The 54,637-nt window shown below is 66.1% G+C and carries 62 protein-coding genes, 1 tRNA gene and 1 pseudogene (2 of these 64 cut by a window edge); 31 read left to right on the top strand and 33 right to left on the bottom strand.

Features of this window, described 5'->3' with window-relative positions:
* Positions 1-477: the 5' portion of a sensor histidine kinase gene (locus tag DU502_RS12220; RefSeq protein ID WP_121920555.1), read on the bottom strand. Its footprint begins 972 nt before the window's first position; 477 of the gene's 1,449 nt are visible here — the first part of the coding sequence; it begins with the start codon at positions 475-477; its stop codon lies off the left edge, out of view.
* Positions 478-995: 518 nt separating this feature from the next.
* Here DU502_RS12220 and DU502_RS12225 point away from each other — a divergent pair.
* Together DU502_RS12225 and DU502_RS12230 are read left to right on the top strand one after the other, a co-directional pair.
* Positions 996-1,247: pseudogene (locus DU502_RS12225) on the top strand (response regulator); the annotation flags it as partial.
* Positions 1,248-1,414: 167 nt separating this feature from the next.
* Positions 1,415-4,189, top strand: a complete 2,775-nt coding sequence (locus tag DU502_RS12230; RefSeq protein ID WP_121920553.1) for a PAS domain S-box protein — start codon at positions 1,415-1,417, stop codon at positions 4,187-4,189.
* Positions 4,190-4,253: 64 nt separating this feature from the next.
* Here DU502_RS12230 and DU502_RS12235 read toward each other — a convergent pair whose 3' ends face one another.
* From DU502_RS12235 to DU502_RS12250, 4 genes are all read right to left on the bottom strand, one after another.
* Positions 4,254-6,035, bottom strand: a complete 1,782-nt coding sequence (locus tag DU502_RS12235; RefSeq protein WP_124897080.1) for a bacterio-opsin activator domain-containing protein — start codon at positions 6,033-6,035, stop codon at positions 4,254-4,256.
* Positions 6,036-6,175: 140 nt separating this feature from the next.
* On the bottom strand, positions 6,176-7,615 hold the full coding sequence (locus DU502_RS12240; RefSeq protein ID WP_121920551.1) for a sensor histidine kinase: 1,440 nt from the start codon (positions 7,613-7,615) through the stop codon (positions 6,176-6,178).
* A gap of 340 nt (positions 7,616-7,955) precedes the next feature.
* Positions 7,956-10,226, bottom strand: a complete 2,271-nt coding sequence (locus DU502_RS12245) for a CDC48 family AAA ATPase (RefSeq protein WP_121920550.1) — start codon at positions 10,224-10,226, stop codon at positions 7,956-7,958.
* Positions 10,223-10,462 (bottom strand): DUF7127 family protein, encoded by a 240-nt coding sequence (locus tag DU502_RS12250; protein ID WP_121920549.1) that lies wholly within the window; start codon positions 10,460-10,462, stop codon positions 10,223-10,225. Before DU502_RS12250 ends, DU502_RS12245 begins: the two co-directional genes overlap by 4 nt.
* Before the next feature lie 155 nt (positions 10,463-10,617).
* Here DU502_RS12250 and DU502_RS12255 point away from each other — a divergent pair, with 155 nt between their 5' ends.
* Genes DU502_RS12255 through DU502_RS12265 form a run of 3 tightly spaced genes read left to right on the top strand, consistent with a single transcriptional unit; the run spans position 10,618 to position 12,566 of the window.
* The gene (locus DU502_RS12255) at positions 10,618-11,385 is read left to right on the top strand and encodes an alpha/beta fold hydrolase (RefSeq protein ID WP_121920548.1); all 768 of its coding nucleotides are present in this window, start codon (positions 10,618-10,620) and stop codon (positions 11,383-11,385) included.
* Positions 11,386-11,437: 52 nt separating this feature from the next.
* Positions 11,438-11,674, top strand: a complete 237-nt coding sequence (locus DU502_RS12260; RefSeq protein ID WP_121920547.1) for a DUF5822 domain-containing protein — start codon at positions 11,438-11,440, stop codon at positions 11,672-11,674.
* Positions 11,675-11,711: 37 nt separating this feature from the next.
* Complete coding sequence (locus DU502_RS12265; RefSeq protein WP_121920546.1) at positions 11,712-12,566, top strand: translation initiation factor eIF-2B; 855 nt, start codon at positions 11,712-11,714, stop codon at positions 12,564-12,566.
* 1 nt (position 12,567) lies between these two features.
* Here DU502_RS12265 and DU502_RS12270 read toward each other — a convergent pair whose 3' ends face one another.
* Positions 12,568-13,044 (bottom strand): GNAT family N-acetyltransferase, encoded by a 477-nt coding sequence (locus tag DU502_RS12270; protein WP_121920545.1) that lies wholly within the window; start codon positions 13,042-13,044, stop codon positions 12,568-12,570.
* Between the two features lie 174 nt (positions 13,045-13,218).
* On the opposite strand from DU502_RS12270, the gene DU502_RS12275 reads away from it, so the two are divergent.
* Positions 13,219-13,629, top strand: a complete 411-nt coding sequence (locus DU502_RS12275) for an archease (RefSeq protein WP_121920544.1) — start codon at positions 13,219-13,221, stop codon at positions 13,627-13,629.
* Positions 13,630-13,664: 35 nt separating this feature from the next.
* Positions 13,665-15,125, top strand: a complete 1,461-nt coding sequence (locus DU502_RS12280; RefSeq protein WP_121920543.1) for an RtcB family protein — start codon at positions 13,665-13,667, stop codon at positions 15,123-15,125.
* Here DU502_RS12280 and DU502_RS12285 read toward each other — a convergent pair.
* The 3 genes from DU502_RS12285 to DU502_RS12295 form a co-directional block, all read right to left on the bottom strand.
* Complete coding sequence (locus DU502_RS12285) at positions 15,122-15,496, bottom strand: hypothetical protein (RefSeq protein ID WP_121920542.1); 375 nt, start codon at positions 15,494-15,496, stop codon at positions 15,122-15,124. The genes DU502_RS12280 and DU502_RS12285 overlap by 4 nt on opposite strands.
* Before the next feature lie 47 nt (positions 15,497-15,543).
* Positions 15,544-15,846, bottom strand: coding sequence for a hypothetical protein (locus DU502_RS12290; protein ID WP_121920541.1), 303 nt, complete (start codon positions 15,844-15,846; stop codon positions 15,544-15,546).
* Between the two features lie 181 nt (positions 15,847-16,027).
* Positions 16,028-16,444, bottom strand: coding sequence for a universal stress protein (locus tag DU502_RS12295; RefSeq protein WP_121920540.1), 417 nt, complete (start codon positions 16,442-16,444; stop codon positions 16,028-16,030).
* A 111-nt stretch (positions 16,445-16,555) separates the two neighbouring features.
* Between DU502_RS12295 and DU502_RS12300 the strand changes: the two genes are divergently transcribed.
* The 4 genes from DU502_RS12300 (at position 16,556) to DU502_RS12315 (ending at position 19,462) form a co-directional block, all read left to right on the top strand.
* Positions 16,556-16,789, top strand: coding sequence for an LSM domain-containing protein (locus DU502_RS12300; protein WP_121920539.1), 234 nt, complete (start codon positions 16,556-16,558; stop codon positions 16,787-16,789).
* Positions 16,786-16,959 (top strand): 50S ribosomal protein L37e, encoded by a 174-nt coding sequence (locus tag DU502_RS12305; RefSeq protein ID WP_049936239.1) that lies wholly within the window; start codon positions 16,786-16,788, stop codon positions 16,957-16,959. The genes DU502_RS12300 and DU502_RS12305 overlap by 4 nt, the downstream gene beginning before the upstream one ends.
* A 144-nt stretch (positions 16,960-17,103) precedes the next feature.
* Complete coding sequence (gene purF, locus DU502_RS12310; RefSeq protein ID WP_121920538.1) at positions 17,104-18,579, top strand: amidophosphoribosyltransferase; 1,476 nt, start codon at positions 17,104-17,106, stop codon at positions 18,577-18,579.
* A 109-nt stretch (positions 18,580-18,688) separates the two neighbouring features.
* Positions 18,689-19,462 (top strand): halocyanin domain-containing protein, encoded by a 774-nt coding sequence (locus DU502_RS12315; RefSeq protein ID WP_121920537.1) that lies wholly within the window; start codon positions 18,689-18,691, stop codon positions 19,460-19,462.
* Here the strand turns inward: DU502_RS12315 and DU502_RS12320 are convergent.
* The 3 genes from DU502_RS12320 to DU502_RS12330 all read right to left on the bottom strand — a co-directional run bounded on the left by DU502_RS12320 (position 19,459) and on the right by DU502_RS12330 (position 21,896).
* Positions 19,459-20,106: a helix-turn-helix domain-containing protein gene (locus tag DU502_RS12320; protein ID WP_121920536.1), complete on the bottom strand. Its 648-nt coding sequence runs from the start codon at positions 20,104-20,106 to the stop codon at positions 19,459-19,461. The two genes, DU502_RS12315 and DU502_RS12320, sit on opposite strands and share 4 nt — an antisense overlap.
* A 92-nt stretch (positions 20,107-20,198) precedes the next feature.
* Positions 20,199-21,314, bottom strand: coding sequence for a copper-containing nitrite reductase (gene nirK, locus DU502_RS12325; RefSeq protein ID WP_121920535.1), 1,116 nt, complete (start codon positions 21,312-21,314; stop codon positions 20,199-20,201).
* Positions 21,315-21,494: 180 nt separating this feature from the next.
* Positions 21,495-21,896 carry a ubiquitin family protein gene (locus DU502_RS12330; RefSeq protein WP_121920534.1) on the bottom strand — a complete coding sequence of 134 codons (402 nt, stop codon included), beginning with the start codon at positions 21,894-21,896 and terminating at the stop codon, positions 21,495-21,497.
* Positions 21,897-22,057: 161 nt separating this feature from the next.
* Here DU502_RS12330 and DU502_RS12335 point away from each other — a divergent pair, with 161 nt between their 5' ends.
* Both DU502_RS12335 and DU502_RS12340 read left to right on the top strand, forming a co-directional pair.
* Positions 22,058-22,435 (top strand): winged helix-turn-helix domain-containing protein, encoded by a 378-nt coding sequence (locus tag DU502_RS12335; protein WP_121920533.1) that lies wholly within the window; start codon positions 22,058-22,060, stop codon positions 22,433-22,435.
* The gene (locus DU502_RS12340; RefSeq protein WP_121920532.1) at positions 22,432-22,707 is read left to right on the top strand and encodes a DUF7521 family protein; all 276 of its coding nucleotides are present in this window, start codon (positions 22,432-22,434) and stop codon (positions 22,705-22,707) included. The genes DU502_RS12335 and DU502_RS12340 overlap by 4 nt, the downstream gene beginning before the upstream one ends.
* A 3-nt stretch (positions 22,708-22,710) precedes the next feature.
* On the opposite strand, the gene DU502_RS12345 is transcribed toward DU502_RS12340, so the two are convergent.
* Positions 22,711-23,271: a DUF420 domain-containing protein gene (locus DU502_RS12345; RefSeq protein ID WP_121920531.1), complete on the bottom strand. Its 561-nt coding sequence runs from the start codon at positions 23,269-23,271 to the stop codon at positions 22,711-22,713.
* A 159-nt stretch (positions 23,272-23,430) separates the two neighbouring features.
* Between DU502_RS12345 and DU502_RS12350 the strand changes: the two genes are divergently transcribed.
* The 7 genes from DU502_RS12350 (at position 23,431) to DU502_RS12380 (ending at position 30,415) form a co-directional block, all read left to right on the top strand.
* Positions 23,431-23,515: transfer RNA gene (locus DU502_RS12350), tRNA-Leu, on the top strand.
* A gap of 173 nt (positions 23,516-23,688) precedes the next feature.
* Positions 23,689-24,012, top strand: coding sequence for a DUF7471 family protein (locus DU502_RS12355; RefSeq protein WP_121920530.1), 324 nt, complete (start codon positions 23,689-23,691; stop codon positions 24,010-24,012).
* Positions 24,009-24,521: a winged helix-turn-helix transcriptional regulator gene (locus DU502_RS12360; RefSeq protein ID WP_121920529.1), complete on the top strand. Its 513-nt coding sequence runs from the start codon at positions 24,009-24,011 to the stop codon at positions 24,519-24,521. Before DU502_RS12355 ends, DU502_RS12360 begins: the two co-directional genes overlap by 4 nt.
* 60 nt (positions 24,522-24,581) lie before the next feature.
* Positions 24,582-25,874 (top strand): DUF7405 family protein, encoded by a 1,293-nt coding sequence (locus tag DU502_RS12365; RefSeq protein ID WP_121920528.1) that lies wholly within the window; start codon positions 24,582-24,584, stop codon positions 25,872-25,874.
* 55 nt (positions 25,875-25,929) lie between these two features.
* Entirely contained in the window at positions 25,930-27,003 is a 1,074-nt protein-coding gene (locus tag DU502_RS12370) for an iron transporter (protein ID WP_121920527.1), read from the top strand.
* 120 nt (positions 27,004-27,123) lie between these two features.
* On the top strand, positions 27,124-28,068 hold the full coding sequence (gene artA / locus DU502_RS12375) for an archaeosortase A (RefSeq protein ID WP_121920526.1): 945 nt from the start codon (positions 27,124-27,126) through the stop codon (positions 28,066-28,068).
* Between the two features lie 103 nt (positions 28,069-28,171).
* Positions 28,172-30,415, top strand: coding sequence for a PAS domain S-box protein (locus DU502_RS12380; protein WP_121920525.1), 2,244 nt, complete (start codon positions 28,172-28,174; stop codon positions 30,413-30,415).
* 36 nt (positions 30,416-30,451) lie between these two features.
* Here the strand turns inward: DU502_RS12380 and dph5 are convergent, their stop codons facing one another.
* A complete protein-coding gene (dph5, locus tag DU502_RS12385; RefSeq protein ID WP_121920524.1) occupies positions 30,452-31,246 on the bottom strand; it encodes a diphthine synthase in 795 nt (264 codons plus the stop codon).
* A 141-nt stretch (positions 31,247-31,387) separates the two neighbouring features.
* Positions 31,388-31,543, bottom strand: coding sequence for a DUF7563 family protein (locus DU502_RS18350; RefSeq protein WP_166033678.1), 156 nt, complete (start codon positions 31,541-31,543; stop codon positions 31,388-31,390).
* 181 nt (positions 31,544-31,724) lie between these two features.
* Here DU502_RS18350 and DU502_RS12390 point away from each other — a divergent pair, with 181 nt between their 5' ends.
* Complete coding sequence (locus DU502_RS12390) at positions 31,725-32,162, top strand: universal stress protein (RefSeq protein WP_121920523.1); 438 nt, start codon at positions 31,725-31,727, stop codon at positions 32,160-32,162.
* 4 nt (positions 32,163-32,166) lie between these two features.
* Here the strand turns inward: DU502_RS12390 and DU502_RS12395 are convergent, their stop codons facing one another.
* Together DU502_RS12395 and DU502_RS12400 are read right to left on the bottom strand one after the other, a co-directional pair.
* Positions 32,167-34,437, bottom strand: a complete 2,271-nt coding sequence (locus tag DU502_RS12395; RefSeq protein WP_121920522.1) for an NADP-dependent malic enzyme — start codon at positions 34,435-34,437, stop codon at positions 32,167-32,169.
* A gap of 67 nt (positions 34,438-34,504) precedes the next feature.
* Positions 34,505-35,809, bottom strand: coding sequence for a hypothetical protein (locus DU502_RS12400; protein ID WP_121920521.1), 1,305 nt, complete (start codon positions 35,807-35,809; stop codon positions 34,505-34,507).
* Between the two features lie 308 nt (positions 35,810-36,117).
* Between DU502_RS12400 and DU502_RS12405 the strand changes: the two genes are divergently transcribed.
* Positions 36,118-36,462: a nuclear transport factor 2 family protein gene (locus DU502_RS12405; protein WP_121920520.1), complete on the top strand. Its 345-nt coding sequence runs from the start codon at positions 36,118-36,120 to the stop codon at positions 36,460-36,462.
* On the opposite strand, the gene DU502_RS12410 is transcribed toward DU502_RS12405, so the two are convergent.
* Together DU502_RS12410 and DU502_RS12415 are read right to left on the bottom strand one after the other, a co-directional pair.
* Positions 36,463-36,744 carry a HalOD1 output domain-containing protein gene (locus DU502_RS12410; protein ID WP_121920519.1) on the bottom strand — a complete coding sequence of 94 codons (282 nt, stop codon included), beginning with the start codon at positions 36,742-36,744 and terminating at the stop codon, positions 36,463-36,465. It lies immediately after the preceding gene.
* Between the two features lie 206 nt (positions 36,745-36,950).
* On the bottom strand, positions 36,951-37,370 hold the full coding sequence (locus tag DU502_RS12415) for a VOC family protein (RefSeq protein ID WP_121920518.1): 420 nt from the start codon (positions 37,368-37,370) through the stop codon (positions 36,951-36,953).
* Between the two features lie 87 nt (positions 37,371-37,457).
* Here DU502_RS12415 and DU502_RS12420 point away from each other — a divergent pair, with 87 nt between their 5' ends.
* Positions 37,458-37,961 (top strand): universal stress protein, encoded by a 504-nt coding sequence (locus DU502_RS12420; RefSeq protein WP_121920517.1) that lies wholly within the window; start codon positions 37,458-37,460, stop codon positions 37,959-37,961.
* A gap of 189 nt (positions 37,962-38,150) precedes the next feature.
* On the opposite strand, the gene DU502_RS12425 is transcribed toward DU502_RS12420, so the two are convergent.
* On the bottom strand, positions 38,151-39,113 hold the full coding sequence (locus DU502_RS12425) for a winged helix-turn-helix domain-containing protein (protein WP_121920516.1): 963 nt from the start codon (positions 39,111-39,113) through the stop codon (positions 38,151-38,153).
* Positions 39,114-39,339: 226 nt separating this feature from the next.
* Here DU502_RS12425 and DU502_RS12430 point away from each other — a divergent pair, with 226 nt between their 5' ends.
* A complete protein-coding gene (locus DU502_RS12430) occupies positions 39,340-39,513 on the top strand; it encodes a DUF1059 domain-containing protein (RefSeq protein ID WP_121920515.1) in 174 nt (57 codons plus the stop codon).
* Positions 39,514-39,525: 12 nt separating this feature from the next.
* On the top strand, positions 39,526-40,602 hold the full coding sequence (locus tag DU502_RS12435) for a methyltransferase domain-containing protein (protein ID WP_121920514.1): 1,077 nt from the start codon (positions 39,526-39,528) through the stop codon (positions 40,600-40,602).
* Between the two features lie 57 nt (positions 40,603-40,659).
* Here the strand turns inward: DU502_RS12435 and DU502_RS12440 are convergent, their stop codons facing one another.
* The gene (locus DU502_RS12440; protein WP_121920606.1) at positions 40,660-40,953 is read right to left on the bottom strand and encodes a GYD domain-containing protein; all 294 of its coding nucleotides are present in this window, start codon (positions 40,951-40,953) and stop codon (positions 40,660-40,662) included.
* Positions 40,954-41,172: 219 nt separating this feature from the next.
* Between DU502_RS12440 and DU502_RS12445 the strand changes: the two genes are divergently transcribed.
* Positions 41,173-41,337: a ribbon-helix-helix protein, CopG family gene (locus DU502_RS12445; RefSeq protein WP_121920513.1), complete on the top strand. Its 165-nt coding sequence runs from the start codon at positions 41,173-41,175 to the stop codon at positions 41,335-41,337.
* On the opposite strand, the gene DU502_RS18900 is transcribed toward DU502_RS12445, so the two are convergent.
* Together DU502_RS18900 and DU502_RS12455 are read right to left on the bottom strand one after the other, a co-directional pair.
* Complete coding sequence (locus DU502_RS18900; RefSeq protein WP_121920512.1) at positions 41,338-42,618, bottom strand: sensor histidine kinase; 1,281 nt, start codon at positions 42,616-42,618, stop codon at positions 41,338-41,340.
* A 112-nt stretch (positions 42,619-42,730) separates the two neighbouring features.
* Complete coding sequence (locus DU502_RS12455) at positions 42,731-43,087, bottom strand: DUF555 domain-containing protein (protein ID WP_121920511.1); 357 nt, start codon at positions 43,085-43,087, stop codon at positions 42,731-42,733.
* A 122-nt stretch (positions 43,088-43,209) separates the two neighbouring features.
* On the opposite strand from DU502_RS12455, the gene DU502_RS12460 reads away from it, so the two are divergent.
* The gene (locus tag DU502_RS12460; protein WP_241966802.1) at positions 43,210-43,812 is read left to right on the top strand and encodes a DUF7344 domain-containing protein; all 603 of its coding nucleotides are present in this window, start codon (positions 43,210-43,212) and stop codon (positions 43,810-43,812) included.
* Here the strand turns inward: DU502_RS12460 and DU502_RS12465 are convergent.
* The 10 genes from DU502_RS12465 to DU502_RS12510 form a co-directional block, all read right to left on the bottom strand.
* The gene (locus DU502_RS12465; protein WP_199722708.1) at positions 43,796-44,383 is read right to left on the bottom strand and encodes a hypothetical protein; all 588 of its coding nucleotides are present in this window, start codon (positions 44,381-44,383) and stop codon (positions 43,796-43,798) included. The genes DU502_RS12460 and DU502_RS12465 overlap by 17 nt on opposite strands.
* Positions 44,370-45,482, bottom strand: a complete 1,113-nt coding sequence (locus tag DU502_RS12470) for a DUF3179 domain-containing protein (RefSeq protein ID WP_121920510.1) — start codon at positions 45,480-45,482, stop codon at positions 44,370-44,372. The genes DU502_RS12465 and DU502_RS12470 overlap by 14 nt, the downstream gene beginning before the upstream one ends.
* Before the next feature lie 64 nt (positions 45,483-45,546).
* Positions 45,547-46,164, bottom strand: coding sequence for a ferritin family protein (locus tag DU502_RS12475; RefSeq protein ID WP_121920509.1), 618 nt, complete (start codon positions 46,162-46,164; stop codon positions 45,547-45,549).
* 120 nt (positions 46,165-46,284) lie between these two features.
* Positions 46,285-46,614, bottom strand: coding sequence for a 2Fe-2S iron-sulfur cluster-binding protein (locus DU502_RS12480; protein WP_121920508.1), 330 nt, complete (start codon positions 46,612-46,614; stop codon positions 46,285-46,287).
* A 409-nt stretch (positions 46,615-47,023) separates the two neighbouring features.
* A complete protein-coding gene (gene lysW, locus DU502_RS12485; protein ID WP_121920507.1) occupies positions 47,024-47,188 on the bottom strand; it encodes a lysine biosynthesis protein LysW in 165 nt (54 codons plus the stop codon).
* Between the two features lie 52 nt (positions 47,189-47,240).
* Positions 47,241-47,528 (bottom strand): DUF4242 domain-containing protein, encoded by a 288-nt coding sequence (locus tag DU502_RS12490; protein ID WP_121920506.1) that lies wholly within the window; start codon positions 47,526-47,528, stop codon positions 47,241-47,243.
* A 57-nt stretch (positions 47,529-47,585) separates the two neighbouring features.
* Entirely contained in the window at positions 47,586-47,789 is a 204-nt protein-coding gene (locus DU502_RS12495) for a hypothetical protein (RefSeq protein ID WP_121920505.1), read from the bottom strand.
* Positions 47,790-47,811: 22 nt separating this feature from the next.
* Positions 47,812-48,090, bottom strand: coding sequence for an acylphosphatase (locus tag DU502_RS12500; protein WP_121920504.1), 279 nt, complete (start codon positions 48,088-48,090; stop codon positions 47,812-47,814).
* Positions 48,091-48,138: 48 nt separating this feature from the next.
* Positions 48,139-49,023: a DUF5794 domain-containing protein gene (locus DU502_RS12505; protein WP_121920503.1), complete on the bottom strand. Its 885-nt coding sequence runs from the start codon at positions 49,021-49,023 to the stop codon at positions 48,139-48,141.
* Between the two features lie 287 nt (positions 49,024-49,310).
* Positions 49,311-50,330: a LolA family protein gene (locus DU502_RS12510; protein ID WP_121920502.1), complete on the bottom strand. Its 1,020-nt coding sequence runs from the start codon at positions 50,328-50,330 to the stop codon at positions 49,311-49,313.
* An 84-nt stretch (positions 50,331-50,414) separates the two neighbouring features.
* Between DU502_RS12510 and DU502_RS12515 the strand changes: the two genes are divergently transcribed.
* The 4 genes from DU502_RS12515 to DU502_RS12530 form a co-directional block, all read left to right on the top strand.
* The gene (locus DU502_RS12515) at positions 50,415-51,131 is read left to right on the top strand and encodes an ABC transporter ATP-binding protein (RefSeq protein ID WP_121920501.1); all 717 of its coding nucleotides are present in this window, start codon (positions 50,415-50,417) and stop codon (positions 51,129-51,131) included.
* On the top strand, positions 51,131-52,366 hold the full coding sequence (locus DU502_RS12520; protein WP_121920500.1) for an ABC transporter permease: 1,236 nt from the start codon (positions 51,131-51,133) through the stop codon (positions 52,364-52,366). Before DU502_RS12515 ends, DU502_RS12520 begins: the two co-directional genes overlap by 1 nt.
* A 76-nt stretch (positions 52,367-52,442) precedes the next feature.
* The gene (gene guaB / locus DU502_RS12525) at positions 52,443-53,939 is read left to right on the top strand and encodes an IMP dehydrogenase (protein ID WP_121920499.1); all 1,497 of its coding nucleotides are present in this window, start codon (positions 52,443-52,445) and stop codon (positions 53,937-53,939) included.
* Positions 53,940-54,114: 175 nt separating this feature from the next.
* Positions 54,115-54,637, top strand: the 5' portion of a protein-coding gene (locus tag DU502_RS12530; RefSeq protein ID WP_121920498.1) for a HalX domain-containing protein. Its footprint extends 65 nt past the window's final position; the window shows 523 of its 588 coding nt (coding positions 1-523); its start codon is at positions 54,115-54,117; its stop codon lies beyond the right edge, outside the window.

The raw sequence follows: 54,637 nt of genomic DNA on the forward strand, positions 1-54,637 counted from the left end.
GTACAGGAGTTCCAGATCGTCGTTCCGCGCTCGTTCCGCGTCGGCTTCCCGTTTGAACACCGTCGCTCGCGTCGACGCGACACTGATCCCGAACGACGTGACCGCCCCCACCAGCACGCCGTCCAGCGCGAGAACGAGCGGTTTGAGAGTGCCCATCACCTGAATCTGCAGGAACGTGGCCCAGCCGATGAGGCCGCCGAACGCCACGGTGGCGACGACGGTCCGGCGCGCGACCGTCGCGACGCGGTCGACCTCCCAGTCCGTGCGGACGAGCCAGAGTCCACCCCAGACGAGGATGGCGGCCAGAAACAGGAAAAGCGCGTTCTCGGCGAGCGTCACCAGTACAGCCCAGGAAAGATTCGTGGCGTCGTCCCAGATGTCGAACATGGGGATGCCGAGAAGAAACGCCCCGAGGAGGCTGATGCTCCCGCCAGCGAGGAACCGACGGAGTCGAGCATCACGAAACGATTCGATCATCGAAAGTTCGTTCAGAAATCCTTCATATAAATCCCCAGCCTAATCGACAGTCGGCGGCGAGGGTGGTGGGAGCCAATCGACCGATGGCTTCGGGACAGTTCGCATCGATTCCCCGCCACACAGCGAGATCGAGTACGTCGATCACGCGGCCCACTATCCTGTTAGACCTCAAACTATTCTGTCGGCGCCGCGAAGCAATTAGGGCTGGAATTCGAGAGGGAGCGTGTCCAGTATTCGAACTGCGGGTGGGAGGACGGCACCCGTGCGGTTGACCCCGCCGTTGCCACCCGGAACGCGACTCCGCTGACGGCGAGCCCACCCCCCTCGGGCTTCACCTTCCGACGCTCTTCTGTCTTACGTCCCGACAGGGGTATCGAGGGCAATGGCTACGATTCTCGTCGCCGACGACGATCGGGAACTACTCGAGATGTATCGGCTCTGGTTGAGCCGTCACGGGGACTGGTCGATTCGGTCGGCGACGAGCGGAAACGAGGCGGTGTCGCTGGTCGGCGACGAGCGGAAACGAGGCGGTGTCGCTGGTCGACGACGGCGTCGACGCCGCGATTCTGGACCGCCGAATGCCCGGGCGAACCGGCGACGACGTGGCCCGGGAAATCAAGATGTCTCACCCCACGTGTGCCGTCGTTCTGGTGAGCGCGTTGCAGCCCGGTGAGGCGACGTCGACCGATCTCGAGTGCGACCGCTACGTCACGAAACCGGTCCGGCGGGGTGACCTGATCGGCGCTATCGAGGCGGCGGCGTCGCTCTGATCGCGCGGGGTCGGACCGACCGACGTCTGGCGGCAAAGTTTTTATTATTTGAGTGGAGACATATGCCGATCATCGGGTCAAGACTGCCGAACGGGAGCGGGATCGGCAATCAGTGCCACGATCGACCGCTCGCGGTTCGGCGGCGGGGATGCTGAGGGAGGCCACCTATGGCAAACGTCTACGAGACGGGAGAGGAGGTGTTCGAGCGCATAGACGATGCGTTCATCGCACTGGACGCCGAGTGGCGATTCACCTACCTGAACGAGCGAGCGGAGGAGGTACTCGATCTCACGGGAGAGGACGTCGTCGGTGTCAGCGTCTGGGAGGCGTTTCCGGAGGCCGTCGGCACCTCGTTTCAGTACGAGTACGAGCGGGCGATGGAGACACAGGAGTCGGTGTCGTTCGAGGAGTACTACGCCCCGCTCGAGAAGTGGTTCTCGGTCACCGCCTACCCGTCCGAGACGGGACTGTCGGTGTACTTCCGGGACGTGACCGAGCGACGAGAGCGTGATCGCGAACTCGAACGGTACGAGTCCATCGTCGAGACCGTGCAGGACGGCATCTACGTCGTGAACGACGAGGGACGGTTCACGATGGTCAACGACGCCTACGCCGAGATGGTCGGCTACGACCGGGACGAACTCATCGGATCACACGTCTCGCTCGTCGTGGACGAGGCGACGGCACACGACGCCGCCACACTCGAAGCGGAACTCGCAGCGGGCACGCGATCGACGGCGACGATGACGGCGACGCTCGAATGCGCGGATGGGGGATCGATCGAAGCCGAGGCGACCTTCTCGCTCTTGCCAGACGGGGACCGCGTGGGCGTCGTCAGAGACGTGACCAGACGGCGGGCGCGCGAGCGGAAACTCGAACTGTTCGAACGGATCATCGAGACGGTCGAGGACGGGATCTACGCCGTCGACGACGACGCGGAGTTCATCGTCGTCAACGACGCCTTCTGCGAGATGACGGACTACGACCGGGACGAACTGCTCGGTCGACACGTGACGACGGTCAAAGACGCGTGGGTCAGCGAACGAGCCAAACGGCTCACTGCGGACGTGCAGGCCGGCGACCGCGGGGAGGGTGTGATCGAGTTCGAACTGGAGACCAGCGACGGCGAACGCCTCCCCGTCGAGAGCCGACTGGTGCCCTTTACCCTCGACGACGGAATCGGCCGCTGTGGTGTCGTCCGCGACGTGTCCGACCGCAAGGCGCGCGAACAGGAGTTGCGAGACCGGATCCGACAGCAGGAGGTCGTGACCGAACTCGGCAAACACGCGCTGGAGACACAGGACATCGATACGCTGATGGCCGAGGCGGTGCGGCTGGTTTCCGAGACGCTCGGTACCGACTACGGCAAGGTACTCGACCTCGACGCCGAGGCCGGGGAACTCCTCCTCCGGCAAGGTACCGGGTGGGACGAGGGCGTCGTGGGCGAGGCGACCGTCTCCGCGGTCGACCGGAACTCGCAGGCCGCACACACGCTCGAAGCCACCCATCCCATCGTCGTCGAAGATATAGCCGCAGAGACGCGGTTCAACGGCCCCGACCTCCTCACGGACCACGACGTGAAAAGCGGCATCAGCACGATCATCGGCCCCACGGACGACCCGTGGGGCATCCTCGGCACCCACGACACCGAGCGCCGCGACTTCTCGGAACACGACGTGACCTTCGTCCGGTCGGTAGCGAACATCCTCGCGGCGGCCATCGGCCGGCAGCGGAGCGAGGAGGCACTCCGCCGCCAGCACGAACGGCTGTCGGCGCTCAACGACATTAACTCGCTCGTTCACGGCCTCTCGGAGTCGATGTTCGGGCTCTCGACACAGGAAAATATCAAACAACTGATCTGCGACCGCCTCGCCGAATCCGACTCCTACGCGTTCGCGTGGATCGGCATCCTCGACGACGGCGAAATCCTGACCGACGCCGAGGCGGGTATCGACGACTACCTCGACGACCTGACGCTCGAAGTCGGGCAGTCGCCGGACGAACGGGGGCCGACCATCCGAGCCCACCAGACGGGCGAGATACAGGTCGTCCAGAGCGTGGACGACGACCCGCGATACGAACCGTGGCGTGACCGTGCCGAGGAGTACGGCTACCGCGCCTCGGCATCGGTGCCCATCGGCGACGGGGGCGAGTTCTACGGCACGCTCAACCTCTACTCCAACCGGGTGGGCGCGTTCAACGACGAGGAACGTGACGCGCTGCAACGGCTCGGCTCCATCGTCGCGTACGCCCTCTCGTCGGTCGAGCGCGACCGCGAACTCCAGCGCGAACGCAACCGGCTGGAGTTCATGAACCGCCTGCTCCGGCACAACCTGCTCAACAGTCTCAACGTGGTGGACGCACGACTGGAGATGCTCGACGGCCGCGTCGACTTCGAGGTGAGCGACCACCTGCAAACCGCCATCGACCGCACCAACGAGATGAGCGAGTTCGTCGAGATGGTCCGCGAAGTGACGAACGTCATCGGCAGCAGCGACGAACAGGAACTCGGACCGGTCGACATCGAGGACGTGGTCACGAGCCACGTCGAGCGGACGCGAGATAGCTATCCCGCGGCCGAGATTCATCTCGACCCGGTTCCCGAGGTCGACATCGTGGCCGACGACCTGATCGGCGAAGTCCTCGACAACGTCCTCGTCAACGCGGTCCAGCACAACCCGGACCCAGCACCGACGGTCTGGGTGGAGGTGACGACCGACGACGACGAGGTGGTCGTGACGGTGGCGGACGACGGTCCGGGGATTCCCGACGACGAGAAAGCGGATATCTTCGGTCGCGACGCGAAGACCTTCGACGATCCGAGCGCGGGATTCGGGCTCTATCTGGTCAAGGAGATTCTAGATTCGTACGGCGGCCGGATCACGGTCGAGGACAACCAGCCACAGGGTTCGCGCTTCCGACTCGTGTTTCAGCGTGTCTGATCGACTGCGCCGTGGATGGTGTCGACGCGGGACCCAGTCACTCGCCACGAGCGAGTCCGGGGAGTCACTGGTCGCGAAGCCGTTCGCCCTCGTCCAACGTGCCAGTCTCCTCGAAGAAGGCCTCGATGAGTTCGATCTTCGCGCCGCGGAGGTGTTCGTGCAGCGTCGGCGGCGCCAGATCCAGCGAGTCGGCGATTTCCTTGGCCGTCGACTCCCGCGGCCACGCGAAATAGCCCGCGGCGTAGGCGGCCTCGAGGATCGAGTACTGCCGGTCGGTGAGACGGTTCTCCAGCGACTGCCGGAAGCTCTCGGTCGACTGGAAGTCCCGCTCGATTTCGCGTTTCGCCACGAGATCGATATCGTCGAACCGCTCCTGAATCGTATCGGCGACCGTCCGAACGTCCGTATCGGGGGCGACGGTCGCCGCGATGTGCCCCTGTCCCTCGTCGATCCGCATGGATTCCACGTTCGCCCCGGCGTCGATCAGGGAGAGGACGACCGTCGAATCCGAGACGCGACACTCGTAGAGGTTCTGCTCGTTCGACTCGCCGATGCCCCGGACTTTCTCGAATTCCGGAATCCCCGTCGCGGCGTCCAGAAAGGCTTCCGTCGTCGTCCCGGTGACCTCGACGTAGCTCGTGAGTTCGCCGTTGGCCGCGGGGACGAAACTCTTGAGTTCGATACGTGACTCCGTCTCCGCCGACAGCGACACGAAGATGTCCGACCGGTCCTGCACGTCGAATTCCAGTTCGACGACCGTATCGGAGAGCATCAACTTCTTGTGTTCGACGGAGTTGATCGCGTTGGCGACGCTGTCGCCGAGTTCGGAAAGGACGGTTATTTCGCGTTCGTCGAACACGTCAGCCTCGGTCGTGCAGACGTTGAGAACGCCGTAGACGGTGTCGCGGTAGGTGAGCGGGACGACCGCCCCCGCTTCGAATCGGTCGTGACTGTCGGCCGACCCGATCGGGTCGAGCATCTGCCGGCTCCGGTCGGTCGAGAAGTCGTCGACGACCTGCACCTCGCCGGTCGAGACGGCCTCGGCGGCCGGCCCACTGCCGCCGTCGGCGACGGTGTCCTGATTCAGCGTGGCGTCGTCCCTGCACGCCATCACGCTCGGCGTCACCTGATCGAAACTGACCGTGTAGTCGCCGATCCACGCCAGTTCGTACGGATCCGAATCGACGAGACGCTCACAGACCGTGCGTTCGATCTCCTGCCGACTGGTCGCGACCACGAGCTGTTTGTCGATATCGCGGATGACGGAGGAGATCCGCTGGAGTCGCTGGAGCCGTTCGCGCATATCCCGAATCCGCTCGGACTCTCGGGCCTGTTCGGCGTCGGCTTCGAGGTCCGCGGCCGCGTCCGGATTGCGGAGGTTCTCCTCGTCTCGCGTCTCCAGCGCGTCTGCTTTCGACTCCATCGCGAAGAACTCCTGTGCGTCGGCGTCGAACCCCTGCCGCAGGAGTAGGTCGTCGACGGTCTCGCGGAGTTCCGACTGGGTGACCGGCTTGACCAGATACTCGTCGAACGGTAGTTCGATGATGTCCGTGTCCGGTTCGACGGCAGTGAGCATGGCGACCTGACAGTCGATTCCCCGGTCGCGGATATCCTCCAGCACACGGTCGCCCGGAATCCCGGGCATTCGCCGATCGAGAAGAACGAGATCGAGACCGTCGTGAATCTGCTCGCGTGCCTGCACGCCACCGTACGCGGTTTCGACGTCGAAATCCCCCGAGAGCCACAGGCTGTACGTGTCGGCGAGATCCTTGTCGTCGTCGACGATCAGGATCGTGGGTGAGTCCGATGTGTCCGTGAGTGACTCCGAGACGGTCGTCTTACTCACTGGCCCCCTCCCCCTGCGAAATCGGGCGGCTACTCTCGACAAACGCCCCGGCGGCAACGGTCGTTCGGACCGAACGGATGCACATTTGGAACGGACCCCCTCACCGTGGATAAACTGTATCTATCCTAATAAGACCCCGCCTAATCGGGGGTGCTATCTGGCGGGTCGGCGAGCGGGAACTCCAAGACGATTTCGGCGCCGCCGCAGTCGCTCTCTCCCGCGCGGACGGTGCCGCCGTAGCCGTCTTCGACGACCTTCCGGGTGAGAAAGAGACCGAGACCGTGCCCCTCGCCGTCGAACCTGGAGACGCCTTCGTCGAAGATGGACCGATCGATATCGTCCGGGAATCCGGAGCCGTTGTCCGCGATCCGCACCGTCGCTACGTCGGCGGTTTCGTCGATCGTGACGCGGACCCGGACCTCGGGCGAGCCGAGATCGGCGTGCTGGACCGCGTTTCGCAACACGTTCCGGAGACAGACGTGGACGAGGTCGCCGACCTCGATGGTTGCCTCGGGGATCGATCCGACGACCGAGAACGAGGCGTCCGGATACTTTTCACTGGCGCGGGTGAGCCGCTCGTCGAGCAGGACTTCGAGCCGGTAGGGGCCGACCTCGGCGGTCCCGTCCTCGACCTGTATCTCACGGATCGCTTCGATTCGGTCGAGCAGGTCGTCGATCCGAGCGTTCGCCGTCTCGTAGTGCTCCCGGCTGGTCTCGGAGCCGTCCGTCTCGACGAGCTCCAGCCGCGCCCGAATCAGGTTGAGGCCGTTCAGCACCGAGTGCCGGAGGATGCGGTTGAACATCGTCAGCTCCTGCTGCTCGGCGCGCAGCGAGCGCGTCCGCTCGATACCGTCGAGGACGAGGTCGAGATACCGGCAGAGCGATTCGAGACGCTCGATGGCCGCCGAATCGAGTGCGTGGCTGGTACAGGTCGCTGCCACTACGACCCCGCGGTCACCCACGGGAGCCTGCACCACGGTCCCCCAGGTCTCGTCGTTCCGTGGGTCGTGTACCTCGTGTCGGATCGAGAGCGTCGGCTCCGCCGAATCGAACGTGATGGATTCGTCGACGTTCGTCAGGTGGACGCCCTCGTCGACGTGGATCACGACCGCGTCGAAGCCGAAGTCGTCGAGCAGTAGCGCGGCCACGCCGACACAGACCGCCGACGCGTCGTCGGCGCCAGCCACCTCCGCGAGTGTGTGGATCAGCTCGTTACCAGCCGTCGCAGAGGCGCCCACGGTGGAGGCGTCCGAGACGACGACGAGCGCGTGCGCCGAGTCGATCGGCTGGTCGAACGGCCGCACCCGGACGAGATACTCGTCGCCGGTCACGCCGAGTTCGGCGCGCGTTTCCCGCTCGCGGCGGGGGTGGGCACCGACCCGTTCGACCGGGTCGAATCCGAGTACGGCCCCCAGTGGCTCGTCGTGGACGGCGGATGCCGGGCAGTCGAACGCGTCCGTGAACGCGCCGTTGACGGTCCGAATCCGCCAGTCGTCGCTCGATACGTCGACGATCGCCATCGCGTCCGTCGCGGCTTCGAACGGGACACGGTGATCGAATTGGTTCTCGAAGTCGGGCATCGTGAATCGCGACAGCCTGCTCGGTCGAACGAAGCGAGACGTGTAACTGACTTCCCGGGTCGGCGGTCGAACGGTCCGTGCTTTCGCCGGGATTCCGCTCAGCCACACTTAAACTATCGACCTAAGGTACGGGAGGGTGCGGACGCCGACAGCAACGAAAATCGAGCGAGGGTCGGCGCCTCACGGAGTACGGTACGTCATCCCGGTGTGCCGCCGGACGGGTGGCGACCCACCGGACACGGGTGCCGCAGACCCGCTCATACGGACCGTTGTAAGTCATCACCGGTGGTTCGCCAGGACAGGTCGGCGAACCACCGGCAAACAGTTACAACGATCTGTATCAGTGGAACGTCCGACTCGTTTCGGTCTCGCCGCCGATTTCGGGTTCCTCGTTCGTGAAGCGCTTCTCGATCTCGCGGTAGCGCTCGCGGGTGTCCTCGGTGACGCTCGCGGTCACTTCCTCCAGAGCCTGCTCGAAGTGGTCCATCGTGATGCGAACGTTCCCCACGGACTCGTCGATTTCCTCGGGCGAGACGCTGTGGATGAACTCGCGGCTGGCGGCCATGGAGGCCTCGCGGCAGACGGCCTCGATGTCGGCGCCGACGTAGTTCTCGGTCCGGTGAGCGAGGCTGTCCAGATCCACGTCGTCCGCGAGCGGCTTGTCCCGGGTGTGGACCTCGAAGATGGCGCGCCGCGCCTCCTCGTCGGGGACGGGCACGTGGACGTGCCGGTCGAGTCGACCGGGGCGCAGGAGTGCCGAGTCGATGAGGTCGGGCCGGTTCGACGTGGCGATGACGACCACGTCCTCCAGCGTCTCGAGCCCATCGAGTTCCGTCAGCAGTTGCGAGACGACGCGCTCCGAGACGCCGGAGTCGCCGGTGTTGCGGCCGCGCTCGGTCGCGATGGCGTCGATCTCGTCGAAGAAGATGACGGTCGGCGCGTTCTCGCGGGCCTTGCTGAAGATTTCGCGGACCCCCTTCTCCGATTCCCCGACGTACTTGTCGAGGAGTTCGGGGCCTTTCACCGAGATGAAGTTGGACTCGGCCTCGTTGGCGACCGCTTTCGCGAGCAAGGTCTTCCCGGTCCCGGGCGGGCCGTACATGAGGACGCCCTTCGCGGACTCCATGTCCATGGCCTCGAACACCTCGGGATAGTCGAGCGGCCACTGGATCGTCTCGCGGAGGCGCTCTTTCGTGTCCTCGAGGCCGCCCACGTCCGTCCACGTCACGTCGGGGACTTCGACGAACACCTCGCGGAGCGCCGACGGCTCGATCCCCTTGATCGCCTCCTGGAAGTCGTCCTGGTCGACTTCGAGGGATTCGAGGATCTCGGCGTCGATCTCCTCGGCGTCGAGGTCGATCTCGGGACGGATACGCCGGAGCGCGTTCATCGCAGCCTCTTTGGCGAGGCTCTCGATGTCGGCGCCGACGAACCCGTGCGTGGACTCGGCGAACTGCTCGATGTCCACGTCCTCGGCCAGCGGCATGTTGCGGGTGTGGACCTGCAGGATTTCGCGGCGACCGTCGCGGTCGGGGACGCCGATTTCGATCTCGCGATCGAACCGGCCGCCCCGCCGCAGGGCAGGGTCGATGGCGTCGACACGGTTGGTCGCGCCGATGACCACGACCTCGCCCCGTTCCTCCAGACCGTCCATCAGCGAGAGCAACTGTGCGACGACGCGGCGTTCCACGTCACCGCCGGCCTCGCTGCGCTTGGGCGCGATGGAGTCGAGTTCGTCGATGAAGACGATGGCGGGGGCGTTCTCCTCGGCCTCCTCGAAGGCATCGCGGAGTTGCTCCTCGCTCTCGCCGTAGTATTTCGACATGATCTCCGGGCCGGAGATGGTGTGGAAGTGCGCGTCGATCTCGTTCGCCACCGCCTTGGCGATCAGCGTCTTCCCGGTCCCGGGCGGGCCGTGAAGCAGGACGCCCTTGGGCGGGTCGATACCGAGGCGCCGGAACAGTTCGGGGTGGCGCATCGGCAGTTCGATCATCTCGCGAACCTGTTCGAGTTCGCGGTCGAGGCCGCCGATGTCTTCGTAGGTCACGTCCGGCGTGTCGGCGCGGCCCTCGGCGCCGCCGGTCTCACGGATCTGCTCGGCGGGCTTCTCGCTAATCTGGATCTCGGTCGAGTCGGTGACGACGACCGTCCCCGAGGGATCGGTGTCGGCGACCCGCAGCGGGAGCGCCTGACTCTGGCGGCCGCTCATGAAGCCGAAGCCGAAGGGCACGCGGAGGGTCTGGCCCTTCGTGATCGGTTTGTCGGTCAGCTTGTCACGGAGGTAGTGGCCGATGTCGCCGCGAATCCCGATCTGCTGGGGGAGCGCGACCGTCACCCGCTCGGCCTGTTTCACGTCGGCTTTCTCGACCTCGACGCGGTCGTCGATGCCGACGTTCGCCTGCTGGCGGAGCTGGCCGTCGATGCGGATGACGCCGGTCCCCTGATCCTCGGGGTGGCCGGGCCAGACGCGCGCGATGGCAGTACCGTCCTTGCCTTCGATACGGATGTAGTCGCCGACTTCGAGACCCATCTCGGCGACCGCCGCGCGGTCGATGGCCGCGAGTCCACGGCCGGCGTCTTTCTGCTTGAGTGGTTTGACGACGAGTTTCATTGGGTTCCCCTCACAACGAGTACGCCGTTGTTCGTGTCAACACTTTCGACTGAACCGGGAACTTCGAACTCCAGTTCGGTCTCCTCGTCAACGAGCACGATGGCCGTCTCGCCGACGACGTCGACGTCCAGGTGATCGTCGCCGACGCCGAGGTCCGCGGCGATCACCCACTCGTCCTCGTAGTCGTACCGGCGGACGAACCGCTCGTCTTCACCGGCGTATTGTTGTCTCACCATGTTAATTCCTAACCCCAAGTTAGCTATCTAAGTATATAAATCTTCTGCCGATGAATCGGGAGACGGGGGCCGTATGGCGAAATTCGGTCACATTGCGGTTCACATATCGACGCCCCGTCGGGCGGGTTTATACCCCTCCCGACGCTACCGACCGTATGGAGACGGTCACGCACCACGGACGGGAGACGGCGTACCGCCGGCACGACCGCGGCGGCGACGGGGAGCCGATCCTGTTCGTCCACGGGAGCGGGGGATCGCACGCAGTCTGGAAGGCACAGGCCCGCCTCGCGGACGCCCGGCCCGTGATCACGCTCGATCTGAGCGGCCACGGAGCGAGCGAAGACGTGACGGCCGACCCCGGCTACGAGGCGCTCTCGGCGTACGTCGACGACACGCTCGCCGTCGCCGAGGCGACGAACGCGGGAGTCCTCTGTGGCAACTCGCTCGGCGGCGCCGTCGTTCTGACGCTCCTTCTCGAACGCGACATCGACCCCGAGGCGGTCGTCCTCGCGGGCACAGGCGCGAAACTAGCCGTCCTCGACGACTTGCTCCGGTGGCTCCGGACCGATTTCGAGCGGGCCATCGAGTTTCTCCACGGCCCGGATCGGCTGTTTCACGACCCCGACGACCGACTGCTCGAAACCTCGCGGGCGGCGTTCGACGACGCGGGGCAGGCCGTGACCCACCGCGACTTCCGAACCTGCCACACCTTCGACGTGCGGGGGCGGCTGGACGAGATTACGACGCCCACGCTCGCCGTCGTGGGCGAGTACGACGCGCTCACGCCGCCGTGGTACCACGAGGCGCTCGCGGCGCGGATGCCGGACTGCGAGTGGACGACCCTCGACGACGCGGCCCACCTCGCCATGCTGGAGCGGCCCGAGGCGTTCAACGACGCGCTCACGAACTTCCTGGAGGAGTGACGCCGTCGTCGAAACCGCCACACATTACCCCTTCGACCCCGAACCGACGGGCGTGCCACACCGCGTCGAACGAACCGACCCCGACGGCGTCGACTTCGGGTGGGTGATGCAGGTGACGTTCGTCGCGACCATCGTCGCCGGCGCGCCGCTCGTGGCCCTCCTCTCGACGACGACGACGCTCCCGACGTGGGGCGCCCGCGCCGCCTTCGCCATCCGCGTTGGAGCGCTCGTCTGGTTCGTCACCGCACTGCTCGCGTATGCCTACGCCCGTCGGACGGCGGACGAGTAGCCGGAACCTCTTTGCCGCCGACACGACACCTCTCGGTATGATCGACGAGACGATCGAGGAGATTAGCCGGATGCAGACCCACAGTTCGTCGGTGGTGGCGGTCAAAGCCACGACTGCGCTGGGCGAACTCCTCGACCGGGACTACCGGAACGTCGAGGAGTACGAGCGTGACCTCGAACGCAACGCGGGGGCGCTCCGGCGGGCCAACCCCTCCCACGCCTCCCTCCACAAGGCGATGCGCGAAGTCGTCGATGGGGTCCTCGGCGAGGCCGACACGATCGAGGACGCGAAATCACGGACCCGCGAGGAGATCGACCGGATCGTCGAAGCCATCGAGACGGGCAAACACCGGGCGGCCGCCCGCGCCGCCACCACGTTCGAGGACGGCGAGACGTTCCTCACCCACGACTTCTCCTCGACCGCCCTCGAAGCCATCGAGGTGGCCGCGTCCGAAGGGTGTCACCTCACCGGCTACGTCACCGAGGCCCGCCCCCGTTACCTCGGCCGGAAGACCGCCCGCCGCCTCGCGGAGATGGACCGCGTCGACCCGCATCTCCTCGTGGACAGCGCCGTCGGCCACATCCTCGAACGCTGTGACCGCGTCGTCGTCGGCATGACCTGTATCGTCGGCGACACCCTCTACAACCGCGTCGGCACCTTCCCCCTCGCCGCCGCCGCGAACGTCGTCGGCGTCCCCGTCGTCGTCGTCGGCTCCGAGTCGAAGATCATCGAGAGCGACTTCGTCTTCGAGAACGAGGAGCGCGAACCCGCGGAGGTGATCCGCGAACCCGTCGAAGGCGTCGCAATCGAGAACCCCGCGTACGACGCGACGCCGATGGATCTGGTCTCCGAGGTTATCACCGATCAGGACCACTACCAGGACGGACTGTAGCTTAGGGCCGGATCAACTCGGAGAGCCGATCCCGGAGTCGCTCGTCCGGCCCGAGACGGAGATAGTACGCGTCGCCGTTGTCCTCGTAGTACCCCTCGATCCGCCGTTTGATCTCGAAGCCGACGGATTCGTAGAAGTCGAGGGCGCGTTCGTTGGTCGTCCGGGCGTGACAGGTGACGGTGCGGTGGTCCTCCGCGACTTCCGCGACGAGGCGGCGGCCGAACCCTTCACCACGCCGTTCGGGGGCGACGGCGAGAAAGAGGATGTACCCGTCGCGTCGCACGGTGGCGAAGCCGACGAGGTCGTCGTCGAGATAGAGCAGGTAGGTCGTCGCCCGCCGGTAGGCATCCATGAAGAAGCGCTTGCGCTGTTTGAGGACGCCCTCTTGCCGGCGAATACGCTCTTTGAGATCCCAAGCCTCGCCGGCGTGGTCGGTCGCGCCGGGACCATCGACGCGTTTCTCGACAGTGACGCTCACTACCGCAACTCTAGCGAGGGTGGCTAATATAACTTCATCGCCGTCGACCATCGTCGCCGGCTTCTGGTAGTCGTACGGATCGTCGTAATGGACGCTGTTTTCCCGCGAGCAATCGCTGCCGATTCTCGCCCGGCGTCGGGAACCGTTTTCACCGTTCCCCGCCACGGTCCACCCATGAGCTACGAACTCCGCCCCCACACGGCCGACGTGGCCGTCGCGGCGACCGGCGCGGACCTCGGGGAGACGTTCGCCGCCGCCGCCGACGGCCTCGCCGCCGCGATGTGTGACCACGTCCCCGAGACGGGCGACCGCTTCTCCTTCACCGTCCGGGCCGAAGGGCTCGAAGCCCTCCTGTTCGACTATCTCGACCAGCTCATCTACGAACGCGACGTGCGGGGCGTTCTCCCCGTCGACAACGAGGCGACGGTGCGCGAGGCGGGCGAGGAGTGGGTGATCGAGGCGAGCACCCGCGGCGTCCCACTCGCGGACGTGACCGCTCGGGACGTGAAGGCCGTGACGTACTCGGAGATGCGGGTGGAGGAGAGCGAAGACGGCTGGGAGGCCTACGTCGTCCTCGACGTGTAGTAACGTATTCCCGCGTCGGTCACGTCGGTTCGAGCATGACCACACGCGAGTTCGACGGCATCCAGCTCGAACGAGTTCGGGAGTTCGTCTGGGAGATTCAACGGGAGGGCGACATGCGCGTCCCCGCGCGAGTGCTGGCGAGCGAGGCGCTGCTGGAGGAGATTGGCGAGGACAAGACGCTCCAGCAGTTGAAGAACGCGACGCACCTCCCCGGGATCACCGGCCACGCCATCTGCATGCCGGACGGGCATCAGGGGTACGGCTTCCCCGTCGGCGGCGTGGGAGCGACGGATACGGAGAACGGCTGTATATCGCCCGGTTCTGTGGGTTACGACATTAATTGCGGAGTTAGAATGATGAAAACAAATCTGGCCTACGACGACGTGCAGGGCCACGAGGAGGAACTCGTGAACGCCCTCTTCGCCAACGTCCCGTCGGGCCTCGGCGGCGGCGGCGTCGTCGAGAGCGACATCGACACCGTCGAGGCCGTCCTCTCCCGCGGCGTCGACTGGGCGCTCGAGGAGGGGTGGGCCGTCGAGGAGGATCTGACCCACTGCGAGGACGAGGGCGTCCGCCCGGACGCCGACCCGAGCGCCGTCTCCCAGAAGGCGAAGGATCGAGGAAAGAATCAGCTCGGGAGTCTGGGCAGCGGCAACCACTTCCTCGAAGTCCAGCGCGTGACCGACGTGTACCGCGACGACGTGGCCGACGCGTACGGTCTCGAACCGAATCAGATCGTCGTCCTGATCCACTGCGGGAGCCGGGGGCTGGGGCACCAGACCTGCACCGACTACCTGCGAAAGATCGAGAAGCGCCACGGCGACCTCCTGGCCGAACTGCCGGACAAGGAACTCGCGGCCGCGCCCGCGGGCTCCGAACTCGCGGAGGAGTACTACGGCGCGATGTGTGCCTGCATCAACTTCGCGTGGGTGAACCGCCAGTTGATCATGCACCGCGTCCGGCAGGTGTTCGAGCGCGTCTTCGACCGTTCGTGGGAGTCGATGGACATGCACCTGCTGTACGACGTGGCGCACAACATCGCGAAGAAGGAGATTCATACGGTCGACGGCGAGGAGCGCGAACTCTACGTCCACCGCAAGGGGGCGACGCGGGCGTTCCCGGCGGGCCACCCCGAAGTCCCGTCCGCCTACCGCGACGTGGGCCAGCCGATCATCATCCCCGGGAGCATGGGCGCGGGGAGCTACGTCCTTCGGGGTGGCGAGTCGTCGATGGACCTCACGTTCGGCTCCACCGCCCACGGCGCCGGCCGGCTCATGAGCCGGACGCAGGCCAAACAGGAGTTCTGGGGCGAGACGGTACAGGACGAACTCCGCGAGCAGAATCAGGTGTACGTCAAGGCCCAGAGCGGCGCGACGGTGGCCGAGGAAGCCCCCGGCGTCTACAAGGACGTGGACGAGGTGGTGCGCGTCTCTGACGCCCTCGGCATCGGTGACAAGGTGGCGCGGACGTATCCGGTCTGTAACATCAAGGGCTAGCGCTCGTTCGGCGACGTATCGGTGTTGGCGTCGCGGTCCGCCGCCCGCCGCGCTTCGCGCCGGTGAAAGGCGAAATACACGAGCGCGGCGACGCCGAGCAACGTGAGCGTGAGGCCCTCCTCCGGGACGGCGCCCGCCCAGGCCGCCCGGAGCAAGTCCGCGAGGCCGAGCGCGAGCAACAGGAGGCCGGCGGCCAGCATCCACGTGCCCGACTCCTGCTGTTCGGCGTACTGTCCCGTCTCGATGAGCTTCATCTCCTTGCGGTGTTCGGTGTAGAGGATCGCGGCGAAGAAGGCGAGGCCGGTGAGAAAGACCAGACCGATCACGACGAGGCCGAAGACGCCGTCTGGAGACTGCTGGAGTGGGACCATACGGTATCGACGATGTGTCAACAAATAAAGACGGTGCCAGTCGGCGTCTACAACCCCAGCCGCACGTACTCGCTCTCGGGGACCGGGTCGACCTCCTCGCCGTTCTCGTAGCGGACGTAGCTGAGGTAGAAGGGCTCGCCACAGCCGGTGGCGTCGTCGTCGCGGAGGGTGCCGTCCTCGCCACAGACGAAGCGGACGCCGTCGGCGGCCTCCACGTCCTCGTCGGCGTCGACGTACGTCCATCCCTCGAGCGGGTAGGGCGTCACCGAGCGGTCGGCGAGGTAGCCCTCGCGTTCGAGTTCGACGATAGCCTCACACCGCGGGCAGTAGTAGGTGACGGGGTAGCTCACGGATGTGGTAGGGGCGAGACGGACTTATATGGTCGCGTTCGGACCGGGGTGGTGACTTATACGGTTTATTGTAAGTCAGTACCGGTGGTTCGTCGAGACGGTCCGGCGAACCACCGGTACACAGTTACAATAATCCGTATTACACTGTCGGCCGTAGTACGACGACGCCGTCGGCCACCCGCTATACCACGGTGACGGGGACGGGCGATTCGCGGACGACCTTCTCGGCGACGTTACCGACGAACAGCCGATCCATCAGCCCTCCGCTGTGGCTCCCGATCACGACGGCGTCGAAATCGCCGGCGCGATCGAGTATCGTCCGGGCGGGGTGGCCCACTTGAACCTCGGTTTGGATGTCTGCGCCGTACTCCGCGGCGATGTCGCGGGCCCGATCGAGTGCTTCCTCGGCGTACGCGTCCGCCACGCTGTCGGGGTCGTCCGAGAGGGCGATTTCGGTCGCCTCCCCCATCATCGGCGACGGTCCACCGCTGACATGGAGGACCGTGATCGTCGCGTCGGGGAAGGTCTCGAGTGCGTATCGAAGCGCTCCGGCCGCCATATCGGAGTCGTCGACCGGCACCAAGATACGAGAAACCATATCTAGGCTACGGCTGTCGGACGAATAAAGACTCGGGCGGGACGCCGATGTCGGAAGCGGCAGGCGTGACCTTCGGTACGTTTATTATTCCGACCCTCCGCTTTTGTTGGCATGGGCGGACGACCCCTCGACGTGCTGGAGGCCTCGCTAGACGAGGACGTGACGGTACATCTCAAGGACGGCCGGGCGTTTCATGGCCTCCTTGGTGGCTACGACCAGCACATGAACGTCGTGCTCGAACCGGCCGAGGAAGTCGGCGAGGGCATCCTCGGCGAGCCGGAGATCGAGTCGGTCGACAACACAACCATTATACGCGGCGACAACGTCGTGACGATAAGTACATGACCGGAGCAGGAACGCCGTCTCAGGGCAAGAAGAACAAGACGACACACGTCAAGTGCCGACGCTGTGGCGAGAAGTCCTACCACGTCCGGAAGAAAGTCTGCTCGTCGTGCGGCTTCGGCAAGTCGGCCAAGCGCCGCGACTACGAGTGGCAGAGCAAGGCCGGCGAGTAACGAATCGGTCCGGTTCTTTCTCACACCTTTCCTCCCGTTCGTCGTCGTTTCCGACGTTGAGCCGCGTGGTTACGATTGTGGCAACGCGTGCGTGGCGCGCGCCAATAGCGTGGCTTTTTACCCCGCGGTACAGTACGAACGCCCATGGCACACGGGCGGGATCACCGTACCACCGGGATGACCGAGAAGTGTGGCGTCGTCGGGGTTTCGCTTTCGGACCGCGACGCCGCACGTCCCCTGTATTACTCCCTGTACGCACTCCAGCATCGGGGGCAGGAGTCGGCAGGTATCGTGACACACGACGGCTTCCAGCAACACAGCCACGTCGAGATGGGACTGGTCGGCGACGCGTTCGACGCCGCCGACCTCGACCAGTTGAACGGGCAGACGGGCATCGGGCACGTGCGCTACCCCACGTCGGGTGGCGTCAACGCCTCTTGCGCCCAGCCGTTCTCCGTCTCGTTCAAATCGGGCTCGCTCGGTCTCGCACACAACGGTAACCTCGTCAACGCCGGGGAGATTCGCTCCGAACTGGAAGCGCTCGGTCACGCCTTTACCTCCAACGGCGACACCGAAGTCATCGCTCACGACCTCGCACGCAACCTGTTGGAGGAGGACCTCGTCCGCGCAGTCAAGCGAACCATGAGCCGCATCCACGGCTCCTACGCGCTGACGATCATGCACGACGAGGCCGTCCTTGGGGTGCGCGACCCCGAAGGCAATCGGCCGCTCTGTATCGGAAAGCTCGACGACGGCTACGTACTGGCCTCGGAGTCGGCCGCCATCGACACGCTGGACGGCGAACTCGTCCGCGACGTGGCGCCGGGCGAACTGATCGTTCTCGAATCCGACGGATCGGGATTCGACTCCTATCAACTCGTCGACCGCGACGCCACCGCCCACTGCTTTTTCGAACACGTCTACTTCGCTCGCCCCGATTCGATCATCGACGACGAACTCGTCTACGAGGCACGCCGCGACTTGGGTCGGGAACTCTGGGCCGAGAGCGGTATCGAGACGGACGTGGTGATGCCCGTCCCCGACTCCGGGCGCTCGTTCGCGTCCGGGTACGCCGAGGCCGCCAACGACGACGGCGCCGACGTGGAGTTCGCGGAGGGCCTGATGAAGAACCGCTACGTCGGCCGCACGTTCATCATGCCGACCCAGGACGAACGCGAACGCGCCGTCCGCCTGAAACTCAACCCGATCCGGAGCACGGTCGAGGGCCGGACGGTCACCATCATCGACGACAGCATCGTCCGTGGCACCACCTCGACGCAACTGGTCGACCTGATCCGCGACGCTGGCGCGGAGGAGGTCCACGTCCGCATCGGCGCGCCGCCCATCGTCGCCCCGTGTTACATGGGTATCGACATGGCGAGTCGCGACGAACTCATCGCCGCGGACAAGAGCGTCGACGACATCCGCGAGATCATCGGCGCCGACAGCCTCTCCTATCTCTCCATCGACGCCATTGCGGACGTACTCGGCCGCGCGAAAGGTGACCTCTGTCTCGGCTGTGTGACCGGCGAGTACCCCTACGACATCGACGGCGAGTCGACCGACCGTGACGTGTCGCGACCGGTCGTCGGAAGCGAGTCGGCGCCGGCGGGCGACTGATCGGCCGCACCAACTCCTGTCAATCGTCTTGAAGGCCAATATATATACCGGCAAGTGAGCGTGAAACCGGCAATATTTTTGAGGGGGTCGCGTCTACGGTGAAGCGACAATGAGTGACGAACGCGACGTTCGGCTAGGACGGCGACGGCTGATGCGGGCAGGCGCGGGTGCCGTCGGAGCCGGACTCGTCGGTGCGGGGGCGACCGGAACAGCAGCCGCACAGTCCGGGCCGTTCGGTGGGTGGATGAGTGACGTGAGCAACTACGACGGCGTCCACGACCAGACGGGATCGGGCAACGTGACCGTCCAGGTCGGCACCGAGGCGAACCAGGGCGCGTACGGGTTCGGGCCGGCCGCGATCCAAGTCGACACCGGGACGACGGTCACCTGGGAGTGGACGGGCAACGGCGGGATGCACAACGTCGCCGCCGACTCCGGCGACTTCTCCAGCGAACTGAAGCAGGAAGCCGGCTTCACGTTCGAACACACGTTCGAATCCAGCGGCGTCGTCAAGTACTTCTGCCAGCCTCACAAGGCGCTGGGGATGAAAGGCGTCGTCGTCGTCGGTGATGCCGTCCCCGACGGTGCCGAAGTCGTCGCCGGCAGTAGCGGCAGTGGCGGTGGCGGCGGTGGCAGTGGCGGGAGCGGCGGCAGTGGAAGTGGCGGCAGCGGTGGAGAAGGCAGTGGCAGCGGCAGCGGAAGTGGTGGCGGCGACAGTCAGAGCAGCACCGTGATGTCGCTGATGGTCGGCGGTTCGCTCGTCGCGGCGTTCCTGTCACCCATCGTCTTCGGCCTCGTGTTGATGCTGCGGAACAAGACGGGTGGCCCGCCGGACGAAGTGGGTGTGGGTGCGGAGCACGGCGAACCGAGCCACGAGGACTAGTTTTCGCTGCTGACGGCGGCCTCGTCGGCGACGAACGCGCGAATGATCGCGCTCTCGGCCCGGTGGAGACGTTCGCTGGCCGTCGATTTGGCGATTCCGAGGTGGTCGGCGAGTTCCGTCAGTGTACAGGTCCGGGGCGTGTCGTAGTAGCCTTGCTCCACCGCCGTCTCGATCAGCCGTCGCTGGCCGTCGGTGACGACCGACTCCGAGTCGATGGAGGTGCGGACGGACCGCACGTCGAACTGGAGGCCGAAGGTCCGAAACTGATCGGCGAGGGAGGACAGACGGTCCCGCGGCGCGGTGATCTCCAGGTCGGCGATGCCGTCGACGATGGTCACGGGGGGTTCGAACGGTGCCCGCGAGTTCCGGATGGAGAGGAGGAGGAGCGGGTCGTCGGTTTCGAACTGCACGAGCGCCCGGTCGTCGCCCCGGTAGAGAGTTTCGAACACGCGGACGCCCTCGGACTCGTCCAGTCCGGCGAGGACGCCGCCCACGTCGGCCGCGGTGATTTCGACCAGACCGACGCCCGTGTTTTCGTCGGGGAGCGCCGCCAGCACGCGGAACGTCGCGTCGGGGAACCGTGTCGAGAGGTCAGCGATCCAGATATCGTCGGGGAGCGTGACGGCCAGCTTCGCCGTGGGCATGAAGGCACGGTAGGCGCCCGCGCATATAAGACCGCGAAAACGGAGTGGCATGTCACAGGTCGCCCGAGGCGGGCGAACCGGCGCGCGTGGTATCAGCCGTACAGCGCCCCCTCGTGGCTGGTGCCGTGGGCGTCGGGGTCGTAAATCTCCTCGCGTTCCTCCCCGAGCACGTCGACTTCCGCGAGCATCCCCTTCCGAGCGACGCGGCTGAGGGCGTGGTCGACGAGTTTGATCCGTTCGGGGACCGGCGTCTCCATCTCGCCGATCATACAGCTCCCCGGCGGCACCTTCATCGTCTGGATGTTCTTGTCGGCGTAGGCCTCGAAGTTCCCGTCCTCGGGGAGACCGCCGTCGCGGTAGGCTCGCGACCAGACGTTGCCGATGGGGTGGAAGTTACTGGAGAGGTTGGGTCCGCCGTCGACCATGAACACGCGGACGCGTTCGCCCTGATTGACCTCGACCGGGCCGCGGTTGGCAGCCGCCCACGCGTACTTCTCGCCGTTCAGCAGGACGTACGTCGGGGCCTCGTTTTTCATCGCGTTCATGTCGAAGCTGTGCTTGCCCTCCTGCCCCACATCGCCGTCCGTGTACACCTCGTGCTGGCCGAAGTAGAGTTCGCGGTCGACTTCGGGGAGGCCACCTTTCGGTTCGACCAGGATCATGCCGAACATACCCGCGCTGATGTGCATGTCGAGGTTCGGCACGGCACAGTGGTAGATGAACGCGCCGGGGTAGGAGGCCTTGAACGTCATGGCGTTCTCCTGTCCCGGAGCGGCCGTCGTCGCCACCGCCCCGCCACCGGTGCCGTAGACGGCGTGGAGGTCCACGTTGTGCGGAAGGGCGTTCCCCGACGGGCTCTCGAGGGTCAGATCGACCGTGTCACCCTGTCGGACACGGATCATCGGCCCGGGGATCTGCCCGTCGAAGGTCATGTAGTCGAAGGTGACGCCGGGTTCGATTTCGGCGGTGACTTCCTCCACCGTCAGCGTCACTTCGTGCGTTTTCGGCTGGTTCCGGTCGATGGGACCGGGGATGTCCGTCGGATCCGCGGCCACCTGACTGACCGTCGGGGTCGACGTCTGCTCGACCTGTTGGCGCTGAGCCTCCGTCTCAGCGGCCGTCGGCGCTTTCGAACTGCACCCTGCCACCGTCGCCGCACCACCGATGCCGAGCGCCTGAAGCGCCCGACGCCGGGTCGTTTCGAACATTGGGTGTCACCTCTGTTTGGATCATTGGGGGCATCACGTATCAACCGGCGAGCCAATTCTTGCGGGGTGGCACCCGAGGCGAACTGATTCGCGTCGAGCTTATAAATGGGGGGAGAGACGGCCCGCTGGCTGCCGCACTGTTGGGTCAGCGCCGACGGACGAAGGGCCGAGACGGTCCCGTCAGCAACAGAAGATGAACGGGTAGACGAAGCTCACGCGGTCGCCGTCCTCGATTTTCGTGTCGAAGCCGTCGAGGACCTCGTTGAACTTCCCGTTGACGAGCACCCGTGCGTAGGGTTTGGTCTGTTCGCCCTCCGGATTCTTGTGCCACGTGCCGGGCAGGTTCTTGGGCGGTTTCGCCCAGCCGTCGGTCGTCGCCTCGGCTTCCGTTTCAGCGATCAGCATCTCGGCGAGGTCCGGCCGCTCCTCGAAGAACGCCTCCAGCAGATCACGCAGAGTGTCGCCCTCGAACGTGAACTCCTGGTGGGGCGTCTCCATCGCGTCGCGGACGTGGCCCGTCGCGCGGAGGTGGACGGTCGTCGTCTTCCGCTCGGTCTGGTTCTCCGATGTGGTCGTGCTCATGACAGATATGTATAGGCGATTATCCCCCGAAAAGCTGATTGCGAACATGTTCGAACAGCGGCGAGCGGAGCCGTGCGGCCAGCTTGCGAACGAACGGCGGCTCATTCGCTGCCCGGACGCACAGCAGACAGTATAAGTGACTCCCCCAGTGAGGGGAGGGCATGGTGCGCGATCCGCTGTCGGGCGACGACCCGCCCGACCTGCAGTCGGTCCTCGACGCACTCGACGACCCCGACTGCCGGACCATCATCCAGCACCTCGACGAGCCGATGACGGCGACCGAGGTGTCCGAGGAGTGTGATATCCCTATGTCCACGACCTACCGAAAACTGGACCTACTGACGGAGGCGTCGCTGCTCGCGGAGGGCACGGAGATCCGACCCGACGGCCACCACGCGACGCGATACGAACTCGATTTCGATCGGGTCGAAATCGGGCTGACCGAGGAGCAGAAACTGGAGGTGTCTGTCGGCCGGCCGGCACGGACCGCGGACGAACGCCTCGCGTCGCTGTGGGGGGAGGTTCGCAAGGAGACATGAGCCACCTCGACATCGCTCTCGCGGCCGTCAAAACCGGGACGCTCCTGCTCGGCAGTCTCATCACCTACCTCTCGTTCAAGGCCCACCGGCGGACCGGATCGCCCGCGCTCCGGGCGCTCTCCGTCGGCTTCGGGCTGATCACTATTGGCGCCCTCCTCGCGGGTGTCGGCCACCAGTTCACGTCGATCTCGCTCGCGGAGTCCATCGTCATCGAGAGCGCGCTCACGTTCCTCGGGTTCGCCGTCATCGTCTACTCGCTGTACGCCGAATAGGAGTCAGTACACCACGTACAACAGTGCGTAGACGACGTTGCCGAGGACGAACGAAACGAGCCAGAGGCTCGCCGCCACGCGGCCGGCGCGCGCGTGTGCGGTGTCGCTCAGCGCCGTGATCGGGCGGGTCGTCGCCAGCAAGAGGACGTAGTACAGCAGTGGGATGCAGACGACGGCGAGGAGGATGTGGATCGCGAGGAGGGGGAGATACACCTGCTGGTAGATGGCCTGCGGTCCGGGGAACTCGGCCGGTCCCTCCAGTACGACCTTGTAGAGGTAGAGAACGAGGAAAACGGCGAAGAGGCCGGCGGAGAGCAACATCGATGCACGGTGTTTGTCGAATTCGCGCCGACGGGCGAAGACGACACCCGCGAGGATGGTCACGATAGCGAGGGTGCTGACGACGGCGTTGATATGTGGAATGGCCGCGAGCACCGCGTCCGGCGCGCGCGGGATGGCGCCACGCGGGATCGCACCGAGAACGGCGCCGAACACCAGCGCTAGCGACGCGAGAGAGAGGATCGCGGTGAGTTCCGGAACGCGATCACGGACATCGAGATGCATACCCGTCGTTGGGCAGGCGGACCACAAAACACCGACGGGTTCCGACGGTCGTTTGACGGATTGGTGCCGTGTCAGGTCACGTGATCGACGGCGGGGAAAAGGAAAGCCATTTCAAATACCCCCGTCAACGGTTGAATGCGTACGACAGAACACATGCGAGCGTGGGTAGCCAAGCCAGGCCAACGGCGCAGCGTTGAGGGCGCTGTCCCATAGGGGTCCGCCGGTTCAAATCCGGTCCCACGCATCGCACAAGGCGGGATCGACCCGCCGACCGCGGAGGCAACCGCCGACGCGGCGATGCAGGTGATTCCCATCCGGGACATCACCCACGCACAACTTCTCCCGACACTACCCGATCAGCGGCGGCGACGCCGACGCCGACGAAGCGTTGACGTACGCTCGCCGCGAACGCCGCGTATGGTTCCGTTACACGCCGTCGTCGGCGTGGCGTCGCCGGGGCTGCTCGCCGTCGTGAGTATCGCCGCCCTCGGAACGGCGGTCCTCCTCGGCCTCGCCTTCGCCGCCTTCGTCCGACGGCGCTCGCGTCCGTATCTCCTGATCGTCGCCGCGTTCGCGGCGTTGCTCGGCCGGTCGGCCGTCGTCGTCGTCAGCGCACTCGGCTGGCTCTCGCCGACCAACCACCACTTCTTCGAACACGGTCTCGACGTGGTGCTGGTCGCGCTCGTCGTCGGCGCAGTGTACTACGCCCGGACCGTCCAGCGGGAGGTGTCGGCGTCGTGACGGCCCAGCGCGACCGTATCCACCAGTACGTCGCCGGCCACCCGGGAGTCCACTTCAACAAACTCGCGCGGGAACTCGACCTCGCGACGGGACAGCTCCAGTACCACCTCAAGAAACTCCGGCGGACCGACGACGTCGTCGCCGAGTCGCTGTACGGCCGGACCCACTACTACACGCCGGAGTACGACGACTGGGAGCGTGGCGCCGTCGCCGTGTTGCACCGCGAGACGGCGCGGGACGTGTTGCTCTACCTGATCGAGGCGGGACCGAGCGCGCCAGCCCCGGTCGCGTCGGACCTCGACATCGCCCGGAGTACGCTGGAGTGGCACCTCGATCACCTGATCGAGCAGAACCTCGTCGAGAAGCGGCGCGACGACCGGGGACACGTGACGCTCGCGCTGTCCCGCCCCGTCGAGACGGCGGAGCTACTCCGGCTGATCGAACCCACGGTCCCCGAACGGCTGGTCGACCGATTCACGCGACTGGTCGACAATCTCGTCGGCGAATAGTGTTCGCGTTCGAGAGCCGAACCACAATCCGCTTTGGCGGGAGTCCCTAACTACCGTAGAATGCCTCTCGACGGCAACGCAGACGGCCGCTCGCGCCGCGGGGTCCTGAAGGCCGCCGTCGCGCTCGGCAGCGCGAGCGCGCTCAGCGCGTGTCTCGACCGCACGAGCAACGATCCCGTGCCGACGGGCGATCCCGCGGCCAAACCCGCCCGACAGCACGCCTGGCGCGAGTACGTGCGCCACGACGACCACGGCAACACGCAGTTACCGAGCCACCAGATCCTCCTCTATCTGAGCCTCGATTCCGACGGCCCTCCTTCGGCCGACGACCGCGACGCCCTCGCCGCGACGCTCGACGCCCTCGACCGTGCGTACGCGTGGAGTCACGAGGGACTGCTCCACTCCATCGCCTACTCGCCGGCCTACTTCGACCGCTTCGACACGCCGTTGCCCGACGGAATCGACCTCCCCGAGCCGACGGCCCTCTCCCCGTTCGAATCGCCAACTCTCGACCGACAGGACGCAGTCCTCCACCTCGCCAGCGACCGCGCCGACGCCTTGCTGGAGGCAGACCGCGCTCTGCGGGGCGAGCGCGAGGCCGCGAACGGCGTCTCGGTGCCGACCCTGCCGCTGACCGTCGACTCCCGACGCACGGGCTTCGTCGGCGCCGGCCTGCCCGCGAACCATCAGGACGCGGCAGGGATTCCCGACTCCGAACCCGTCCCCGAGGCATCGCCACTGTTCATGGGTTTCAAGGCCGGCTTCCGCGGGAATCAGGCGACCGAGGACTACGTCACCATCGAATCCGGTCCCTTCGCCGGCGGCACGACGAAAGCCATCGCCAACCTCCGCCAGCGACTCGACGACTGGTACGAGGAGCAGTCCCACGAGGAGCGGGTGATGGAGATGTTCAGCCCCGGCTACGCCGAACAGGGGTTGGTCGAGGGCATCGGCGACAACCTCGGCGCCGACAGCAAGATCGATCAGTTCGTCGACGACCTCGAATCGGACGCCCGGGCGTACGGTCGGGTCGGCCACGCCCAGAAGGCTGCACGGGCGAACCGCGACGACGACGGCAACGTGCGACTGCTCCGGCGCCACTTCGAATCGACCGACGATATCGGCTCCGAGCAGAAGGTGGCGAGCCTTCACTTCCCCTCGCTCCAGCGTCGGATCACGGCCTTCGAGGAGGTTCGCCGAGCGATGAACGGCACCGATCTGACCGAGGTGACCCCCGCGATTCGCCAGCGGGTCAACAACGGCATTCTGGAGTACATCTTCGTGCGGCGCCGGGGCTACTTCCTCGTGCCGCCGCGCCGGCATCGTGCGTTCCCGACGCCCCGACCGGCGTGAACGGTTCGAGAACCGGACCAGAACCGGTTTGGACGGTGACCCCCGAACGAGGAACATGAAACGCCGCGGACTGCTTCGATCCCTTGCGCTCGCCGGTACGCTCCCCCTCGCCGGCTGTTCGACGCTCGTCGAGACGCGTGCGGCAGGCGTGCCGCCGGTGCCGGAGAACCGCCCCGACGGCATCTACCACCCGAGTCACGTCGAGGGAATGAAGATGGCTGGCACGGCGTCCAGCGGCGACTACGCGTTCGGCCTGTTCTACAGCTATCCGCACCGCTTCTGGAACGTCAACGGCGACAGCGTCTCGCTGACCGAAATCGAGGAAGACGACGCCGTTCACCTGATGGCGAGCGTCTGGGACCCCGAGACGGGGACGGTCCTGCCGGACACCGGCCTGTCGCTGGAAATCTACCGTGACGGCTCGCTGGTCTCACAGGAAGCCATCTACCCCATGCTCTCCCAGCCGATGGGCTTTCACTACGGCGCGAACTTCGGGCTGGAGGGCGAGGGCACCTACGACGTTCGACTGAGCGTCGGTGCGATGTCGACCCGGCGGACCGGTGCGTTCGCGGGTCGGTTCGGCGACCCGACGACCGCCGAGATACCCTTCGAGTACAGCGAGGCGGCGAAAAACGAGATTTCGTTCGAGGTGTTCGACGAGGAGGCGGCGACGCCGGGTGCCGTCGATCCCATGTCGATGGACGCGCTTCCGAACGCCTTCGCGCCGCTCGAATCCGATCTGCCGGGGCGTGTCCTCGGGTCGGCGATGAGCAACGACGCCAAACTCGTCGCTACCGCGTTGGAGACGCCGCCGGAGGGCGTCGAGGGCGACGGCCCCTATCTGGCCGTCTCGGCACGCACCCGGTACAACCGGATGGTGATTCCGGCGATGGCCCTCTCCGGGACGCTCACCCGCGACGGGGAGACGGTGTACGACGGCGAACTGGCGCGAACGCTCGACCCCGACCTCGGCTACCACTACGGCGCCGTCGTCGACGGGGTCGAGTCGGGCGACGAACTCACGCTGTCGGTGACCGTTCAGCCCCAGACCGCCCGGCACGAGGGGTACGAGACGGCCTTCGGCGGCCTCATGGACGGGATGCCCGACGTGACGATCTCAGTCGCCTGATACTGCCGACTGTACGTCAATTGCGATATGTCCCACCACGGGGTGACGATTATCGTGAAGCGGGTACAGCCGACAGTATGAACGACAAGGGATTTATCGGTCGACATCGTTACATCGTCTATGGCTGGTCCTCTCACCGACGCCCTCGCGTGGGCCGTCGTCGCCTCCTTTCTCGCCGGGACGGTCCTCCGGTGGCGAGGCAACGAGCACGCGCGCACGGTGATGATCGCAGCGTGGGGCGTCTTCGCAGTCTTCTGGGCGGCGCTCGTCCCGCACTTCGCGTTCGTCCAGAAGAGTTTCGTCGAGGGCTTCCTCTCGCTCGCCGCCGTCCCCGCCTCGCTGTACGTCGGCTACCTGCTCCATCAGGGCCGTGACTCGCTGTTCGTCCTCTCGCGGGCCATCGCCGTCATGGGCGTCGTCTACCTCCCCTTCGAGACGATTCCGGCGCTCACCATCGGTGGCCTCTCCCTGCCCTCTCCCCGCCACGTCCTCATCTCGCATACGACGGGCCAGACCGAGTGGGCGATGGAGTTGCTCGGGTACAATCCGACGCTCGTCGAGGGCGATCAGGGCTATCTCAACACGTTCAAGTTCGTCACCGACGGCGGGCACGTCATCCTGTTCTCCATCATCCTCGCGTGTACGGGACTGGGGAGCATCGCCATCTTCGTCGGCCTCATCGCCGCCGTCAAGGCACCGCTCGGCCGTAAACTCCGCGCGCTCGCCATCGCCGTCCCCGTCATCTACGTCCTCAACATCCTGCGGACGACGTTCATCGGCCTGATGTTCGGCAAGCAGTACATGCAGTGGTTCGTCGACGAGGTGCTGTTCCTGTTCGGCGGCACCGACCCCTACAAGGTGTCCTTCTACCTCTCCGACCGCGTGATCAGTCAGGTGCTCGCCGTCGTCGCCCTCGTCGGCGTCACGTATCTCGTGGTCCGGGAACTCCCCGAACTGCTGACCATCGTCGAGGACGTGCTCTACATCGTCACGCGCGAGGAGTACGACCTGCGTGAAGCGCTCGACCTGCCCGAACGGGGCGACGTTGGGCCGGGCGCCGACTAGCGAGTCCCGGTCGCCGTTTTCGGTCGCTGATAATCGTAGCACACCACTTTTATTCATCTGCTAAAAATCGGCCAGCTAACGCTCGGCGGAGCGGGAACAGACCATGTACGAGGAGACAGTGTCGACAGATGGACTAGTCGGAACGATCCGCACCCTCGTCGTCGACGACGAACCCGGGTTGGCGGACGTGGTCGCGACCCATCTCGAACGGGCGGACGAGCGCATCGAGGCCAAAACGGCAACCAGCGTGGACGAGGCGCTCGCGACGATTGCCGACACCGAGCTCGACTGCATCGTCAGCGACTACGAGATGCCCGGCCGCGACGGACTGGAACTACTCGACGCCGTCCGGACCGATCACCCCGATATCCCCTTCATCCTCTTTACCGGGAAAGGGTCAGAGAGCGTCGCCAGTCGAGCGTTCTCCGCCAGTGCGACGGATTACCTGCAGAAAGGCGGGACGAGCGATCAGTACGTGATGCTGGCCGACCGGGTGAGACAGTACGCCGAACGAGCGTGGGCCGACCGCCAGCGACGCCGTCACCTCGCGGCCATCGAGAGCGCCCACGAGGGGATCGCCATTCTCGACTCACACGAGCGGTTCCGCTACGTCAACGACGCGTACGCCGACCTCTACGGCTACACACCCGCGGAGATGGTCGGCGAGAAGTGTGACCTGACCTATCCCGACGAGGAGGAAGCGTTCGTCCGGGAGGAGATCCTCCCCACGGTCGAGGAGACGGGCGACTGGAGCGGCGAGACGACCGGCCGCCGCGCCGACGGGAGCACGTTCATCGCGGAACAGACCGTCTCCCGAACGGCCGGGGGCGACTTCGTCTGTACCGTCGTCGATATCACTGACTGGAAGCAACGGACGGAGGAACGGGACCGCTACCGGGCGCTCGTCGAGTCGCTGGACGACGCGGTCTACGTACTGGGGCCGGCGGGTCGGTTCCTCTACGTCAACGACGCGTTCGTCGACCTCGTGGACTACGACTACGAGACGATTCTCGGATCGACGCCCGACCTGATCAAAGACGAGGCGACCGTCGAACGGACGGAACGGCATCTGGGTCGTCTCCTCGCCGACGACGGCCCCGACAGCGTCACCTTCGAGATGGAGATCGAACCCAAAGAGGGTGAGCCGATCCCCTGTGAGGATCACATGGGCGTGTTGCCGTACGAGGGCGACCAGTTCCGGGGCTCGGTCGGCGTCCTCCGCGACGTGAGTGCCCGCGAGGAGCGCGACCGGGAACTCCGGGAACACCGCGCGCTCCTCGAACAGAGCCTCGACGCCCTCGACGACGTGTTCTTCGTCTTCGGGCGAGACGGCGAACTCGCCCGGTGGAACGACCGGCTCCCGGAGGTGACGGGGTACACCGACGTGGAACTAGACGGGATGTCTCCGGCCGAGTTCTTCCCCGACGATCATCGCGAGCGGATCGAGCGTGCCGTCGAGACGGTGTTCGAGACCGGACACACCGAGGTGCGTGCGGACTACCTGCTCAAAGACGGGACGCGCGTCCCCTACGAGTTCAAAGCGACGCGACTCGACGGGCCGGCCGGCGACGTGCTCGGTTTCGCGGGCATCGGACGCGACATCACCGAAACGCTGGAGTACGAACGCAGGCTGGAGCGGCAGAACGAGCGCCTCGAAGAGTTCGCGAGCGTTCTCAGCCACGACCTGCGCAATCCGCTCAACGTGGCCGAAGGACGGCTCGAAATCGCCCGCGAGGAGCGGGGGAGCGTCCACCTCGACGCCGTCTCGGAGGCTCACGATCGGATGGAGACGCTGATCGGCGAGCTGTTGACGCTCGCCCGCGAGGGCGACGAGGCGACCGATCTGCAGGCGGTGTCGGTCGGCGAGCAGGCGACGCGAAGCTGGGAGACGATGACGACGGACGAGGCGTCGCTCGTCGTCGAGGACGAACACACGGTCGAGGCGGACGAGAGCCGCCTCCAGCAGTTGTTCGAGAATTTATTTCGCAATAGCGTGGAGCATGGCTCCACGGACAGCGAGGGACACGGTCCCTCGGGCAGTCGGCCTCCGGCCGACGACAGCCGGGCGCAGTCCGGCGATTCGATCGAACACGGCTCCGAAGGCGTACAGGTCCGCGTCGGCACCCTCCCGGCGGAACGTGGGTTCTACGTCGCCGACGACGGCCCCGGCATTCCCGAGTCGGAGCGTGACCGGGTGTTCGAGAGCGGCTACTCGACCGGCGGCGACGGAATCGGTGCGGGACTGAGTATCGTGAAGCAGGTCGTCGACGCTCACGGCTGGACCGTGCGCGTGACCGAGAGCCGGGACGGCGGTGCGCGGATCGAAATCGTCGTCGATGGGACGTAACAGAGGGACGTCGAAACGGCAGATAGATGCGTCCTCTCAGACCGGGTCCACGAGGTCGGCCGGCGCGCCCGCGAGCGTCCGGAGCGCGTCGGCTTCGACGTGGTGGAGGTCGCCGGGGAGGACGAGGAGGTGCAACGGATCGCCGAACTCGTGGGTCGCGAGCGCGGAGAGACGGTCGGCGACGACGACGGGGTCGGGACTGCCCGCGCGGGCGACGGCGACGGCGAGACGGTCGGGCCACGCCGTCGCCAGCAGCCCAGCGGCCACGTCGGCGGTCATGTACGTCTCGCCCGCGTCGTCGCCGCGGCCGTCGTCGACCTTGATGTCGAGGTAGACGAGCGTGTGGAGACCGCGGTCGCGGTTCGCCTCGACGCTCTCGACGACCGACGCCGGCACGTCGCCACCGCCGTGCGCGCGAGGGAAGGGAAGCGTGACGGCCTTGCCGAAGCGGTAGTTCTGGAGGCCGGTGAGGCCGCTGGCGGCCTGTGCGGCCGAGACGCCGTGGACGACGCGGGTGTCGATGCCGCGCTCCACGGCCCGCAGGCGGAGGTCGACGTGTGTCGTCGAGATCATGGTGTCGCCGGCGGTGAGGAAGACGACGTCCTCGCTCTCGGCGGCGTCGAGGATCGGGTCGGGGTGTTGCTCGACGCCCGCGCGGTCGCGGACCTCGATGTCGATGCCGTGGTGGCGTTCGAGATTCTCGACCGTGGTGCCGACGAGACGGCTGGTGTAGAACTCCGCGAAGACGCGGTCGGCCGCGCGGAGGGCGTCCTGCCCCTCGACCGTGATCGACCGCTCGTCGTAGAGACCGAGACCGACGAAGGTGAGCATGGACGGGATACCGGGGCGACGAGTAAAAGCGAGGTGGTCGTGGACGGCGGCCGCACCAGTCGTCACTCGTCGGTGAGAGGCGAGGCGGGGACCCGTGCGCCGGGCCGGACGCACGGGTCGCGAGAGAATCGGGGGTGGGAGTCAGGTGCGTCTCGCGCGTGCCTGCCGCACGTCCGCGCCGTCGCGGACCAGATCCTCGCAGTTCGGACAGACGCGCGGTTCGGTCATGCCGGTCGGGGCGAACACTCGGACGTAGTCGTCAGTGACGAACGAACCACAGTTCTGGCAGCTCGGCATACGTTCGCATGAGTGACGTGAATTGATATGTACGTTACGGCCACCCACACTGCGGATCGTTGTAACTGGTCACCGGCAGCCGCAGACCACGGGGGCGGCGACTGCCGGTGATGACTTACAACGGTCCGTAACGCGGCGCCGGATGTGGCGTTTGAAGTGACCCGGGAGCCAACGCTCGCCCATGTACGACGCGATACTCGTCCCCACGGACGGCAGCGAGGGAGTCGACCGAACGCTCGAACACGCCCTCGAGATGGCGCGCAACCACGATGCGACGATTCACGCCCTCTACGTCGTCGACCGCCGGTTCGAACTCGCGGCCGACGAGGACCGCGAGGACCTGATCGAACAGTTGACCGAACGGGGCGAGGAGGCGGTTGCATCCATCGCCGACGCGGCCGGGGACGCCGGCGTCGACGTAGTGACGAGCGTCCGCGAGGGCATCCCGTACAAGACGATTCTCGGCTACGCCGAGGAGGCCGATATCGATGTGATCACGATGGGCACCCACGGCCGCACGGGGCGTGACCGCCTCGCCCACCTCGGGAGCGTCACCGACCGCGTCGTCGAGAACGCGACGGTGCCGGTGTTCGTCGTCAACATCGGCACCGACGAGTGACGGTCTACGCCCCGTCGCCGCGTTCCTGCGCGTCCACGACGGCCACGCCCGCGAGGTTGACGATGTCTTTCACCTCGTCGCCGCGCTGGAGGACGTGAACCGGCTTGTCCATCCCGACCAGCATCGGGCCGATGGCGTCCGCGCCGCCGAGCCGTTGCAAGAGTTTGTAGCCGATGTTGCCAGCTTCGAGGTTCGGGAAGATCAGCACGTTCGCCGGCTCCTCTAGCTCCGCGAAGTCGTAGGTCCCCTCCAGAATATCTTCCACTACTGCGGTGTCGGCCTGCATCTCGCCGTCGACCGGGAAGTCCGCCGCGGGGTCGTCGCGGAGCATCTCGGCCGCGCGCCGGGGTTTGCGCGTGCCCCGATTGTCGACGCTCCCGAAGTTGGAGTACGAGAGGAAGGCCGCGCGTGGATCGACGTTGAACCGACGGGCGAGTTCACCTGTATGCCGGCCGATTTCTGCCAACTCGGCCGCACCGGGGTCCTGATTCACCGTCGTGTCCGCGACGAAGATCACCCGATTCCGGAAGGTGAGCATGTAGACGCCAGCGGCGTAGTCGGCGTCCTCGGCCGTCCCGATCACCTGCAGCGGCGGACGAAGGGCGGACGGGTAGTGGTGGGTCAACCCCGTCAGGAGGGCGTCGGCGTCGCCCATCTCCACCATCACGCTCCCGAAGTAGTCCGTATCCGTGCGGACCAGATCCTCGGCCTCGACGCGGGTGATCCCCTTCCGCCGGCGCGCCTCGTAGAGGCGGTCCGCGTAGGCGTCGAGGCGGTCGGCTTCGGCGGGGTCGACGATGTCGGGGTCGAAGTCGAGGCCGAGATCAGCCACCCGACGCCGGATGGTGTCACGGTCGCCGAGGAGGACGGGCCTGGCGATTCCCTCCTCGACCATCTGCGAGGCGGCGCGGATGGTCTTTTCGTTCGTCCCTTCCGCGAGCGCGACCCGCTTGGGGTCCGTTTTGGCCTTGTTGAGGACGATCCGCATCATCTCGCGGTCCTTCCCCAGTCGCGCCTCCAGTTCCTCGACGTAGGCGTCGAGGTCGCGGTCGAGGCGGGCGACACCGGTGTCGACGGCCGCCCGGGCGACGGCGGGCGCCACCTGGAACAGCACGCGCGGGTCGAGCGCCTTGGGGATCAGGTACTCGGGGCCGTACTGGAGCGGTTCGTCGCCGTAGGCCTTCGCCACCGCGTCGGGCACGTCCTGACGGGCGAGATCCGCGAGCGCCCGGGCCGCCGCGACCTTCATCTCCTGGTTAATCTCCGTCGCCCGAACGTCGAGTGCCCCCCGGAAGATGAAGGGGAAACAGAGGACGTTGTTCACCTGATTCGGGAAATCCGAGCGGCCGGTGGCGGCGATGACGGTGTCGTCGCGGGCCGCCCGCGCCTCGTGGTAGCCGATTTCGGGTTCGGGGTTGGCCATCGCGAAGACGACGGGATCGCGGGCCATCGACCGCACCATCTCCCCATCGACGAGGCCGCCGACGGCGAGGCCGACGAACACGTCGGTGCCGGCCATCGCGTCGGCCAGGTCGCCATCCGGGCAGTCCTGCGCGAACGCCGCCTTGTAGTCGTTGACCTCGCCAGCGTCCGCGCGGGCCGTCGTGACGATACCCTCGCTATCGACCAGCGTGATGTTCTCGCGCGGGACGCCGAGCGAGACGTAGAAGTCGGCGGTGGCGATGGCGCTCGCGCCGGCGCCGGCGAAGGCCACTTCTAGGTCCGACAGCTCCTTGTCCACGATGTCGACGGCGTTGAGCAGGGCCGCCCCGGAGACGATGGCGGTACCGTGTTGGTCGTCGTGGTAGACGGGGATGTCCATCCGCTCGCGCAAGCGCTCCTCGATTTCGAAACACTCGGGCGCCTTGATGTCCTCGACGTGGATGCCGCCGAAGGAGGGTTCGGTCAGGGAGACGGCTTCCACGATGGCGTCCGGGTCGTCGGTGTCGAGTTCGAAGTCGAAGACGTCGATGTCGGCGAACCGCTTGAGCAGGACGCCCTTCCCCTCGATGACGGGTTTGGAGGCCTGCGCGCCGATGTCGCCGAGGCCGAGAACGGCCGACCCGTTCGACACCATGCCGACGAGGTTACCCTTCGAGGTGTAGGTGTAGGCGTCGGTGGAGTCCTCCGCGATGGCGCGACAGGGGGCCGCGACGCCCGGCGAGTAGGCGAGGCTCAGGTCGCGTTGCGTGCTGGTCGGTTTCGTCGTCTCGATGGCGACTTTCCCCGGCGGGTCGCGCCGGTGGTAGTCGAGTGCATCGTCGTCGAGTCCCATGCCGGCGTCTCGGCGTGTCGCCTGATAAAAGGTGACAGCGCATGCAGTAATTCGTGATAGATCAGCGTCACTCCGCCGCGAGCCACGTGCCCGCGAGGCCGGCCGCCCACTCGGGGCGACGCTCCCACGGGATATCCAGCGGGAGCGCGGTGACGACGGCCGTCCCGGCCCGGAGCCGGTAGGCGTAGATGGTGGTGCCGCTCGCGTCGTAGAAGACGCGCTCCCAGTCGCGGCCCGCGAGCGACGTGACGCCCTCGGAGCCGACGGCGTCGGTCGACTCGGTCGCCGCCTGCGCCGCGTCGACGGAGTCGAACTGCTCGACGTACACCGGCGAGGAGTCCCACCCCGCGCTGGCGGTGCCGACGAAGAGGGTCACGCCGGCCGTCCGGCCCTCGGATTTGATCGGGCCGAACAGGTTCGTCAGCGCCGGCTCGAAGTCGTCCAGTCGTTCCCGGTACGACGCCCCGTCGACGAGGAGGCCCACCCCGTCGGCGCCGTAGGCGTAGAGTTCGTTCAGTTCGGGTTCGTTCGTGTGATCACGGATCGGATGCGACGTGGGGTGTTCGTGGGCGTGCGTGAACACCCGGTGACCGCTCGGGAACTCGTGGGTGTGCTGGTCGACGCCATCGTTCGCCGTCGAGTCGTCGAGGTCGGGGTGGGCCCACGTCACGAAGTCGTCGTCCTCGCTCACGAGCGCGACGATGCGGTCGGTCGCACCGCTCGGGATCAGCATGTCGTAGAGAGGGCCGTAGATCGGACGGCGCGACAGTTCGTTCGAGATGAACTGGTTGGAGCGGACGCGCTGGTAGAACGACCGGGCTCGGGAGAGGGCGCTGTCCTGCAACTGGCGGTCGTCGCGGGCGACTCCGCGCTCGAAGTCACGGACGTAGACGTTGTTTCCGACGCGGAGCGCCGGCGCGACCTGAAAGTGGGGAGAGAGATTCGACTGGACGAAACTGGCGAGGTCGGTCGACGCCGAGCGGAAGGCCTGCACGTCCGCCTCGGTCCGGTCGTCGGCCGCCTGAATCTCCGTGATCGTGTCGTACACGTCGCCGACGGTGACCCGAAACTGGGTCATCGTCGGGCCGTACTGGGTGCGGAACCACTCGAACTCCGAGAAGATGTCCGCCGTCGCGGCGGCGAGGTCGGCGTTGGCGACGGGCGTCGGCGTCGGTGTCGCCGTCGGCGTCTCGGTCGCCGTCGGTTCCCCCGTGGTGGGCTCGGATGTCTGGGTCGCCGTCGCCGTCGCGCCCGATCCGCCGCTTTCAGGGTTCGCCTGTGTGCTGTCGGTGTCGCCGCCGAAACAGCCGCCGAGCAGGTTCGACTGGGCGAGCGCGACTGCCGCGAGGATGCCCCGCCGTGTGAAAGACATTCAGTGGAGAGGTGGAGGGGGGCACAATTAGCGCTTGTGGCCGTACTCTCGAGACTGATAACCACGGATGGTCGGAGTTGATCGACCGTCAACATCTTGAACCACGGTACCGTATCTCACGGCATGAACCTGCCATCGATGACGACACCGGAAGGACTGTTCGACTACCTGATGGCGTTCCTCCTGCTTGCCGCCGTCCTCGCGTACGCCATCCTGTACTTCGGCGGCGCGTGATAGGGTCGGGGAGGGCCAAATTCCGGGCAACGTTCATGACAGTGTACGCGAAACGGGGTGGTGGTGTCACACCAATGTCGACCGAAGACGTACTAGACCACCACCTCGACGCGTTCACTGCACAGGATCTCGACGAGTGTCTCGCCGACTACACCGACGACTCGATCGTCATCACCAACATGGGTGTGTTCCGAGGGCTCGACGAGATCGAGGGGCTGTTCGCCGGGCTGTTCGAGGAGTTCTCACAGGCGGGATCGACGATCGAACTCGACGAGAAGGTCATCGAGGACGAGTACGCCTACATCGTCTGGCACGGCGAGACGCCCGACAACGACTACGAGTTCTGTACTGACACGTTCGTCGTCGAGGACGGGACGATCCACCGGCAGACGTTCGGTGGCAAGATCGAGCCCAAGTAATCACACGCGGACGAACACGCGACCGTCGCTGTGGACGGTGACGGTGGCCTCCTCGACGTCGAACGTCACCTTCACCGCCACCGACGGATCGGAGACGAGGTTGTCGAGGGCGTCGGGATCGACGTAGTCGAACAGGGGTTCGATCTGCTCGTCGAGTGTCGCCTCCAGCGTCTCGGCGACGACGACGCTGGGGACGACTCCGTCGTCGTCGAAGCGCGCCACGTAGGCGTCGTGATCGTCGCTCCAAGAGACGCTGGACGCGCCCGCATCCGTATCGATCATCGGGCGATCACGCTCCGCGTCCGCTCACCCGGTCGGGCCAGCCGATCGGGAGGTACTGACACACCGGCATCTCGTGCAACTCGTGGCATAATACATACGAACATGGGGATAGGGACCAGTTCGTCGCGTCAATCGGACCTAGCCGTGGCGACAAAATAGACCTTTTGGCCCGGAGTCACTGGCGTATTCGAACTGGATCCGGAGTCTCAGGCCTCCAGTACCTCGATCAGGTTCCCTTCCGGGTCGCGGACGAAGCAGATACGCGTGCCGCTCTCGGTCGTTCGCGGCTCGCTCAGCGTCTCGACGCTCGAATCGAGGTCGGCGTAGAACGCGTCCAGGTCGTCGACGGCGAGGCCCAGATGTTTCGCGCCGGGCTGGTTCACGGCCGCGCCGGTCGCGTCGTCGCCTTCGGGGTCGTACTCGACGAGTTCGATCCGGGCACCGTCGAGGACGAAGTGGGCGAACCGGCCGGTCGCACCCTCGACGCCGACGCCGTCGGCGAACGCCTCGCCGGAGACGGTGAATCGATCTGGCGGGTCGAAATCGAAGGTGTCCCGGTAGAACTCGACCGCGCGGTCGAGGTCGGTCACGGTCACGCCGAAGTGGTGTGGAGCGAGTCGAGTCACGTGACTCCGGCGGACGGCCGTCGACAAAGCCACTTCGATCCGACACGCGGCCGTAGGCTTACTACCCCGCACCGTCACGTACGCGATATGACTTTCGTCGTGCCGTTTGACGGATCGGCGCTGGCCGAGACCGCACTGGTTCGGGCCGTCGAGTTCGGAACCGTTCTCGACGAACTGATCGTCGCAGTCAGCGTGATCCCGGAGGGCAACGCGTCGTACGCGCGGGACCACGGCTGGTTGGACGCGGGTGAGCCGTTCGACCGACAGACGGTGGTGGGGCGGCTCCACGAGGCCGTAACGGCCCACGCACCGAACGCGGAGTTCCGGTACGATACCGTCGGCCGGCGAGCCACGCCGGGGACGATAGCCAGTCGACTCCGGGAGCAGGCGAGGGACGTGGACGCGTCGATGGTGTTCGTCGGCAGCGAGAACGCCGGCCGCCTCGTCTCGTCGCTGAGTAGCGTCGGCAAAACCGTCGCCGCCGACGACGAGTACGACGTGGTCATCGTCCGCCACCGGCATCCCTCGAAGATCAGGCAGGTACACGACGCCTCGCCGTTCCGCGAGTCGAAATCCGATTTCTATCGGTGAGAAGGGCCGTCGTAACGGCCTTGTTGAAACCCTTGCTGAGAAACATAACGAGCGAGAGGCGCGAGGATGATGGATACCCCCGAAATCACAAGTGCTGGCTCGCCGTGCAGTAGCTCTCTCTCGAGACTACGGTCATCGCGAGATCCCATTCGCAGAAGGGACGGCAATTCATTTCTTAAGTAAAGGGAATTACTTGCAACGGTCCACATTCACCACGTCCATGTGTTCATCGAACGTGAGCCGGAGTATTTCGTCCTCCGAAGGAACCGAGATGCGGATACGAAGGGGGTCCTCCGAGAGCAATTCCTCCTCGAAATCGAGGAGGCGAGCACGTTGTTCGTACGTCGCCAGGTCGAACTCGATGCCGTGGTCGTAGAAGAACGCAACCACCGCCGGGTGCCGTGACGGGTAGAACAACGTCGGCATCCGCCATCGGTATTTACACCCCTCGCAGACGTGTGAGACGAGCATCCAGAAGATTGAACCACAGTTCTCGCAGAACTGGTACTCATCCCAATCCGGCTGGTGATCCCCGCAGATATCGACCGAGGTGACAGGCATCTCACCCGCACACTCGGGGCAAACCCCGTCTATTATCGAGGCTCGTCGATGAGCGCCCCAAATTCGGTCCGCCTCGTTGATCTCATTCGGCGTCCGATCCCGTAGTCCGGACGGCGGGAATTCGGACTTGCTGATCACGCCAGGTGGGAAAGACTCGACGCATCTCGCTTCGCAGTTGGTACATTCCAAGTAGCGCCACCCCTCCCGATAGCTCCACTCGGGTTGGCTCCCACAGTACCAACACGAGATATCTACCGCCACGGGTTCGACCTGTGGGTCGTCGATCGCCGTGCCGGAAAGTAGCATCCTGACCATTCGCTTGCCAGACTCCATCAGCTCGTAGCCGTCCTCTGTCCGCCGGACGAAGTTGTCCGCAAGCTTGTTCAAGTGGTAGTTGAGGCGACCCGGATCGTCGGCACCGAGGCGCTCGCGGAGTTCGGCGAACCGAATCGGTGTTTCGTCCGCCGGATCGTGTGCTTCCCAGAGGGTCTGTAATATCGCGACTCGGGTTTCGTCAGAGAGCAGCTGGAACGCCTTGTTTCCGGTGGCTGGGTCCGACAGCTCCGTCTCGCTCGGAGGTGGTGGGCTCATACTCGAAAGAGGGGAACGCCGGTAATGACCCTTCCCCACGATACCACACCTCAAGGACGAGTCCTCGGCGGGTAGCCGAGACGGACTCGCCCCACGAGGTAGCGAACGGGGCATCATACCTCACTCCACTTATAGAAACTCGGTTCGATCGACTTTCCTATAGAAATGTTGTTCTAATTATATTTATCCCGATGGCAGTGGATGGTGAAGCTGGAGGCCGACACCAGTGGCACAAGCACACAAACTCGATTGCGAAGCGGCGGCGGCCGAGTGCCGGTTCATCATCCAATCGGAAGACGAGGCCGAGGTGATCGAACTGGCCAAGCGACACATGTGGGACGTCCACGGCCAAGACTACACGGACGAAGAACTCCGCAGTAAACACCTGAAAATCGTATGAGGAAACGAAACAATGGCAACAGACACCCAAGCGGATCGAATTAACGAAGAGAAACTGAGCGAACTCGTGGAGACATCGCTCGTCGATCTCGGTGCGACGGTTCACGCGGCGCTCGCTGTCATCGGTGACGAACTCGGGCTGTACGTGGCACTCGATGACGCGGGACCGCTCACGTCCGCTGAGCTTGCCGAAACAACCGACACCGTCGAGCGGTACGTTCGCGAATGGCTGCGCTCACAGGCCGCCGGCGGGTACGTGACCTACGACCCCGAGACCGACCGCTACTCCCTCACCCCCGAACAGGCGCACATTCTGGCCAACGAGGAGAGCCCCGTGTTCATGCCGGGCGCATTCCAGCTGGTGGGGTCAGTGGCGAAGATCAGCCCGGAACTCAAGGAGGCCTTCCGAACGGGCGATGGCATCGGCTGGCATGAACACGACGACGACGTGTTCCACGGCACAGAACGCTTCTTCGGACCGTCCTACGGAGCCTTCCTCCTCGACTGGATCGCCGCGCTCGATGGCATCGATGCCAAGCTGAAAGCAGGCGGTAAGATTGTTGACGTGGGGTGTGGTCACGGCGCGCCGACGATCCGCATGGCCGAAGCATACCCCAACTCGACGGTCGTCGGCATCGACTACCACGAGGAATCAATCGAAGTGGCGCGTAAGCGGGCGGAAACAGCAGGCGTGTCCGACCGCGTCACCTTCGAAGTGGCAACCGCGAGGGAGTACTCCGGGACCGACTACGAACTCGTGACAATGTTCAATTGCTACCACGACATGGGCGATCCTGTCGGTGTGGCGGACCACGTCCGGGAAACGATCGGAGAGGATGGATCGTGGATGATCGTCGAACCGTATGCCGACGACCGGGTCGAAAACAACCTCACCCCGTTTGGCCGCCTTGGATACTCTATCTCGACGCTGGCCTGTACGCCAAATTCGCTCAGTCAGGATGTCGGGTACGGGCTTGGCGCCCAAGCGGGCGAGGACCAGACTCGTGAGGTCGTCACCGAAGGTGGGTTCACACGCTTCCGCCGAGCGGCCGAGACGCCTACCAGTCTCGTCTTCGAAGCGAAGCCGTAACCATCTCATTGGGAGTACCGTTCGACGATCGGTGGTCGGTCGGCCACCGGCCGTCGGTTACGACATGGCTTCGACGATGTCGCGAAATTCGTCAAGTGTGAACGCTCGGAGCGTCTCGGTAGTCACGTTGCCACTTTCAGCGAGGGTGAGCGCGGCTTGGGCCGCCGTCTCGTCGTCTGGAAAGTCGGCGATGACGACCCCATCGTACCGGCCCATCGTTATGAAAAAGTCCCGCCACGTCCCGCCAAGCGACTTGACCATCTCTCTTGCGTGTTCCGTTCGTTCGGGACTGGCTTGTACGTTTTCGACGCCCTGCTGGGTGAAGGTGGTTAAGAGCACGTATGTCGGCATCTCGGCAGTCATTACGGCGAACGAGGCAATAACCATACCCTCGGAATCCGAGGTCTCCGATCGGTGCCTACGTGAGTCTATTTACCGCCGGTTCGCCGGAATCGGACGACGAACCGGCGGACACGATTTCCAACAGGCCGTCCGGGCCGGGGAGTCACACGCGCGCCGGACGGTCGTCTGACGGAGCTATTTGTAGACCTCGTGCGTGACATCAATCCCATGGACGAGGGAGACGGACTCGCAGAGATGGAGACAGTCACCGTCGAATTGGACGCGGAGACGCTAGACGAAGTCGACGACATCGCCTTCTCCAATCATCGGGACAATCGAGCGGCGGCGATCCGGACACTGCTAGACGAGTGGCTGAAGTCGCGGGACGAGTGATCAGTCGTCGACGAACGTGACGTTGCGAAATTCGAACCGAGCGCCGCCAGCGCCGCTCTCGGTCAGCGTGTGTGACCAGCCGTGGGCGTCCGCGGCCGCGCGGACGATCGACAGCCCGAGGCCACTCCCAGCACCCGTCGTGAACGCGGCCTCGAAGACGCGCTCGCGGATCTCGGGCGGGATACCGGGTCCGGTGTCCTCGACGTAGAAGCCGGATTCGTCGTCGAGACAGCCGACCGTGACATCGACGGGCGCCGGACCGGTTGCCGACGATTCACTCGTCGAATCGGTCGCATGGCCACTCGCGTCGCCGCCGGCCGGATCGTCGCCTGCACGCGACACCGTCGATATCGGCACCTCGCCGTCCCCGCGAGTATCCGAGCGGGGAGTGGTCGAGCCGTGCTCGACCGAATCGCCGGACTGCGTCTGGCTGTCGTCGGCCGGAGGCCGACTGCCCGAGGGACCGTGTCCCTCGCTGTCAGTGGAGCCGTGCTCCACACTATTCCGAAACAGATTCTCGAACAGCGTCTTGAGTCGGTCCCGATCGGCGTAGAACGTCACGTCGCCGGTGACGGTCAAGGTCGCGTCGCCGGTCGCGACCATCGCCCACGCTTCCTCCGCGACGGCGTCGAGATTCACGGCGGTCGGGGTGACGGTCTGCTCGCCGCTCTGTGCGAGGGCGAGCATGTCCGCGAGGATGGCGTCCATCCGGTCGTGGGCGTCGAGGACAATGTCGAGTTCGGATACGTCGCCCGTCTTCCGTGTCAGGTCGACGTAGCCCTGCGCGACGTTGAGCGGGTTGCGGAGGTCGTGGCTGACGATGCTGGCGAACTCGTCCAGTCGGCGCGTCTTCTCCGCGAGTTTCGCTCGCGCCTCCTGAATCCGCACGTCGTAGACGCCGACCACGAGACCGATAGCCGAACCGTAGGTGACGAACATCAGGCTGACGAAGCCTCGATGCTCCGGGACGACGCCCTCGGCGAGTTGGTACTGGATGTGTAGCAGCGCCAGCAAGAGCGTGACGAGCGCGCCGGCGCCACACCAGCCGACGAGCCGCCACGGCGACACGTGCCTCCACTCGCAGCGCTCGATCCAGAGGCCGACGGTCAGCACACTGATGGCAACGAGAAAGGGGATGACTGAGCCGTAAAACACGGCAGGGAGGTTGGTGCCGAACTCCTCGGCGGCGTGGATGGCGTGGACACTCGCCAGCACGACGCCGAGCCCCCCGACGACGGCGCCGGCGCCGCGAGCCGACGACTCTCTCACTGACGAGCGCATACCCACCACCTACACGACCGACGGGGAATATACCCTTCCCTCAAAAGGAGACGTCAGGACCGGTGTGCTGCCGAACGGGTATGGCACACCGGGACGCGGGTACAGCGGCGCCTTACTCCTCCTCGCCTTCGGTCTCGACAACTTCGATCACCGACAGCGGCACGTCACGGAGGGCGCCCCCGACCTCGCTTTTCGCGATGCGGGTGGCGTGGTTCTCACCGTCGGCGTTGAACACCTCGATTTCGAGCAGAAGACCGACCAGCGCGGTGTTGGCGGCGATGAACGCGGAGTCGAAGGGCTCGCCACAGGCCGGGCAGGGCGTGACGCCCACCTCGACCTCGACGTACTCCTTGTCCTGTTCGTTGAGTCGCTTGCCTGCCTCGCTGACGGCGACGCCGATGGCGTCATCGACATCTTCGACATCACGGACCAGCCAAGCCGCCTCCATGGCGACGAGATAGTTGCTCATACGCTCCGCACGCCGCCGAGTGCCTCGTGTCTTGTGGTTCCCGGCCGGCGCTGTATCAGATCAGATAATTCGGCCACGAACTTTAAGACCTTAGTCGTGGGCGTATCTGTATCGACTGAGCGATGAGTACACAGAGGGGGACCGTATCACCGGGCGACGACGATACGTCAAACGAGCCGACAGAACGACGGCACGAGCCAACGGAACAGGAAGTGTTCGACATTCTCTCGAACCGTCGCCGCCGGTACGCGCTGTACGCCCTGGCGGACGACGACACCGCGACCATCGGGTCGCTGGCCGAACAGATCGCCGCCTGGGAGAACGACTGCACCGTCGACGATATCACGCCGACCGAACGCAAGCGCGTCTACACCGCGCTCCAGCAGTCGCATCTGCCGAAACTGGAGCGGACAGGGCTGATCAGCTTCGATCAGGAGACCGGTCGCGTCCGGCCCACCGAGACCGTCGAGGAGATGGACATCTACCTCGAAGTCGTCGGTGAGGAGCAGTTGTCGTGGGATCAGTACTATCTCGGACTGTCGGCGGTGTCGGTCGGCATCGTCGTCGCCATCTGGCTCGAACTCCCCTTCTTCCGCGCCATCCCGCCCCTGCTCTGGATGACGGTCATCGTCGGCCTCTTTACCGCCTCAGCGGCCGTCCACAACTACCGGTCCGCGGGCCTCAACGCCGCCAGCGAACCGCCGGAAGTCAGCCGTCAGTCCTGACCGCGGCGGTGCCCCGAGTGACGAGAATCAGGCTCCCGACCAGCAGGAGCGCCGTCACCGGCGTCGCGTAGCCGACGGCGGTGAGGAGGACGCCGGTCCCCGCACCCGCCGTCCCGACGCCGACGACGAACAGGATGGCGGGACCGCAGCAGGTCGCCCCCGTGAGCAGCGCCGGCACGCTCGCCAGCAGGCCGGCCGAGCGCTCCACGCCACAGGCGGCGGGCGAGCGCCAAACCACGACGGCGACGGCGAGGTTGGCACCGACCAAGGCGGCGAGTACGAGCGCCACGCCGATATCGAGCGGCGACACGAGGAGCGCGACGGGATCGACGGCGACGCGGGCGACGGGTTCGAACGAGAACGGCCGCGTCTGGCGGAGCATACGCGAGAGGGGATCGTCGACGACCTGCACCGACTGGCCACGTGCGCCGAGGGCGAGGTGGCCGATCGAGGCGAGATAGAGGAGCGGGTAGCCGAGCGCGCCGAACAGGAAGGTCGCCTGTCCGTCCCGTCGCCGGAGCGCGGCCTTCACGGTGCGGGCTGGCCGCCGAAGACGATCAGGGGTAGGCATGGAGGTCAGTCTCCGGATAGAAGCCCGCCCACGCGAACCACATCGCTTCGATGCCGTGCGCGCGTTCGAACGGGAGGGCGTCGGGCGCGTGGGGGTCGCCGTCGACGCGGATGCGGTCGTCCTCGCCGTCGGCGGCGACGGGCACGTCGGCCGGGACGCGGTAGGCGAACCCCGAATCGAGCGCCGGGTCGTGGACGAAGGCGAAGCGTTCGTCGCCGACGGCGGCGTCGACGACCCCCTCGCGCGCGAGCCACGACGACTGGACGGCCGTCGCGCCCGCGCCGGTTCGGACGCCGAGGACGGTGGTTTTGGGCTGGAGGCGGTCGTCGGTCGTGAGCGGTTCGAACATGGTGGACTGTCTGGCGTAGTAGCCACGCTTCGGGCCGTAGGAGCCGTACGGGTCGACGCCGTAGTTGCGGACGTACCCGGTGTCCTCCGACAGCACTTCGGTCTCCGGGTAGCGTGCCCGCCACTGCCGCCAAGTCGTCCAGACCACGTCGAACTCCCGGAGCGACCGTCCCGTCAGCGGCCCGTCGATGGCCGTCGCGAGCACCTGCGGCCACCGGCTGTCCGTCGCCCGGTCGTACATCACGAGGTTGCTGTTGACGAGGTTGCCCGAGACGCCGAACGTCGTCGCCCCACGTTCGAACCCGAGGACCGTCCCCGTCAACGGACAGTAAGTGACGCTCACCGGGACGCCGTCGAGGCGGTCGTTGACGATCTCGTGGTGGACGAGGATCTTTCGGGGGTAGGCACGGACGGCCTCGCCACGAGCGACGCCGACGACGATCTCCTCGTCCCGGAGGAACGCCGCCGCCGAAGCGTCGACGACGGATGGCTCGTCGACGGACGGAATGCCGTCTTTCGGCGGGCCGCCGGAGACCGTCGCCGCACGGAGGCGGCTCGCGTCGTAGGCGACGAGTGGGGACCGATCGGCAGGCGGCGGCCCGTCGGCACTCGGCGTCTCGGTACCGTCGTCGTGGCCATCGTCGCCGCCGCCAGCATCAACGACCGAGTTCCCCCCGAGACAGCCGGCCAGCGCCCCGACGGCCCCGACACCGAGTGCCACCGCCGCTCGTCTCGTGTGACGGGTGCGCATACCACATGCTGGGGCTCCGGATCGAAAAAGGTACCACGGCGGTGCGCGGCGCGCACACAGCGCCCTACCGGTCCAGGCCCCGGAGTGCGTCGCGGAGGTCGTCGGCTGCGAGACGGATCGTGTAGCCGGCGACAGCCTCGGCGGCCGCCCAGTCGTCGCCCTCGGCGCGGTCGTCGAGGGTCGCGAGGCCGTCGTCGAGACACGCCGCCGTCTCCGAACGCAGGTCACGAAAGAGCGCGGCGCAGTCACGGTCGTCGGCCGCGTCGAAAAAGTCGATCAGACGGCCGTGAGTCCGCAGGCTGACGAGCGTTCGGCCGACCATCCCGGCGGCGACCTGCTGGATCGGGTCCTCGCGGCCGCGGAGGTAGGCGTGCATCGGACCGGAGCGCGCCGGATCGTGACCGGTGTCGTCGGCCATCGCGGCCCGAACCCGCCGGAAGTGATCGGCCTCCTGCTCGGCCACCGCGTCGAACGTCTCCCGGAGCGTCGGATCGGCGGTGTGCTCGGCCCACTCCCGGAACGTCTCGCGGGCGGCGTACTCGCTATCCGCGGCCGCCGCCAGGAGTGCCGCGGGGTCGGGGTCGCCGCCGGAGAGCGCGACCAACAGATCCCGGGAGCCGAGTACGTCGAGGTCGTCGGCGTGTTCCGCCTCGACCGCCGCTCGAAGGCCATCGGCATCCATGGCGGCGGGTACGGTGGGCGGTGATTTCAAAGCGAGGGGTCGGGTCGCTTCCCCGGACGGATCGCTGGAGTCGCCGTGGCGGGTCGGCGAATCGCCGGGGAACAGTTACGACGACCCGTCTCAGTCGTCGTCCGCCGCGGCCGTCTCGCCGGTCGCCGCGGCGTCCTCGATGCTCGGCGGGTACTTCCCGCGGTGGAGTTTGAGGTCGCTTTGCGGACGAGCCATACACGTCAGGGCGTACGATTCGGCCTCCTCCTCGGTCAGTGCGCGAGCGGCAGGCTGGGCGACGTCGCCCTCGATAATCTCGGCCGAACAGGCCAGACACATGCCGACGCGACAGGAGTACTCCTGCGCGATGCCGGCGTCGAGACAGGCCGACAGGATGGTCCGGGTGTCGGACACCTGAATCGTCTCGCCGGTGCCGACGAACTCGACGGTGTAGTCGGTCATAGGGCGGCGTACGCGCGACCCCGGCAAAACTCTTTACGACGATGTCTTATTGGTTGTATTTCCGACATTAGCAGTTCGTCCGTACGAGAGCAGTTCACCCGGTCTAACCGGTACGTCTGACTTACGTCTGACACAAGATATATACCGATACGGGTCCGGCTACGTAACGAGACGCAGGAATTCGGGGGCAGTTGGTAGGGGTACTTTCGGTCCCCGGATGCCTGCGGGTGACCTTTTATCGGCGTCACGTCGTGAGCCGTGCGCGTAGCGTCGAATACGGGACGGGGCTAGGGCTCACCGGGACAGCGTGGCGGTAAAACGGCGGGTCGCATAGAGAGTATCGGATGTCGTGATAGACGGTCGTCGCACCGCGGCGACGAGCATCTACCGACGGGTACGCTACTCCCTATTACTCGCCCCAGTCCTCTTCGAGTTCCGGGGCGGCGTCCAGTTCCACGGGGTCGATGCCGACGACTTCGAGTTCGGCACCGCAGGTCCCACAGTCGACGATCTCTCCGACTTCCAGATCCTCGTGCAGGGTCACCTCGGCCCCACATTCGACGCACTCGGGCATATTCGGCCGGACGTTGGTGGTGGGGGGACTTGAAGGATGCCTTTCGGCGGCGTTAGTCTTCGCCGGCGAGGGGTTCGCCCTGTCGGTCGATCCGCGTGGCAGGGAGGCCGGCGCGTTCGGCGTGTTCGCGCACCGCATCCTCGCTCTCGGCCTTGTAGTGACAGAACGTGCCCGTCACCTCGCCGTCGTCGTTCGTCAGCACCTCGGAGTCGACCCAGCGGATGTCGACGTCCTCGTCGCGGAGTTCCTCGAGCGTCTCGCCGGATTTCTCGGCGGCTGCGTGAAGGTCGTCGCGGCTGATCGGTTCGGGCAGGTCACGGAGGATGAGGTAGTCCTTCATGCTCGATGCCAACAAACGACCGGCCGAGGTTAAAACCCGGGGACTCGGCAGGGAAGGCTACAGTCGGACGTACTGCGTGAGGCCCCACGCCATGACGACGATGCCGACGATGAAGGCACCGAGCGTCGCGAGGAGTGGTCGCGGCGCCAGCAGCGACCCGCCGAGGAAGGGACCGCGGACGATCAGATATCCCGAGCCGAGCGCGACGACGAGGCCGACAACGCCGGTCGCACCAGCGACGAGTCTGACGAGCGACGTCACCGCTGACCGCCTCGCCCCGTCTTCATCGGCGGATACCGAATCCCGATTCGTCCTGTGGCTCCTCGTACGTCACGTCCACGTCGTCGACAGTCGCGGCGGGACTGCCGGTGTGACACCACTCGATCATCGCCTCGACGGCGTCCTCGTCGCCCTCGAAGACGGCTTCGACGCGGCCATCGTCGAGGTTACGAACCCAGCCGTCGACGTTTCTGGTCCGTGCAGCGTCGCGGGTGTTCGCCCGGTAGTAGACGCCCTGTACCCGACCGGAGACGAAGACTCGGGCCCGGATTCGGTCGCTCATGAGCGTTCATCGATTTCCATCGGTAAAAATCCGAAGCCGTCGCGGGGCCTACAGCCACGGCGCCCGCGACTCCTCCTCGATGGGGAACGGGGAGGGGCGCGCGTCGTCGGACTGCTGGTCGTCCTGATCGTCGTCGTTCGCGTCGCCGCCGTCGGCGGCCGCGACTTCGCCGTCGTCATCGGTATCGCCATCGGCCACGCTCGCCCCGTCGGGGTCGAACGAGAACACCGCGGTCACACAGAGGACGCCGAGCGCGACGGGCGCCTCGGTGGGCATCAGGCCGAGCACCGAGAGCGCGAGCATTCCGAGGGCGACGGCGCTCCCGAACCGGAACAGGTCGAGGTCGACCGACTCCTGGAGCACCGGGCCGAGCGCCGCGACCAGCATGGCGAACCCGACGCCGACGCCCGCGGCGGCGGCGCCGCGGAGGACGAGGCCGGGGTCGGCGACGAACGTCACCGCCGCGCCCGCGGGCTGGAGGCTGGCGACGAGGCCGAGGCCGATGATGACCGCTGGCCGGGGGAGATATTCACCGACGCGGGCGCTCGCCGTCTTCGCCGCGACAGTTAGGATGACCAGTCCGGCGAACCGCTGGAAGACGGCCATGTCGAGGACGGTCTGAATCGTCGGCGCCAGCGCCGCCTCGACGGCGGCGGCGGGAAGCAGGACGACGCCCAACAGGGCGATGGCCCGCATCCGCTCGCGGGGCGAGCCGTCCATCTCCGCGAGGACGACGGCGACGGTGGCCGAGCCACCGAAGATGAGCAACCCGGTTTCGAGGATGCCGAACGGGTAGGTGAGCGCACCCGCGAGGATCAGCGCGGGGAAAATCCCGTCGATCAGCGGGAGGGCCATCACCGTGGCGAGGAGCTTGGTCGCACCGCCCACCTGTCGCTCGAGGCGGAGTGCAACCGGATGCTGCGAGACGCTCATGCCACGCTAACGGCCGTAACCATCGGCCGACCGGTGGTGTAACGCCCTCGATCTGCCCGCGTCGACGACGTTTCGTCCGGTTCCGAAGCGTTTGAAGTTGGCCACGCGTGTAAAGGAGATGCCGGAGTCCTCGGTGGAACTCGTCCGAGCGGCAATGCACGTGGCGGTGGAACGCTTCGAAGCCATACCCCTAGATTGGGCCAGTGACGGGTTAAACGTTGCGTGGGAAATGGACACACAGCCACTGTGTGCCGGTGCCATCCCTCGAAACCGGCGTCGAGACGGCGTTACTCGTCGAGTTGGCGCGCGAGTTCGACGGCGCGGTCCTCGCTCCCGTCGACGACGACGGCGGTCCACACGCCGTCGGTCCGCCAGTAGACGACGGCGCGGTCACGCGTCGTCGTGACGTTCGCGGTATGGCCGTTCACCGTCACCGCCGTGGCGTTCGCCGACTCGAACTCGCGGTCGCTCGTCGACGAGACGACGGTCACGTTGTCGCCGTCGGCGCGGTACTGCTGGGCCACGGTCGTCGACGACGACCGGCGGATCACGCTGGCCTCGCGGAAGGTGGCGTCGAGGCTCGGGAGGTCGAGACTGGTGTTCGCCTGCACCGCGTCGAAGGTGTCGTACCGCTCGACCGACGTGACCGCGAGGCGGTCGGCCGGCGGGTCGAACGTGCTCTCGTGGACACTGACGTTGAACTGGGTGTCGCCGTAGTCGACCACCGTCCGGTTCGTCCCGTCGGTGGTCTCGACGCGGAGCAACCGCGAGTCGGACTGGGCGATCCAGAGCGTCGACGTGGCCGTCCGGTCGCCATCGTGGGTCACCTCGACGACGTGGGCGTCGGTGCCGTCGTCGCTTCCCTCGCGCAGATACGCGACACTGATGTTCTCGTCGTCGACGGAGAGGGCGTCGAGACTGGCCGAGCCGTTTCGGCCGGGACGGACAGCCGACTCGCGGTCCCACGCTGCGGTCCGGTTGGGGCCGACGTACCACGCGACAGTTTCGTTCACGCCGGCGCGGTAGGTCGCGTTGTCGGTCGTGGCCACCGTCCGGGACTGGTTGCCGGCGGCGGCGAACTCGACGGTCGTCGTCTCGTTCGCGGTGCCGTTGCTGACGGTGATCTCCGCGCTCGTCACGACGCTCTCGGCGTTCGCGTAGCGGTCGCGGGTGTCGTTGAGGACCGCCTCGCCGGAGGGCTGGCCGGACTGACCGCCGGTGATCGCGGCGCCGGTCAGGGCCGCGAGCGTCGCCATCACGACGACGAAGAGGGCGATTCGACGCCGCCCGCCGAGTGTCGGTCGCATGCTTCACGTTACGGTTGGGATTCTAAGAAGCTTTGGCGCGGTGCCGGCGCACCACTCATAAGCGTCCCGCCCGAACGGGGGGCGATGAGTGGCGCCGAGACGAACCCCGTCGTCGATCTGACGGGCGTCCGCAAGACCTACCACGTGGGTGGCATCGTCGAGGCGCTAGCTGGCGTCTCGCTGACGCTCCCACGGGGGTCGTACACCGCCGTCATGGGACCGAGTGGCTCCGGGAAGTCGACGCTCCTGAACCTGATCGGCGCGCTCGACACGCCGACCGAGGGCCGGGTCGTCGTCGCCGGTCACGACGTGGGAACGGCCTCCGAGGCGGAGCGTGCGGGGCTGCGCGGGACGGAAATCGGCTTCGTCTTCCAGACGTTCAACCTCCTCTCGCGACTGACGGCGGTGGAGAACGTCGCCCTCCCTCTCGTCTTCGCGGGCGTCCCCCGCGCCGAACGGACGGCCCGGGCGCGCGAGTTGCTGGCGGACGTGGGGCTGGCCGACCGGACCGATCACCTCCCGACGGAGCTGTCCGGCGGTCAGCGCCAGCGCGTCGCCATCGCGCGAGCGCTCGTCGCCGACCCCGCACTCGTCCTCGCCGACGAACCGACCGGGAACGTCGACACCGAGACTGGCGGCCGTGTGCTCGACATCTTCGACGACTTGCACGCGCGAGGAAACACGCTATTGCTCGTGACCCACGAGCGTCACGTGGCCGAGCGAGCCGAGCGGATCGTCCACGTCAGAGACGGCGAACTGGTGCGAGTAGAGTCGCTCGACGGTGGGGAGGGAAGCGACTGATGGACGCCGTCGAATCGGTGCGGATCGCCCTCCGGTCCATCCGGAGTCACAAACTCCGGTCGACGCTGACGGTCGTCGGCCTCGTCATCGGCATCGCGTCGGTCATCGTCTTCGCGACCTTCGGTGCGAGCGTGAAGGCGGAGGTAATAAACGACATCGAGGGATCGAGCGCGAACAACGTCTACGTCTTCGCCACGCCGGAGGACGACGAGGGGTTCGATCAGGTGATCCAGCCGGTCTTTACCGAACACGACGTGTCGTCGCTGGCGTCGCTTCCGGGGGTGACGAACGTCATCCCTCGGGGCACGGTCGACGCCAACTCGCTGACCCACGGATCGGACACCATCGCCCGCCAGCGGGTGACGGCGACGACGCCAGAGACGTTCGACGAGGAGAAAATCGTCGCCGGCCGCGGGTTCCGGTCGGGGACGAACGAGGTCGTCCTCAACGAGCGAGCGGCCCGATCGTTCGACGAGAACGTCACCGTCGGCGACCGCCTCACGCTCTCGCTGGCGGGCAATCGGACGCGCGAGTTGACCGTCGTCGGTATCGTCAACGGCACCGAGGGGCAGTTACCGGTGAGCGGATTCGCCGAACAGGCCCGCGTCTACGTCCCCGTCGATCCCTTCTACCGGACGGTGGTCGAGAGCCCGAGCGTCGGCGTCCGTCAGCGGGCGTATCCGCAGGTGACGGTCGTGACCGATCCGACGACGACGGCGGCGACGAAGGCGGCCGTCGAGTCGTACCTGCAGGAGCGCTCGGACGCCCGCCAGTTGGCGCCGGCAGGGACGACACTGACGGCGCGGACGAGTGGCGACTTCGTGGCGGAGGTGGCGTCGGTCATCGAGCGCATCACGCGATTCGTGACGGGGGTCGCGGTGATCGGCCTGGTGGTCGGCGCCATCGGCATCGCCAACATCATGCTCGTGAGCGTCACGGAGCGGACGCGGGAGATCGGCGTGATGAAGGCCGTGGGGGCGCGCAACCGGGACGTACTCGTCCTCTTTCTCGTCGAGGCGGGACTGCTCGGGGCTATCGGCGCCGTCCTCGCCCTCCCCATCGGACTCGTGGTCGGGTACGCCGCGACCCGGTACGCCGAGGTGACGTTCGCGCTCGCGCCGGCGTGGATGGTGACGGCGGTGGTCGTCGGCGTCGTCGTGGGCGTCCTCGCCGGCCTGTATCCGGCGTGGCGAGCGGCGCGGGTCGATCCGATCGACGCGCTCCGGTACGAGTAGTCGTCGGTGTGGGAGGCGGACACACCCGCACACGCCGTCTCGCAACGTTTTTCAGAGCGGCGAGACGACGGTTTACATGGCGAACGACGTTCCCGATGCGGGACCCTTCTCGGAGAAACTGCGAGTACCGGAGTCGCTGACGTTCGACGACGTTCTCCTTCGCCCCATGGAGAGCCACGTCGAACCGGACGAGGCCGACGTGTCGACGCAGGTGTCGACGAACGTCACGCTCAACATCCCCATCCTCTCGGCGGCGATGGACACGGTGACCGAAAGCGGCCTCGCCGTCGCGATGGCACGCAACGGCGGTATCGGCGTCCTCCACCGCAACATGACCGTCGACGAGATGATCGTCGAGATCGAGCGTGTCAAGCGAGCGGACGAACTCGTGATCCGGCGGGAAGACGTGGTGACGGCCCGACCGGACCAGACGGTCCGCGAGGTGGACGAGATGATGGAACGCGAGGGCGTCAGCGGCGCGCCCGTCGTCGACGAGGACGACACGGTCCTCGGGATCATCTCCGGGACGGACATCCGCCCCTACCTCGAAGTCGGGGAGTCCGACGAGGTGCGGATGGCGATGACCGACGAGGTCATCACCGCCGGCGAGGGTGTCACGGCGCGTGACGCACTCGAACTCATGTACGACCACAAGATCGAACGGGTGCCCATCGTCGACGACAAGGACCACCTCGTCGGCCTCGTCACGATGCAGGGCATCCTCCACCGGCGCGAACACGAGAACGCGGCGCGTGACGAGGACGGCGCCCTTCGGATCGGCGTCGCCGTCGGGCCGTTCGAGGACGACCGCGCCCGCACGGCCGACGAGGCCGGTGCGGACGTACTCTTCATCGACTGCGCCCACGCCCACAACCGGAACGTGATCGACAGCGCCCGCGAGATCAAAGAGAGCGTCGACGCGGACGTGGTCGTCGGCAACATCGGCACGCGCGAGGCGGCCGAGGCGGTCGTCGACTTCGCGGACGGCGTCAAGGTCGGTATCGGACCGGGGTCGATCTGCACGACCCGCGTCGTCACGGGCGCGGGGATGCCCCAGATCACCGCCGTCTCCGAGGTGGCGGACGTGGCCAGCCGACACGACGTGCCGGTGATCGCCGACGGCGGGATCCGCTACTCCGGCGACGCGATCAAGGCTATCGCCGCCGGCGCCGACGCCGTCATGCTCGGCTCCTACTTCGCGGGCACCGACGAGGCGCCGGGGCGCGTCATCACGATGAACGGCAAGAAGTACAAGCAGTACCGGGGCATGGGCTCGGTCGGCGCGATGCGCTCGGGTGGCGGCGACCGCTACCTGAAAGAGGAAGACGAGGAGGAGGGCTTCGTCCCGGAGGGTGTCGAGGCCGCGACGCCGTACAAGGGGACGCTCGCCTCCGAACTCCACCAACTCGTCGGCGGCATGAAGTCGGGGATGGGCTACGTCGGCGCGGCGACGATTCCGGAGTTCAAGGAACGCTCCCGGTTCGTCCGCGTATCGGCCGCAGGGCAGACGGAGGGCCACCCCCACGACGTGATGATCACGGACGAGGCGCCGAACTACAGCCCGCAGGAGTGAGCGGGACTCCCGGTGCGCCGCTGGAACGGAGCGGCGAAGGGCGATACTGGCGGACCACAAGCCCGATGAAAACGGCCGATTCGTCGGCCTGTACCGGTTCCGCAAGGGGTATTTTGATATACACCCATGATACATTGGCTACTGTGAGTGGGCGTACTCCTCCTCGGAAGCACACATGAGCGACGATTCCCCCCTCGTCCTCGTCGTCGAGGACGAACGTGACCTGTCCGAACTCTACCGGATGTGGCTCGCCGACTCGTATCGGGTTTGGACGGCCGAGGACGGGCGAGCGGCGCTCGCCAAACTCGACGAAGATGTCGATATCGTGTTACTCGACCGACGGATGCCCGACCTCTCGGGCGACGAGGTGCTCGATCGCATCCGCAATCAGGGCTTCGACTGCCGGGTCGCGATGGTGACCGCGGTCGAACCCGACACCGACATCGTCGACATGGAGTTCGACGACTACCTCGTCAAACCGGTCTCCGAGGCGGATCTCGTACGAATGGTCGAGAGCCTCCGGGTACGCGACGAGTACGATGACGGCGTCAAACAGCTCTTTTCCCTCGCCTCGAAGAAGGCACTTCTCGAATCGGAGAAAGATCGAACCGAACTCGAAACCAGCGAAGAGTACCATCAACTCGTCGACGAACTCACCGCCCTGCGCACCGACCTCGACGACAAACTCGCTCGCCTCA

Origin of the sequence: Haloplanus aerogenes, from assembly GCF_003856835.1 — an archaeon.
Lineage (GTDB): Archaea > Halobacteriota > Halobacteria > Halobacteriales > Haloferacaceae > Haloplanus > Haloplanus aerogenes.

Bases quoted from the DNA above. Each gene is read 5' to 3' on its own strand.
- DU502_RS12230 (WP_121920553.1), top strand. From the start codon at position 1,415: ATGGCAAACGTCTACGAGACGGGAGAGGAGGTGTTCGAGCGCATAGAC.
- DU502_RS12240 (WP_121920551.1), bottom strand. From the start codon at position 7,615: ATGCCCGACTTCGAGAACCAATTCGATCACCGTGTCCCGTTCGAAGCC.
- DU502_RS12245 (WP_121920550.1), bottom strand. From the start codon at position 10,226: ATGAAACTCGTCGTCAAACCACTCAAGCAGAAAGACGCCGGCCGTGGA.
- DU502_RS12250 (WP_121920549.1), bottom strand. From the start codon at position 10,462: ATGGTGAGACAACAATACGCCGGTGAAGACGAGCGGTTCGTCCGCCGG.
- DU502_RS12255 (WP_121920548.1), top strand. From the start codon at position 10,618: ATGGAGACGGTCACGCACCACGGACGGGAGACGGCGTACCGCCGGCAC.
- DU502_RS12265 (WP_121920546.1), top strand. From the start codon at position 11,712: ATGATCGACGAGACGATCGAGGAGATTAGCCGGATGCAGACCCACAGT.
- DU502_RS12275 (WP_121920544.1), top strand. From the start codon at position 13,219: ATGAGCTACGAACTCCGCCCCCACACGGCCGACGTGGCCGTCGCGGCG.
- DU502_RS12280 (WP_121920543.1), top strand. From the start codon at position 13,665: ATGACCACACGCGAGTTCGACGGCATCCAGCTCGAACGAGTTCGGGAG.
- DU502_RS12285 (WP_121920542.1), bottom strand. From the start codon at position 15,496: ATGGTCCCACTCCAGCAGTCTCCAGACGGCGTCTTCGGCCTCGTCGTG.
- DU502_RS12295 (WP_121920540.1), bottom strand. From the start codon at position 16,444: ATGGTTTCTCGTATCTTGGTGCCGGTCGACGACTCCGATATGGCGGCC.
- DU502_RS12300 (WP_121920539.1), top strand. From the start codon at position 16,556: ATGGGCGGACGACCCCTCGACGTGCTGGAGGCCTCGCTAGACGAGGAC.
- DU502_RS12305 (WP_049936239.1), top strand. From the start codon at position 16,786: ATGACCGGAGCAGGAACGCCGTCTCAGGGCAAGAAGAACAAGACGACA.
- purF (WP_121920538.1), top strand. From the start codon at position 17,104: ATGGCACACGGGCGGGATCACCGTACCACCGGGATGACCGAGAAGTGT.
- DU502_RS12315 (WP_121920537.1), top strand. From the start codon at position 18,689: ATGAGTGACGAACGCGACGTTCGGCTAGGACGGCGACGGCTGATGCGG.
- DU502_RS12320 (WP_121920536.1), bottom strand. From the start codon at position 20,106: ATGCCCACGGCGAAGCTGGCCGTCACGCTCCCCGACGATATCTGGATC.
- nirK (WP_121920535.1), bottom strand. From the start codon at position 21,314: ATGTTCGAAACGACCCGGCGTCGGGCGCTTCAGGCGCTCGGCATCGGT.
- DU502_RS12330 (WP_121920534.1), bottom strand. From the start codon at position 21,896: ATGAGCACGACCACATCGGAGAACCAGACCGAGCGGAAGACGACGACC.
- DU502_RS12335 (WP_121920533.1), top strand. From the start codon at position 22,058: ATGGTGCGCGATCCGCTGTCGGGCGACGACCCGCCCGACCTGCAGTCG.
- DU502_RS12340 (WP_121920532.1), top strand. From the start codon at position 22,432: ATGAGCCACCTCGACATCGCTCTCGCGGCCGTCAAAACCGGGACGCTC.
- DU502_RS12345 (WP_121920531.1), bottom strand. From the start codon at position 23,271: ATGCATCTCGATGTCCGTGATCGCGTTCCGGAACTCACCGCGATCCTC.
- DU502_RS12355 (WP_121920530.1), top strand. From the start codon at position 23,689: ATGGTTCCGTTACACGCCGTCGTCGGCGTGGCGTCGCCGGGGCTGCTC.
- DU502_RS12365 (WP_121920528.1), top strand. From the start codon at position 24,582: ATGCCTCTCGACGGCAACGCAGACGGCCGCTCGCGCCGCGGGGTCCTG.
- DU502_RS12370 (WP_121920527.1), top strand. From the start codon at position 25,930: ATGAAACGCCGCGGACTGCTTCGATCCCTTGCGCTCGCCGGTACGCTC.
- artA (WP_121920526.1), top strand. From the start codon at position 27,124: ATGGCTGGTCCTCTCACCGACGCCCTCGCGTGGGCCGTCGTCGCCTCC.
- DU502_RS12380 (WP_121920525.1), top strand. From the start codon at position 28,172: ATGTACGAGGAGACAGTGTCGACAGATGGACTAGTCGGAACGATCCGC.
- dph5 (WP_121920524.1), bottom strand. From the start codon at position 31,246: ATGCTCACCTTCGTCGGTCTCGGTCTCTACGACGAGCGGTCGATCACG.
- DU502_RS18350 (WP_166033678.1), bottom strand. From the start codon at position 31,543: ATGCCGAGCTGCCAGAACTGTGGTTCGTTCGTCACTGACGACTACGTC.
- DU502_RS12390 (WP_121920523.1), top strand. From the start codon at position 31,725: ATGTACGACGCGATACTCGTCCCCACGGACGGCAGCGAGGGAGTCGAC.
- DU502_RS12395 (WP_121920522.1), bottom strand. From the start codon at position 34,437: ATGGGACTCGACGACGATGCACTCGACTACCACCGGCGCGACCCGCCG.
- DU502_RS12400 (WP_121920521.1), bottom strand. From the start codon at position 35,809: ATGTCTTTCACACGGCGGGGCATCCTCGCGGCAGTCGCGCTCGCCCAG.
- DU502_RS12405 (WP_121920520.1), top strand. From the start codon at position 36,118: ATGTCGACCGAAGACGTACTAGACCACCACCTCGACGCGTTCACTGCA.
- DU502_RS12410 (WP_121920519.1), bottom strand. From the start codon at position 36,744: ATGATCGATACGGATGCGGGCGCGTCCAGCGTCTCTTGGAGCGACGAT.
- DU502_RS12420 (WP_121920517.1), top strand. From the start codon at position 37,458: ATGACTTTCGTCGTGCCGTTTGACGGATCGGCGCTGGCCGAGACCGCA.
- DU502_RS12425 (WP_121920516.1), bottom strand. From the start codon at position 39,113: ATGAGCCCACCACCTCCGAGCGAGACGGAGCTGTCGGACCCAGCCACC.
- DU502_RS12435 (WP_121920514.1), top strand. From the start codon at position 39,526: ATGGCAACAGACACCCAAGCGGATCGAATTAACGAAGAGAAACTGAGC.
- DU502_RS12440 (WP_121920606.1), bottom strand. From the start codon at position 40,953: ATGCCGACATACGTGCTCTTAACCACCTTCACCCAGCAGGGCGTCGAA.
- DU502_RS12445 (WP_121920513.1), top strand. From the start codon at position 41,173: ATGGACGAGGGAGACGGACTCGCAGAGATGGAGACAGTCACCGTCGAA.
- DU502_RS18900 (WP_121920512.1), bottom strand. From the start codon at position 42,618: ATGCGCTCGTCAGTGAGAGAGTCGTCGGCTCGCGGCGCCGGCGCCGTC.
- DU502_RS12455 (WP_121920511.1), bottom strand. From the start codon at position 43,087: ATGAGCAACTATCTCGTCGCCATGGAGGCGGCTTGGCTGGTCCGTGAT.
- DU502_RS12460 (WP_241966802.1), top strand. From the start codon at position 43,210: ATGAGTACACAGAGGGGGACCGTATCACCGGGCGACGACGATACGTCA.
- DU502_RS12465 (WP_199722708.1), bottom strand. From the start codon at position 44,383: ATGCCTACCCCTGATCGTCTTCGGCGGCCAGCCCGCACCGTGAAGGCC.
- DU502_RS12470 (WP_121920510.1), bottom strand. From the start codon at position 45,482: ATGCGCACCCGTCACACGAGACGAGCGGCGGTGGCACTCGGTGTCGGG.
- DU502_RS12475 (WP_121920509.1), bottom strand. From the start codon at position 46,164: ATGGATGCCGATGGCCTTCGAGCGGCGGTCGAGGCGGAACACGCCGAC.
- DU502_RS12480 (WP_121920508.1), bottom strand. From the start codon at position 46,614: ATGACCGACTACACCGTCGAGTTCGTCGGCACCGGCGAGACGATTCAG.
- lysW (WP_121920507.1), bottom strand. From the start codon at position 47,188: ATGCCCGAGTGCGTCGAATGTGGGGCCGAGGTGACCCTGCACGAGGAT.
- DU502_RS12490 (WP_121920506.1), bottom strand. From the start codon at position 47,528: ATGAAGGACTACCTCATCCTCCGTGACCTGCCCGAACCGATCAGCCGC.
- DU502_RS12500 (WP_121920504.1), bottom strand. From the start codon at position 48,090: ATGAGCGACCGAATCCGGGCCCGAGTCTTCGTCTCCGGTCGGGTACAG.
- DU502_RS12505 (WP_121920503.1), bottom strand. From the start codon at position 49,023: ATGAGCGTCTCGCAGCATCCGGTTGCACTCCGCCTCGAGCGACAGGTG.
- DU502_RS12510 (WP_121920502.1), bottom strand. From the start codon at position 50,330: ATGCGACCGACACTCGGCGGGCGGCGTCGAATCGCCCTCTTCGTCGTC.
- DU502_RS12515 (WP_121920501.1), top strand. From the start codon at position 50,415: ATGAGTGGCGCCGAGACGAACCCCGTCGTCGATCTGACGGGCGTCCGC.
- DU502_RS12520 (WP_121920500.1), top strand. From the start codon at position 51,131: ATGGACGCCGTCGAATCGGTGCGGATCGCCCTCCGGTCCATCCGGAGT.
- guaB (WP_121920499.1), top strand. From the start codon at position 52,443: ATGGCGAACGACGTTCCCGATGCGGGACCCTTCTCGGAGAAACTGCGA.